The organism is Massilia sp. BKSP1R2A-1, assembly GCF_050586525.1.
Classification (GTDB): domain Bacteria; phylum Pseudomonadota; class Gammaproteobacteria; order Burkholderiales; family Burkholderiaceae_D; genus Telluria.
This window is the reverse complement of record NZ_JBOBRE010000014.1, coordinates 1-55,440: the sequence shown is the minus strand read 5'-3', so window position 1 is coordinate 55,440 and position 55,440 is coordinate 1. Positions and strand designations below refer to the sequence as shown.

Genomic DNA, 55,440 nt, shown 5'->3' with positions numbered 1-55,440 from the left:
GCTGATGGAGCAGCTGTCGGCGGGCTCGCGCATCAATGGCGCGCGCGACGATCCGGCCGGCCAGGCGATTTCCTCGCGCATGGCGTCCGGCCAGCGCGGCATGAGCCAGGCCCTGCGCAGCATCAATGACGGCGCCTCGATGCTGCAGGTGGCCGAAGGCGCAATGGCGAACGTGGTCGAGAGCCTGCAGCGCCTGCGCGAGCTGGCGGTCGCGTCCGGCAACGGCAGCTATGGGGATGGCGACCGCGCCGCCCTGCAGACCGAGGCGCGGGAGATCCTCGCCCACATCAACCGGGTGGGCGAGCAGACCAAGTTCAATGGCGAAACCCTGTTTTCCCAGGACGGCGGCAGCATCGGCGGCGACGAGAGGAAGCGGCGCGTGCTCGACGGCCTCAAGAGCGGCTGGCTGAGTTCGGCCGAGCAGATGGTCAAGCAGTACTACGGGATCGAGGGGGACGGGGTCAAGATCACGGTCAACCTCGATACCACCGACGGCGGCGCCGGCGTGCTGGCCTCGGTATCGGGCAACCCCGTGGCGGGCAAGTACACGAACCTGCACCTGAATCTCGACATGGCCGATTTCGGCACGGGCGACACCCGCGACGGCGGCGGCTCGCCCTACTACAGCGACCGCGTCGTCGCGCACGAGATGGCGCACGCGGTCATGTCGCGCACCATGAACTTCACCGCGCTGCCCGACTGGTTCGTGGAAGGCACGGCGGAACTGATCCAGGGCGCCGACGAGCGCGTGCGCAGCTCGATTGCCAGCGGCAACTCGGTCGCCACCATCGTCGCCGGGGTGGCGGGCGGCGGCTTCGTCTACGATGGCGGTTACCTGGCCGCCCGCTACCTGCACGACCAGCTCAAGGATCTCGGCGTGGAAGGCGGCATCAAGGGCGTGATGCAGTACCTGAACCAGAACCAGGGCGCCAACCTGGACCAGGCCCTGAACGCCGTCAGCAAGGGCGAGATCGCATCGGAATCCGCCTTCCTGGCGGATTTCGGCGGCGCCAACGGGGTGAACTTCGTGAACACGGAGGTCAACCTGACGAATGCCGACACCGGCGCCATCGGCGGCCTCGATGCCGACGGCGGCCGCTCGCTCGACGCCCGCGCGGTGGTGGCCGATGCCGGCGACAACAATGCCAGGGATGGCCTGGCCGGCTTCGACGTGGCCTACCCCGAACTCGGCGGCGGCACGGGCATCCGCCGCGTGCAGATCCAGGCCGGGGAGGGCGCCGGCCAGTTCATCGAGCTGCAGTTCTCGGCCATGAACGCGCGCGCGCTGGGTCTCGCCAACCTCGACATGCAGAACGGCGCCATCTCGCTGCTGCACGTGGACGAGGCGCTCGACTTCGTCAACAAGCAGCGCGTGGCGGTGGGCGCTTCCAGCAACCGCCTCGACATGGCGGCCAGCGCCCTGCAGAGCGACGCCATCAATATGGCGGCGGCCAAGGAGCGCATCGACGGTGTCGATTACGCCTCATCGGCGGCGGGGCTGACGCGGGCCCAGATCCTGCAGCAGGCGGCGTCGGCGATGCTGGCGCAGGCGAACCAGCAGCCGAGGGCGGTTCTTTCCTTGCTGCGCTGAGCGAACGAGGTCGAATTGGGCTCCGGCCTCCGCCGTAGCGATGGTCCGCTACTTCAGCACGTCGCCCCGGCGAAGGCCGGGGCCCAAGTTCGTCGCACCTCCGCAGCGCCAATCCCGTAAATATCGGCCCAACCGATAACCCCGCCCTTAGCTACGCTATAATCGTTTTTTTATAGCGTACGCTCCCCTATTTCCGCCCCCAAGACATGAAATCCTCCGAAATCCGCGAAAAGTTCCTCAAGTTCTTCGAGTCCAAAGGCCACACCATCGTCCGTTCCAGCCCGCTGGTGCCGGGCAACGACCCGACCATGCTGCTGACGAACAGCGGGATGGTGCAGTTCAAGGACGTGTTCCTGGGCCTGGATACGCGCCCGTACTCGCGCGCCACCACCGTGCAGCGCTGCGTGCGCGCCGGCGGCAAGCACAACGACCTGGAAAACGTCGGCTACACCGCGCGCCACCACACCTTCTTCGAAATGCTGGGTAACTTCAGCTTCGGCGACTACTTCAAGCGCGACGCGATCAATTATTGCTGGGAGCTGCTGACCAAGGTCTACATGCTGCCGGCCGAGAAGCTGACCGTGACCGTCTACTTCGAGGACGACGAGGCCTACGACATCTGGGCCAACGAGATCGGCGTGCCGAAAGAGCGCATCATCCGCATTGGCGACAACAAGGGCGCGCGCTACGCATCGGACAACTTCTGGCAGATGGCCGACACCGGCCCCTGCGGCCCCTGCACCGAGGTGTTCTACGACCACGGCGCCGACATCTGGGGCGGTCCTCCAGGCTCGCCGGAAGAAGACGGCGACCGCTTCATCGAGATCTGGAACCTGGTGTTCATGCAGTTCAACCGCGATGAATCGGGCACCCTGACCCCGCTGCCGAAGCCATCGATCGACACCGGCATGGGCATGGAGCGCCTGGCCGCCGTGCTGCAGCACGTGCACAGCAACTACGAGATCGACCTGTTCCAGGCATTGATCCGCGCCGCCGCACGCGAAACCTTTGCTTCCGACCTGAACAACAACTCGCTGAAGGTCATCGCCGACCACATCCGCGCGGCTTCCTTCCTGATCGTCGACGGCATCATCCCGAGCAGCGAAGGCCACGGCTACGTCCTGCGCCGCATCATCCGCCGCGCCCTGCGCCACGGCCACAAGCTGGGCCAGACCAAGCCGTTCTTCCACAAGCTGGTGGCGGACCTCGACATCGAGATGGGCGAAGCCTATCCGGAACTGCGCGAAGCGAAAGACCGGGTCGCCCAGGTGCTGAAGGCCGAGGAAGAGCGTTTCGGCGAGACCCTGGAAAACGGCATGAAGATCCTGGAAGCGCAGCTTGCGAAAGATGCGAAGAACCTGGACGGCGCCACCGCCTTCACCCTGTACGACACCTACGGCTTCCCGCTGGACCTGACCGCCGACATCTGCCGCGAGCGCGGCGTGACGCTGGACGAAGCAGGGTTTGCCGCCGCCATGGAGCAGCAGAAGAAGACCGCGCGCGCCGCCGGCAAGTTCAAGATGGCCGCCAACGTCGAGTACGCGGGCGAGAAGACCAAGTTCGTCGGCTACGAATCGCTGGCCCACAACACCCACGTGCTGGCCCTGTACGCCGATGGCGTCTCGGTGCAGGAACTGAAGGCCGGCCAGGCCGGCATCGTGGTGCTCGACACCACCCCGTTCTACGCGGAGTCGGGCGGCCAGGTGGGCGACCAGGGCGTGATCCGCATGGGTAGCAACGTGTTCGAAGTCGAGGACACGCTGAAGATCCAGGCCGACGTCTTCGGCCACCACGGCGTGCTGCGCGAAGGTTCGCTGAAAGTCGGCGACACCGTCGACGCACAGGTCGACACCGTCAAGCGCGCGCGCACCATCCGCAACCACTCGGCGACCCACCTGATGCACAAGGCCCTGCGCGAAGTGCTGGGCAGCCACGTGCAGCAGAAGGGCTCGCTGGTCGACGCGGAGAAGACCCGCTTCGACTTCAGCCACTCAGCTCCCCTGACCGCCGAAGAAATCGCGAAGGTGGAAGCCATCGTCAACCGCGAGATCCTCGAGAACCACGCCACGCAGGCGCAGCACATGTCGTTCGACGACGCCGTCAAGCACGGCGCGATGGCGCTGTTCGGCGAGAAGTACGGCGACAGCGTGCGCGTGCTCGACATCGGCTCCTCGAAAGAGCTGTGCGGCGGCGTGCACGTGACCCGCACCGGCGACATCGGTCTCTTCAAGATCGTGTCGGAAGGCGGCGTCGCAGCCGGCATCCGCCGCGTCGAAGCCGTGACCGGTGAAGGCGCGCTGGCCCTGGTGCAGTCGATCAACCGCAAGCTGCAGGAAGCCGCAGGCGCCCTGAAAACCAGCCCGGACGAACTGCCGTCGCGCATCGCCCAGGTGCAGGACCAGGTGAAGTCGCTGGAGAAGGAAGTCGCCGCGCTGAAGTCGAAGCTGGCTTCGGGCCAGGGCGACGAGCTGGTGACCCGCGCCATCGACGTGAACGGCATCAAGGTGCTGGCCGCGACCATGGAAGGCGCCGACGTCACCGCACTGCGCGAAACCATGGACAAGCTGAAGGACAAGCTGAAAACCGCGGCCATCGTGCTGGCCAGCGTCTCCGAGGGCAAGGTCAGCCTGATCGCGGGCGTGACCAAGGACGCTACCGGCAAGGTGAAGGCCGGCGAACTGGTGAACTTCGTCGCCCAGCAGGTGGGCGGCAAGGGCGGCGGCCGTCCGGACATGGCGCAGGCCGGCGGTACCGATCCCTCGGGCCTGCCGCAGGCGCTGGCCGGTGTGGCCAACTGGGTGGGCGAGCGCGCGTAAGCGTCAGCAGCTTCCCTCAAGAGAACGCCGCCCCTGGGGGCGGCGTTTTGTTTTGTCATTGCCGGCGTTTGCGGCGGCGTGCCAGCGCTGCCGCACCGATCGCCAGCAGCGCCAGCGAGCCCGGTTCCGGCACCGCCGCCGCATCCTCGACGTCGACCCGGAAGCCCGCCACCACGGCGTTCAGCAGCTCAGGCCCCATCGTCCCGTCGATCCCCGTGAACGGCCCCTGGTCCCACAGCACATTGTCGTTGTAGTAGTAATAGTTGCTGTTGGCTTCGCCGCTGAAGGCGAACTCCAGCAGGTATTCCTTGCCGGTCTCGAGCACCACGCCGGCCAGGCCGTAGTCGATCCAGTCGCGGCCGTTGGTGGTGACGTTGGAGCCGCCGCTGGCGAGGGTGGCGAGCTTCTTCAGCGTGACGCTGTCCTTCGAGATTTCGTACACACCATACGAGACGTCCATGCCCCTCAGGTCGTGCAGGAAGCCGATGCTGTTGATGGCCTGGCGCGCGCTGACGCCGAAGGTAATGCCGCGGCCCATGGACCAGCTGTCGTTGATGGCCATGCCTTCGAAGCCGGTGGTGTCATTGGGCGGAACGAAGGCGATGGGGGCGGCGCCGGCTGCGCTGGCGAAGAAGAGGGCGCTGCACAGCAGGGTGGAGCGAAGCAGGTTTGCGAACATGGGTGTCTCCTTGTTGTGGGAGATGGCATTCTTGCAAGAGCTGTGCCACGAACTCGATTTGTTTTGCAAACAAAGACTTACAAGGGAAGCATTGGTAACGTTTCCAATCAGTGTAATATTTTTCGACACCGCGTGCTTGCCGCATGGCCGCGCGCGATTGCCCATGCAGCGTGACTAGCCATTGCAGCCAGCACACGCTCTTTCTAGAATCGCCCGCTAACCATTACTTAAAGGACAAGTGCATGCGCATTCATCGACTGTTCGGATTGCTGGTGTGGATTGGTGCGGCATCGCTCGCGCACGGCAGGATGCCGGCGCAGGATACCGTCAAAGGCGCCAGGGACCATCCCTTGCTGTCCCGTTTCGAAGGCTCGAAGATGGTCGCCTACGAAGTCAAGGAGTTCGACGAAACTTCGCTGCCGACCAGCAGGCGCGCCTATCGCAACCAGCCGCAGGGCTACTACTTCGAAAAGAAGCTTGATCTGGAGGGCAAGATCACCCGTATCGCCTGCCTGGTTCCACGCGAGCGCTCGACACTGGAAGTCGTGCGCAACGATCAGTCGGCACTGGAAAAGGCTGGCCAGCCGCGCTACCTGGTGGCGGCCGGCGCCCGCCCGGATGGCTCGCCACTGCACGTGGCCGTGTCGAGGTGAAACCGGATTCCAGGCCGGCGCTGGAACAGATGGCCAAGATGCTGCAGCAGAACCAGGCGCTGAAGGTCTTCGTGGTCGGCCACACCGACGACCAGGGCGAGCTGGCCCAGAACCTGGCCCTGTCGCAGAAGCGCGCCGAAGCGGTGGTCCGGTCGCTGGCCGACGGCTACAAGGTCGACGCCCGCCATCTGATGCCGAAGGGTGTCGCGTCGTATGCGCCGCTGGCCTCCGACAGCGACGATGCCGGCCGCCGGAAGAACCGGCGCGTCGATCTGGTGGCACAGTAGGGCATTGGTCCGCAGCCCTCGCTTGCAATCGGCGGGAGAGGACCATATCTAGGTCTTGACGCACCGCGATAGTGCCGCTTGCCGGCGCGGTGCGCCGCCTTTGCCGCGCTCTGGTGCACAACCATGATCTAATTCACAATTGGTTGCAGTTTTGCAACAATGTGTGACTATTTTGGTGCGCTGCGTCATACTGCCGGAAAAGGAGTAGTATTCGACTTCCGAGCACCACCTACTTTGCAGGCATGCGATGAGCGACACCACTATCGACATTGATACCATGGAATTCCAGAGAGACCTGGATGCGCGCGGACTGAACTGTCCGCTGCCGATCCTGAAAGCCAAGAAGGCACTCGCCGAGATGGAGAGCGGGCAGGTGCTGCGCATCGTGGCCACCGATACCGGTTCCGTGCGCGACTTCCAGGCGTTCGCCAAGCAGACCGGCAATGCCCTGCTGGCGCATACCGTCGAAAACGGCGAATTCACCTTCCTGATGCGCCGCAAATAATCACCATCGCGACGCGCGCACACTGCGGGGCAGGCTGGTCGCCGCCCCGTATTCCGATTCCCGACACCCTGTAAAAATGCACTTTAGTCGGAATCCTCTAGCAAAAAATCGCACGATCGTGCTTTAATTTCGACCTGAAGCCGAAATTCTCTTATAATCTAGGCCATTTTCGTCTGTCACCCATTCCATTTTCTAAAGGCACCCTATGAAAGTCCTGGTACCCGTCAAACGCGTGGTCGACTACAACGTCAAGGTCCGCGTCAAATCCGACGGCAGCGGCGTGGATATCGCCAATGTCAAGATGTCGATGAACCCGTTCGACGAGATCGCGCTGGAAGAAGCCACGCGCCTGAAGGAAGCCGGCAAGGTCACCGAAGTGGTCGCCGTATCGGTGGGTGTGGCCCAGTGCCAGGAAACCCTGCGTACCGGCATGGCGATCGGCGCCGACCGCGGCATCCTGGTCGAGACCGCCGTCGAGACCGAGCCGCTGGCAGTGGCCAAGATCATGAAGGCCCTGGCCGACAAGGAACAGCCGCAGCTGATCATCCTGGGCAAGCAGGCGATCGATGACGATTCGAACCAGACCGGCCAGATGCTGGCTGCGCTGCTGGGCTGGCCGCAAGCCACCTTCGCATCGAAAGTCGTGCTGGAAGACGGCAAGGTCACCGTGACCCGCGAAGTCGACGGCGGCCTGGAGACCGTGGCCCTGGCGCTGCCGGCCATCGTCACCACCGACCTGCGCCTGAACGAGCCGCGCTACGTGACGCTGCCGAACATCATGAAGGCCAAGAAGAAGCCGCTGGAAACCATCAAGCCGGAAGACCTGGGTGTCGATGTGACCCCGCGCCTGAAGACCCTGAAAGTCGCCGAGCCGGCCAAGCGCTCGGCCGGCGTCAAGGTGCCCGACGTGGCGACCCTGGTGCAGAAGCTGCGCACCGAAGCCAAAGTCATCTAATCAAATTAGGAAAAGAACATGGTCGCACTCGTCATTGCTGAACACGACAACGGCTCCCTCAAGGGCGCTACCCACCACACCGTGACCGCTGCCGCCCAGTGCGGCGGCGACGTCCACATCCTGGTCGCCGGCTCGGGCTGCGGCGCCGCCGCCGAAGCCGCCGCGCAGATCGCGGGCGTGTCGAAAGTGCTGGTCGCCGACGCGCCGCACTTCGCCGACGGCCTGGCCGAGAACGTCGCCGAGCAGATCCTGGCGATCGCCGGCAGCTACTCGCACATCCTGGCCCCGGCCACCGCCTACGGCAAGAACATCCTGCCGCGCGTGGCCGCCAAGCTGGACGTGGCCCAGATCTCGGAAATCACCAAGGTCGATTCGCCCGACACCTTCGAGCGTCCGATCTACGCCGGCAACGCCATCGCCACCGTGCAGTCCGGCGACAGCGTCAAGGTCATCACCGTGCGCGGCACCGCGTTCGACAGCGCCGCCACCGGCGGTTCGGCCGCCATCGAGCAGATCGCCGCAGTCGGCGATTCGGGCAAGTCGAGCTTTGTCGGCCGCGAGCTGGCCAAGTCGGACCGTCCGGAACTGACCGCCGCCAAGATCATCGTGTCGGGCGGCCGCGGCATCGGCTCGGCCGAGAACTTCAAGCTGCTCGAGCCGCTGGCCGACAAGCTGGGCGCCGCCATGGGCGCATCGCGCGCGGCGGTCGACGCAGGCTTCGTACCGAACGACTGGCAGGTCGGCCAGACCGGCAAGATCGTCGCCCCGACCCTGTACATCGCGGTCGGCATCTCGGGTGCGATCCAGCACCTGGCCGGTATGAAGGACTCGAAGACCATCGTCGCCATCAACAAGGATCCGGAAGCGCCGATCTTCTCGGTGGCTGACTACGGCCTGGTGGGCGACCTGTTCGAAGTGGTCCCGCAGCTGGTCAAAGAACTGGGCTAATCGACCCATAAGCTGTCTATCGTCGCTCCCGTGTGGCCTCAAGGCTGCGCCGGGGCGACGTTTTTACGTGAAGCGTCACATCAGGAGACAAAGGTGAGCTATCAAGCCCCGCTGAAAGACATGCAGTTCGTGCTGAACGAACTGGCGAACCTGGCCGAGATCAACCAGCTCCCGGGCTGCGAAGACGCGACCCCGGACACCGTGGATGCCGTGCTGGAAGAAAGCGCGAAGTTCTGCGGCGAAGTCGTCGCCCCGCTGAACCACGCCGGCGATAAAGAGCCGAGCTTCTGGCGCGACGGCGCCGTCACCACCTCGAAGGGCTTCAAGGAAGCCTTCCGGGCGTTTGCCGACGGCGGCTGGCAGGGCATCCAACACCCGGCGGAATTCGGCGGCCAGGGCCTGCCGAAGCTGGTCGCGACGCCGTGCATGGAAATGCTGCACGCCGCGAACCTGTCCTTCGCGCTGGCCCCGCTGCTGACCGACGGCGCCATCGAAGCGCTGCTGACGGCGGGCTCGGACGAGCAGAAAAAGCTGTTCCTGGAGCCGCTCATCAGCGGCAAGTGGACCGGCACCATGAACCTGACCGAGCCGCAGGCCGGTTCGGATCTCGCCGCCGTGCGCACCCGCGCCGAGCCGCAGGGCGACGGCACCTTCAAGATCTTCGGCACCAAGATCTTCATCACCTACGGCGAGCACGACATGGCGGAGAACATCATCCACCTCGTGCTGGCGCGCACCCCCGATGCGCCGCCGGGCGTGAAGGGCATTTCGCTGTTCATCGTGCCGAAGTTCATGGTGAATGGCGACGGTTCGCTGGGCGCGCGCAACGACGCCCACTGCGTCTCGATCGAACACAAGCTGGGCATCAAGGCTTCGCCGACGGCGGTCCTGCAGTTCGGCGACCACGGCGGCGCCATCGGCACCCTGGTGGGCGAAGAGAACCGCGGCCTCGAATACATGTTCATCATGATGAACGCGGCCCGCTTCGGCGTCGGCATGCAGGGCGTCGGCCTGGCCGAGCGCGCCTACCAGCAGGCGGTCGCGTTTGCGAAGGACCGCATCCAGTCGCGCGAAGTGGCCGGCTCGCCCGGTCCGGTCGCCATCATCAACCACCCGGACGTGCGCCGCATGCTGATGTCGATGCGTTCGCAGACCGAGGCGGCGCGTGCGCTGGCCTACGTCGGCGCGGCTTTGTCCGACCTGGCGCACAACCACGCTGACGAGGCAACCCGCAAGGCCAACCTCGCGGTCTACGAATACCTGGTCCCGATCATCAAGGGCTGGTCGACCGAGATGAGCGAGAACGTGGCGCGCGACGGCGTGCAGGTCCACGGCGGCATGGGCTTCATCGAGGAGACCGGCGCGGCCCAGCACTACCGCGACGCCAAGATCCTGACCATCTACGAAGGCACCACCGCCATCCAGGCGAACGATCTGGTGGGCCGCAAGACCGTGCGTGACGGCGGCGCCGTGGCCAAGGGCCTGATTTCCCAGGTGCGCGCGGTGGAAGCACAGCTGGGCGAGCTGCAGGGCGAGGAATTCGCGGCGATCGCACGCCAGCTCAAGCTCGGCTCTGCTGCACTGGAAGAGGTGGTGGACTTCGTCGTGGCCAACGCCAAGGCGGACGTACGCGCCGTGTTCGCCGGCAGCGTGCTGTACCTGAAGCTGGCCGGCATCGTGCTGGGCGGCTGGCAGATGGCGCGCGCGGCCCTGGTCGCGCAAAAGAAGCTGGCGGCGGGCGAGGGCGATGTTTCCTTCCTGCGCGCGAAGATCGCCACCGCGCGCTTCTTCGCGGACCACGTGCTGTCCTCGGCCCCTGGCCTGCGTACCGCGATCGTGGAAGGCGCGCCGGGCGTGCTGGCGCTGGACGTCGAGCAGTTCTAAAAGTAGGGTGGGCGGAGGACCGCCCACCCTACAAAGCATCAGCCGTACGCGCCGCCGGTGTAGAGCAGATCGAACACCCGCGCAATCGTCCCGATCAACACGATCGCCCCGACTCCCAGGATCAGCACCAGCAGCAGCGGCAGCATCCAGTTCGAGCGCGAGCTCTTGCCGCTGCCCTTGTTGTACTGCGCATCCCAGGCCTCGTCCGGCGTCAAGCCGATGACCAGTCCCTCGACGAAACCCGCGATATACGACAGCAGCATCGGCAGCAGCACATAGAAGGGGTGCGGCTGCACCGCGCCCCACAGGATGCCGGTGATAGGCAGGGCGCACAGGTGCAGCAGGCCCAGGCGGTCGGTGCCGCCCTTCAGGTAGAAACGGTGCACGCCGAAGCCGCCCAGCAGCAGGGCGAGGAGGGTAGCGAAGGTCTTGTTCTTGTGGGCGACGGCCATGGTTGTTGCCAAAAGTTCAGGAATGCACGAGTATCGTGCAAATCGAGAAGAAAGGCACGCCTTGCGTGAGCCCGACGATGTTCAAGACGCGCTCCTATCTGGCCGAAGTCCAGCTCAAACCCACGGCGCCGCTCGATCCACCGGCATTTCCCTTCACGCTGCCGGCGATCCGCTCGCTCGAGCGCCTGCCGCTGCACCCGAACGTCACCTTCCTCGTCGGCGAAAACGGCTCACTTGCGGCTGGTGCGCGGCTTCCAGCGGCCGCGCGATGGCTTCTTCCTGCGTGCCGAAAGTTTTTATAACGTCAGCAGCGAGATCGAGCGCCTCGACGAAGAGCCATTCGGCGGTCCGCCGATCAAGAGCTATTTTGGCGGCGAGTCGCTGCACACGCAGTCGCACGGTGAGTCCTTCCTGACCCTGTTCATGGAGCGCTTCCGCGGCTGGACGAACCCGAGGCCGCCCTGTCCCCGCAACGCCAGCTGGTCCTGATCAGCCGCCTGCATCAGCTGGTCGGCCAGCGCTGCCAGTTCGTGATCGCGACCCATTCGCCGATCCTGATGGCCTATCCGAACGCGCTCATCTACGAGTTCGGTGAACATGGCATCCGCGAGATTTCCTACGAGGATACGGAACACTACCGCGTGACCCATGACTTCCTGGTCAATCCCCAGCGCATGCTCAAGGTGCTGATGGGCGAAGAGTAGGGGAAGGTGGCCTTGTAGCGAAAAATGAGCGATAATGCTCAATTCTCCGAACCTCACGTTGCGTGTCCGCCGTGTTGCTATAACGCTTGCCCCTATCTAGGCTTACGCGCTATAATCGTCGGCTTTCTCCGTCCAATACAACTTTTTGGAATTATTATGGTCGTTATCCGTTTGGCTCGTGGCGGCGCAAAAAAGCGCCCGTTCTACAACATCGTTGCAACCGATTCGCGTAACCGTCGCGATGGCCGTTTCATCGAGCGCATCGGTTTCTACAACCCGATGGCTTCGGGCGCTGAAGTCGGCCTGCGTATCGCTGCTGACCGTCTGGCTCACTGGCAAGGCGTTGGCGCACAACTGTCGCCGACCGTTGCTCGCCTGGTCGCCAACCAGCAGCCTGCAGCCTAAGTAAAGCAGGTCGAGGCTTGACCGATTCGGCAGCATCCGGGGTGCAAGTCCCCGACGACCTGGTCCAGGTCGGTTATGTGTCCGGCGCATTCGGGATCGTGGGTGGACTTCGCGTCACCCCGTTCTCGGTCGATGCCGACGCGCTGCTGAAGGTCAAGACCTGGTGGCTCGACAAACCGGGCCAGCGTTCCGTCTCCGTACGGACCGCGAAATTGCATGGCGGCGACGTGGTCGCCACCCTGGTCGGCATGCGTGACCGCAACGACGCCGAGGCGCTGAAAGGCGCCGGCGTGTTCGTGTCGCGCGCTGCCTTCCCGAAGCTCGAGGAAGACGAATTCTACTGGTCCGACCTGATCGGGCTGGACGCGGTCAACCTGGAGGGCGAAGCTCTCGGCAAGGTGACCGACATGATGCACAACGGCGCGCAGTCCATCCTGCGGATCACGCCGGTGGCCGAGCAAGGTGCTCCTGATGCGAAAGTGTCGGAGCGCCTCGTGCCGTTTGTGGATCAGTTCGTCAAGACCGTCGACCTGGGCAACAAAAAGATTACCCTGGACTGGGGTCTCGATTATTGACCCCTCCAACCCGAAGCGAGGTCCCGATGCAGTTTGATGTCGTGAGCTTGTTTCCGGAAATGTTTGTCGCATTGACAGGGTCGGGCGTGACCCGGCGCGCGATCGAGCAGAAGCGCTGGGGCCTGACGATCTGGAATCCGCGCGATTTCACGCAGGACCGTCACCGCACCGTGGATGACCGCCCCTATGGCGGCGGCCCCGGAATGGTGATGCTGGCGAAACCGCTCGAGGCGACCATCGCCGCCGCCAGGCAGCGCCAGGTCGAGCTCGGCTTGCCGGCGCCGCGCGTGGTGTTCATGTCGCCGCAGGGCAAGCCGCTGACGCACGAACGTGCGATGGCCTTGAAGAACGAGCCGGGACTGGTGATCCTGTGCGGCCGCTACGAAGCGGTGGACCAGCGCCTGCTGGACCGCTGCGTCGACGAGGAAATCTCGATCGGCGACTTCGTATTGTCGGGCGGGGAATTGCCGGCCATGGCGCTGATGGATGCGGTCGTCAGGCTGCTGCCCGGCGTGCTGGGCGACGAGGCCTCGGCGGTCGAAGACAGCTTCGTCAACGGCCTGCTCGATTCGCCGCATTACACGCGCCCGGAAGTCTACGAAGGCGAAGCGGTGCCGCCAGTCCTGATGGGCGGCAACCACGCCGAGATCGTCAAATGGCGCCGCCAGCGCATGCTGGAAGCGACGTGGAAGAAACGGCCGGAACTGCTGGACAAGGCGCGCGCCGCCGGCCAGCTGACGAAGCTTGATGAAAAGTTTCTGGCAGAGCTGAATCAGCCTGCCGAGTAAGAATGTGCCTCGTGCACATGTGAAGGCGGACATGTTGTCCGCTTGTTTAACCCCATCCTCTACCGGGCAATCGTACAGCGCCGGCAAGATGGTTTACGGAGTGATAAAAATGGATCTGATCCAACAACTCGAGCAAGAAGAAATTGCGCGCCTCGGCCGCAACATCCCTGACTTCGCACCGGGCGACACCGTGGTCGTCAGCGTCAACGTCGTCGAAGGCAACCGCAAGCGCGCCCAGGCATACGAAGGCGTCGTCATCTCGCGTCGTAACCGCGGCCTGAACTCGAACTTCATCGTTCGCAAGATCTCGTCGGGCGAAGGCGTCGAGCGTACCTTCCAGCTGTACTCGCCGCTGATCGCTTCGATCGAAGTGAAGCGTCGTGGTGACGTCCGTCGCGCCAAGCTGTACTACCTGCGTGAGCGTTCGGGCAAATCGGCACGTATCAAGGAAAAGCTGCCGCAGCGTAAAGCAGCTGCTGCTCCTGCTGCCGCTGAGTAATAGCGTCCGTGTCATGAGAAAGGCATCCGCAAGGATGCCTTTTTCTTTATGTGCTGGAAGAATGTGTTTTGAGCAAGCCTCTGTTTGATCCCACCCTGATGCCGGTCGAAGGCCTGGCCGGCGAAGCGCCGCTCGCGCCGTCCCAGCTGAGCGCGGAGGCCGTGCGCGCCCGCTTCGCGCAGACCTTGCCCTGGGATCCGGAGGCTTCCGACGAGGCGCTCGCCGCACCGCAATTGCGCCTGCGCCGCGCCGCCGTGCTGGTGCCGCTGGTCGAGCGGCCCGATGGCCTGCATGTGCTGCTGACCAAGCGCACCGACCACCTGACCAGCCATGCCGGCCAGGTCAGCTTCCCTGGCGGCCGCGCCGAAGAGCTGGATTCCTCGCCGATCGAAACCGCGCTGCGCGAAGCGGAAGAAGAAATCGGCCTGCACCGCCGCCACATCGAGATCATCGGCGTGCTGCCCGAGCACATCACCATCAGCGCCTACCGCGTGCTGCCGGTCGTCGCCCTGGTGCAGCCGCCCTTCGCGCTGAGCGCCGATCCGGGCGAGGTGGCCGAGATCTTCGAAGTGCCGCTGGCTTTCCTGATGTCCGGCGCCAACCACGAACGCCGCTCGGTGGCGCTGCCGGACGGGGCGGGCAAGCGCAGCTTCTACGCGATGCCCTACCAGGGATATTTCATCTGGGGTGCGACGGCGGCCATGCTGCGCAACCTCTATCACTTCCTGCGCGCCTGAGCGGTCTGCGCCGGCCGCTCAAGGTCCGGCGCTCTCCAGTTTCTCCAGCTCCCCAGCGGCGTGGCGATTGTCCGGTTCGAGCGCCAGCACTTTCCGGTACCCCGCGCGCGCGCCTTCGCGGTCGCCCGATGCCAGCAAGGCCTCAGCCAGGCTGTCGTGGACGTTCGGACTGTCCGGATGGGCCTCGACATTCCAGCGGAACACTTGCACCGCGGCCTCGCGTTGACCCTTGCGCAGCAGGGTATAGCCGAAGCCGTTGAGCGCCGACTCGCCCATGTCGTAGGCATCGGCTTGCGCCCGCAGGCGCGTGTAGGCATCGCGCATTGCCTCGAGCCCCTGGCGGAACAGGACCGGTCCGAGCCCATCGGCCAGGCTGCGCTTCGGCAGGGCGACCTTCTTTCCGTGCATCAGGTCCGACATATCGCGCGCCATGGCGACGACGGCGGCGCCCCGCCAGGCATTGTCGAGGACAATGATGGTCACCCGGTCCGAGAGCGAACGCACCAGCATGCTCTGGTAGCCGGGCACGCTGCCCGTGTGCAGCACGACCGGCAAGGCCGCGCCGGGCCGCACCGCCCAGTCTTCGACGCCCCAGCCGTAGCCATACTGCCTGCCGCGGTCCGTGAACATCTCGCGCTGCGCCGCCTGGCCGAGGATGCGACCCTTGGTGAGCGCGGTGTCGAAGCGCAAGAGGTCGTGCGCGGTCGAATACAGACCGGCCGCCGACCATGAAACGGACGGGTCGATGTAGGGCGGCAGCTCGCGCGCGCCGTCATCCGCCGCCACGGTGCCCTGCGCGAGTCTGGGCAGCACCGTGCGGCCGTCGAACAGGCCGGTGTCAACCATGTTCGCAGGCGTCAGGATGTGCTGCTTCAGGTTGTCCACGTAGGACTTGCCGGTGGCCGCCTCGACGATCAGGCCAAGCAGGTAATAGCCATTGTTGTTGTAGCGCCAGACGCCTGGCTCGCTTGCCAGCGCGCCGGGAATCCATGCGCGCGCAAATTCCTCCGGCGTGTAGGAGCGGCGCGCATCGCGCTGCCAGAAAGGATCGGTGTAGCGGGGCGCCACATCCGCCAGTCCCGAGGTGTGCGCCAGCAACTGGCGCACCGTGGCCTGGCCCGCCGCGCTGCCGGCATAGAGTGCCGGCAGATAGCTGCCGACGGTCGCGTCGAGGTCGATGCGCCCGGTTTCGGCCAGGCGCATCACCAGCGTCGCCGTGAACGGCTTGCTGAGCGAGCCGATGCGGAACACCGCATCCTTGCGCATGGGCGTCTTCCATGCCGGATGCGCCTGGCCGAAGGCGCCCTGGTAGATTGGTTGCCCGTCGCGCGCGACCAGCACGACGCCACTGAATCCGCGCCGTTCGGCATAGGCGCGCACCAGCTTCTCAAGCGTGAGCGCGCCGGCATCCGCGCACACGGCCAGCAGGACCACGCAGGCCAGGACTGAACATTTCCGCATGCTTTCTCCACCATGACGGTCCGGCTTGGACCTTCAAGGTATTCCGGTGGAGCCAGCGAAAAGTTCCCGGTAAATTGCATATCTGGAGAGCTTTCTAGATGCTTACGTAAGCTTCAGCCTGCCAAGCTTCGTTCAGCAAGCCCATCAATGTTTCCGCGACGGGGAAGCCGTGCTCTCCAATGGCCGTGACGGGAACTCCCGGCGTCCAGGAATTCATGACGGCCGCGCCCGTGAAGGCCGCCAGCTCATCCAACCTGATTTCCTGCCGCCGCTGCGGGACGCCCATGCGTTCCAGCTGGCGCTGGACGATGCGCATTGTCGTTCCCAGCAGCAGCTCCGCCTCGGACCACACCACGGCCTGGCCGTCCCAGAACACGAGATTCCAGATGGAAGCCTCGCTGAGCCTGCCGTGCCGGTCGACGAAGGCCGCGTCGTCGAATCCCTGCTCGAGCGCACGATGAAGAAACCAGGTCTTGGCGCCTTCGCCGACGTGCTTGATCGAGGCCAGGTGCCGTTCGTGCGCGACCGCCTGCAGCCGCAGGGGGTGGGCAGGACCGTCGTGCGGCGCGCCGGTACGTACGAGCATCGATGGCGTGGCGCCCTTGCTGGCCGCCGTGAATTCGCCGTCCGGAACGAACAGCGTCACCGTCAAGGACATGTCGGCGGGACCTTGCTCGAGCGCGAGGCGGACGGACGCCAGGATCTCCCCGTCCGGCAAGGCCTTGCCGAACAGGGCAAGCGAGGCTTCGCGCAGGCGCGCCAGGTGCAGGTCCATGCCCTTGGCCTTGTGGCTGCGGATTTGCATTGCAGTAAAATGTGCGAAACCCGAGAAGGCCAGCGGCGCCAGCTCGGACGCGCTTGCCGTACGGTTGTCGATCAGTGCGGGGTAAGCTGTGGTGTGAACGGACATGGTCTTGCTCCTTGGATCGTCAGGGGAGAGGGCAGTCTAGAACCTGACACCGCTGTGAGAGTCAAGAGGGCCCATGAAGATCGGTGAACTGTCCAGGCGCTGCGACGTCAGCATCCGCATGTTGCGTTACTACGAAGCGGAAGGGCTGCTCAAGCCGCGCCGCACTGCGAGCGGTTACCGCGACTATGGCCCGCTGGACGAGCAGGCGGTCGAGCGCATCAAGCTGCTCGGCTCGGCGGGGATGACGCTGGCGACCATCCGGCAGTTTGCCGAATGCATCCGGGGGGAAGGGCGCATCTTCGAGCCCTGCGACGAATTGCGGGAGACCCTGCGGGAGCAGCTCCGGCAGATCGAGCAGAAGACGGCGAAGCTGCAGCAGAGCCGCAGCGTGCTGGAGAAGTTCATTCACGATGTGAACTCGTGAGCGAACGCCCCGGGAAGTCCTGAAACTTTCCTCCATATCCGTATTTGATTCCCGCGGGCTTCTCCGCTATCGTAGCGGGCAGCACGGTATTGCCAGAACAAAAAAGGATTCCTGAATGACATTTTTCTCCATCCTCGTCGCGCTGATCATCGAGCAGTTGAAACCGCTGCGCGCCGACAACCAGGTTTACGGTGGCATCAAGGGCTTCGCGATGCGCATCGAAGGCTGGTTCAATGCGGGCGAGCAGAAGAATGGCCGCATGGGCTGGATCCTGATGATGCTGGCCCTGATGCTGCCGACCTGGCTCATCTACTGGGTCTTCATGCACTACAACCTGGTGCTGCTGGCCTTCGCCTGGAACGTGCTGATCGTCTACCTCACCCTGGGTTTCCGCCACTACAGCCATTACTTCACGTCGATCCAGCTGGCCCTGAACCAGGGCGACGAGGCCACCGCGCGCCAGTTGCTGGCCGAGTGGACCCGCCTGGATACGGTCGGCATGGACGCCACCGAGATCTGCCGCGTGGCCGTCGAAAAGTCCCTGATCACCACCCACCGCAATGTATTCGGCGTATTCTTCTGGTTCCTGATGCCGCTGGGCCCGGCCGGCGCCGTGATGTACCGCGTCTCCGAATACCTGGCGCGCGCCTGGAACGAACCCGACCACATGCGCAACGAAGCCTTCGGCCAGTTCGCCGCGAAAGCCTTCTACTGGATCGACTGGATCCCGGTGCGACTGACGGCGGTGGCCTTCGCCGTGGTCGGCAACTTCGAGGACGCTATCTATGCCTGGCGTAATTTCGCCAGCCGCTGGACCGAGGAGTCGAAGGGCATCATCCTGTCCGCGGGGGGCGGCGCCATGGGCGTGCGCCTGGGCACGCCGAACGAATACGCGCCGCAGCCGCTGCCGATGGACGCCGCCACGGTCGACCTGAGCGACCGCGACGCCGAGTTCCTGCCGGGCGAGGAACCGAACCTGCGCGCCCTGCAGAGCACGGTGGGGCTGGTGTGGCGGGCGCTGATCCTGTGGATGATCCTGCTGCTCCTGCTCTCGAGCGTGGTGTGGCTCGGCTGAGGGATAGAGTGTAACGGGTCTCGTCCGCAGGTCTTCTATAAGATATAATACTCAGCTGAGGTTGTTCTCATCCACGCAGTATTCTTGTATCAGCAAGCAGCACTATGGCCGAGTTACCGCACACCACGGATGAAAAACTGAAGGACGAGTTTTTCATCCTGGGCATTACCAGCAAAGGCAGGCAGTTCCGCCCCAGCGACTGGGCCGAGCGCCTGTGCGGCGTCATGTCCTGCTTCGCCCCCGGCAGCGCGGGCCGCAACGCCCATCTCCAGTTCTCTCCCTGGGTGCACCCGACCATCGTCAACGGGGTGAAAGCCGTGGTCGTCAGCCGCGAGCTGCAGAAGATCGAGCCGCTGGCCTATCACTTCGTGCTGAACTTCGCCAGGGACAACGATCTGCAGGTGGCGGACGCCTGCTTCGTGCCGCCGCCGGACGAGAAGAAATAGACTGGCCTTCCAGATTTTAGAACTGGCGCTATGATGAAAGTCGTAGCGCCAGTTTTGCATGTGCGGCCCCATCACGCCGTACAGGCAGGGGAGGACATCATGCACATCGGCCAAATCTGCACCAGCCAGGCCACCCATTGCACCCGTGACGAAACCGTGCAGGGCGCCGCGCTCCTGATGCGCCGCCATCACGTGGGGGACGTGATCGTGGTCGACCAGTTCGACGGCGCCAGCGTCCCGGTCGGCATCCTGACCGACCGCGACATCGTGGTCTCGGTCATCGCCCCCGGGCTCGACCCGGCCAGCCTGCAGGTCGGCGACATCATGAGCGAGGACCTGCTTACCGCGCGCGACAGCGACGATGTCTACGAGACCATCGAGAAAATGCGCCTGCGCGGCATCCGCAGGGTGCCGGTGGTCGACGCCGGCGGCAGCCTGGCCGGCATCGTCAGCGCCGACGACCTGCTCGAATTCCTGGCGGAAGAGATGGGGGAGTTGTCCAGGATCAGTCCCTGGCAACAAGCTCACGAGCGACGCGCACGGCAATAGCTTGCGGTCTGTTACCATCCCGCATCAACTTGATTGCGGGATGGACATATGGACTGGACGAGCGAAACTTGTTTTCCGAAACGCGGCCTGGGTGCGCGTCTCCTGGGCGGCATTGCGGCCGGCGCCCTGGCCTTCGTGCTGGGCGGCGCGGCCTGGGCGGCAGATGCGAAGCCGGCGCCGCTGCCCAAGGGCGTCACCCTCGGCCCCTCGGTCGAGGGCATCACCGAGTACCGCCTGGCCAACGGCCTGAAGGTGCTGCTGTTCCCGGATGCCTCGCGCCCCTCGATCACGGTCAACGTCACCTACCTGGTCGGCTCGCGCCACGAGAACTACGGCGAGACCGGCATGGCCCACCTGCTCGAGCACCTGCTGTTCAAGGGCACCAGGAAGAACCCCGACATCACCGGCCAGTTCGCGCGCCGCGGCATGGACTTCAACGGCACCACCTCGCTCGACCGCACCAATTACTACGAGGTGTTCCAGGCGTCCCAGGACAACCTCGACTGGGCGCTGCAGATGGAAGCCGACCGCATGGTCAACTCGCCGGTCGCCCAGAAGGACCTGAACAGCGAAATGACGGTGGTGCGCAACGAATACGAAAGCGGCGAGAACTCGCCCGTGAACGTGCTGTTCAAGCGCATGCAGAGCGTGGCCTACGACTGGCACAGCTATGGCCGCTCGACCATCGGCAACCGCAGCGACATCGAGAACGTCCGGATCGCCAACCTGCAGGCCTTCTACCGGACCTATTATCAGCCCGATAACGCGGTGCTGCTGGTGGCGGGCAAGTTCGACGCCAATAAAACCCTGGCCAGCATCGGGCGCCTGTTCGGCGCCATCCCCAAACCGAAGCGGTCGCTGCCGCAGTTCTGGACCGTCGAGCCGACCCAGGACGGCGAACGCAGCTTCGCCGTGCGCCGCCAGGGCGACGTGCAGATCGTGGCCGTCGGCTACAAGGTGCCGTCCGACCTGCAGGACGATGCGGAGGCGCTCGGCTTCGCGAACGAAATCCTGGGCGACGCGCCGAACGGCCGCCTGCACAAGCTGCTGGTGGAAACCGGCAAGGCCAGCCAGGTCTTCGGCTTCGCCCAGACCGGCTTCGCACCGGGCCTGCAGTTCTTCGGCGCCGTCGTGAAGAAGGGCGAACCGGTCGAGCCGGTACGCGAGGCGCTCACGCAGGCCGTCGAGGAATTCGCGAAGACGCCGCCGACCACGGAGGAAATGGAGCGCGTGCGCCGCTCCTACATGAACACCATCGAGCGCAGCCTGAACGACCCGCAGGCGGTCGGCGTGGCCCTGTCCGAGATGATCGCGCTGGGCGACTGGCGCCTCTACTTCCTCGGCCGCGAGCGGCTCAAGACCACGACGGCCGGGCAGGTGGCCGCGGCCAGCGGCCGCTATTTTGTCCGCAGCAACCGCGTGGCCGGCACCTTCGTGCCCGAGGATGCCCCGCAGCGCGCCGCGATCCCGCCCGCGCCCACGGTGGAAGCCGTGATGAAGGACTTCAAGCCGTCGAGCTCGAGCCTGGTGTCGGAAGACTTCGACCCCAGCCAGGCCAACATCATGAAGCGCACCCAGCTCACCACGGCGGGCGGCGTGAAGCTGGCCCTGCTGCCCAAGAAGAACCGCGGCGAGACCGTCACCGTCGATCTGCGCCAGCACTTCGGCGACGAGAAGAACCTGTTCGGCAAGGGCGCGATTCCCGCCCTGACCTCGAGCATGCTGATGCGCGGCACATCGCAGTACAGCCGCGCCCAGCTGGCCGACGCCTTCGACAAGCTCAAGATGAGCGGCAGCCCCCGGCACTTCCAGACCACCCGCGAGAACCTGCCCGAGGCCTTGAAGCTGGCCGCCCACGTGCTGAAGGAGCCGGCCTTCCCGGCAAGCGAATTCGAGCAGCTGCGCAAGCAGATGCTGGTCGGCCTGGAGGCCAGCCGCGCCGAGCCGCAGAGCGTGGCGGGCCGGGCCCTTGCCGCCCATTTCGAGCAGTACCCGCGCGGCGACATCCGCCATGCCAACACGCTCGAAGAGGACATCGAGGACGTCAAGGCCGCGCGCCTGGAAGACCTGGCGGCCTTCCACAAGACCTTCCACAACAGCAGCCCGGCCGAAATGGCCATCGTCGGCGACTTCGATCCGAAGGAAATCGTGCCCCTGGTCGACACGCTGTTCGGCAAGTGGACGGCGCCCGCGAACGTCGCGCCGGTGCTCATGAAGCATGCCGAGGTGCCGGCCGCCAGCCGGTTCCTGGATACCCCGGACAAGGAAAACGGCTTCTATACCGCGCGCATGAGCCTCGACCTGAACATCGAGGACCCGGACTACCCGGCTCTGATGCTGGCCAATTACATCTTCGGGGAGGGCGGCCTGAAGTCGCGCCTGATGGATCGCATCCGCCAGAAGGACGGCCTGTCCTACGGCGGCGGTTCGAGCCTGGACGCGGGCGACCTGGACCGCGCCGGCGGCTTGTCGATCAGCGCCATCGCCGCGCCGCAGAACCTGAGGAAGCTGGACGCCGCCGTGCGCGCGGAGCTGGCGCGCGCCGTGAAGGACGGTTTCACGGCCGCCGAGCTGGCCGACGCCAAGTCCGGCCTGATGCAGCAGCGCCTGCAGAACCGCGCCAACGACGCCGTGCTGGCCTCGGGCTGGACCGGATTCCTGTACCGGGACCGTACTTACGAATGGTCGGCCGCCTTCGAGCGCAGGCTCATGGCGGTGACCCTTCCGCAGCTGAACGCGGCCTTCCGCAAGGCGATCGTTCCCGCCAAACTGTCGGTGGTCATGGCCGGCGACCACGGAAAGGCGAAGGAAAGCGGGAAATAGCCCTCCATTTAGCAACAGCATACGTTCCGGATTGTGACAGGCGCGGCCCGCTGCGTTAGAATGTTTCCTTTGGGAAGCATCAGTTGCAGAGCATCAGGAGCATCATGAAAGGGACATCCAAAGCGCAGCCGGTGGCCGAGCTGCCATTTACCGGCAAAGTCGCCCTCGTCACCGGCGCCGCCAGCGGCATCGGCCGCGCCACGGCGCTGGCCTTCGGCCGGGCCGGCGCCTGCGTCGTCGTGGCCGACACCGCCATCGACGGCGGCCACGCGACCGCCGCCATGATCGTCGAATCGGGCGGCAAGGCGCTGTTCGTGCGCAGCGACATCGCCAAAACCGGCGATGTCGAGGCGCTGATCGAAAAGACCATCAATTACTACGGACGCCTGGACATCGCGGTCAACAACGCCGCCGTGGACGAGGAAGGCGCGCCGCTCGCCGAAGGCGAGGAAGAGCAGTTCGACCGCATCATGGGCGCCAACGTCAAGGGCGTGTGGCTGTGCATGAAGCTGCAGCTGCGCCAGATGCTCAAGCAGGGCAGCGGGGCGATCGTCAACGTGTCCTCGGTGTCCGGCCTGGTGGGCGCGCCGAACCACGCGATCTACGCGGCCAGCAAGCACGCGGTGGTGGGATTGACCCGCAGCGCTGCCGCCGAATACGCACGCGAAGGCATCCGCATCAACGCCCTGTGCCCGGGCGCCGTCAGGACCCCGCGCACGTCCGATGCCCAGCTCGAGGCGCCGGAGCCGATGGGCCGCTTCGCCGAAGCGGCGGAGATCGCCAATGCGGCGCTGTGGCTGTGCTCGGAGCAGGCGTCCTACGTCAATGGCCACGAGCTGGTGGTCGACGGCGGTTTCACCGCCGTGTAAGCGTAGGGTGGGCGCTCCTGCGCCCACGCGTCCAGTCAGCTGATGAATGGACGCCGTCGCTGCTCGAAGAGGATGTGAACGCGTGGGCGGGGGAGCGCCCACCCTGCTACTACCCGGCGTTCAGCTCCGCCACGAAGTCAACCATGTCGTCCCTGAACCAGGCGGCAAGACTCCACCGTCCGCCCGTCGCGGGCAAACCCCAGCCTTTATTCGCCTGTCCTACTTCGGCCGCGGATCCTTCAGCCTGTGCTGGGAAACCGCCACCCGCCCGGCGCGGATCTCGCGCACGGCTTCGGCCACTGCGCGCGCCACGTTGCGCACTTCCTCCTGCACGGCGGTATCGCGGTCGAGCGTAGCGTGGCTCTCGGCATAGGACTCGTAGTAGCCGATGTAGCGGTCGAGCTGGGCGAAGCTGCCGGCGTCGACGAAGTCCATCCAGCCGAACCAGTCCGCCAGCGAGCGGCGCGTCGACTCGATGCCGGCGACGTCGCCATGGACCACCAGACCGAAGGCGCGCCCGGCCAGGTGCTTCGGATAGTCCCATCCCTTCAGCTCGAGTTCCTTGGCCTCTTCCGCCTTCTTGCCGTGGGTCGAGGATGGGTCGGGATTGCCGCCGTCGGCGCATACCAGGCGGTCGATCATCAGCTTGAGCGGGGAAGGCGACTGGTACCAGTAGACCGGCGTGACGATGATGACGCCGTGGGCCAGCACCCAGCGTTCGTAGATCTCGTTCATCCAGTCGTTGACCTGGCGCTCGGCGTGGTTCGGGTAGCAGCTGCAGGGCCAGTGGCACAGCGGCATGGCGGTCGAGACGCAGCCCTTGCAGGGGTGGATGTGACGGTCGTAGTCGGAGTTCAGCAGGCTCAGGTCGAGGACGTCGGCTTCGAAACCCTGTTCCACCAAAATGTCGCGCGCCATCATCGTCATGCGCCAGCTTTTCGAGATTTCGCCCGGGCAGGTGCCGTCGTTGCGCGAGGAGCCGTTGATCAGGAGGACGCGGTTGCGCGAAGCGGGATCCTTCTGCTGCCGTTCGGCGGCCAGCAGGCGCTCGTGGGTGTCTTTCCACTCGATCGACAGGTCGTAGGAAGGATCGGCGTAGCCGGGACCGGCCTTGACCGTGCGCGGCGCCTTGCGGCCCTCGTGGTAGGCCTCCCAGGCGACCTGCTCGATGGCGTCGAGTTCGCGCGCCAGGCTGTCGTAGCCGGGATCGTGGAATGCGTTGCGGAAGCGGATGTGGAATTCGTCGCGCCCCAGCTTGGCGGGCGCCTGGCCCTTGCGTACCTCAGTCATGCCGCCTCCTTGTTTTGCCGAAATTATCGACCGGTCGACAGGCGCAGAATGTTCGCGCGCGCACATTGCGTGATTAAAACGTGGGACAGGGCAGGGGCACGGTCGTAAAAAAAGCCGGACACTGTCCGGCTTTCCTCGATGCGTGAAGCGAATCAGCCTTGCTGGTTCAGGTGCAGGATCCAGTACTTGGCCAGGTCGCCGGCGCCACCGGCGCCCTTGATGCCCTGGAAGGTCTGGATCGCTTCGGCCTTCTTGCCGGCGCGCGCCTGCGCCATGCCCAGGCGCAGCTTGGCTTCCTCGGCATTCTTCAGGCCGCCCTTGGCGATACCCTGCTGGATGAAGCCGATGCCCTTGTCGGCCTGGTCCATCGTGGCGTAGGCCCAGCCCAGGTTGACGAGGCCGGCGCCGGTCTTGGCCTTGGCGGCCGAGGCTTCGCCGCTGGCGATGTTCTTGGCGTCGTCGGCGGCGCCCTTGTTGGCCTTGTCGCGCAGGGCGGCGTGGGCCTTGGCATTGCTGCCCTTGCCCAGCACGCCGTTGGCGAAGCCTGCGTCCAGCACCTTCTTCGCTTCGGTCGGGAAACCGTCGCGCAGGGCCAGCTCGGCCAGGTTGGTGTACTCTTCCGGCGCCATCTGCTTGGCGGCGGTGGCGAACTGCAGGCGGTACATATTGGCCAGGTGGGTGTTCTCGTCGAAGCCCGCCTTGCGGCCGACGCCGCGGTTGACCAGGTCGGTCCAGAATTCCTCGGTCGGGTAGGCCGCCACCAGCTTCTCGAGGGCGGCAACGTAGCCGGCGTCATCCTTCTGCTTGATCGCGATCGAGGCCAGCATGCGCAGGTCCTTGTCGGTCGGCTTCTGGCCGGCCTTTTCCTGGGCTTCAACGATCGGCAGCAGGGCTTCCTTCGCCTTGGCGAAGTCGTTGCTCAGGTAATAGGCGCTGGCCAGGGCCGGGCGCACCGCGTCCGGGGTGGTGCTTTCTTTCTGGTAGCGCTGGAACCACTCGATCGCCTTCGGATAGTTCTTGGCGTTGAAGTACATATTGCCCAGGGCCTGGATGAAGTTGGCCTGCTCGGCGGCGGTGAGCTTGCCCGAGTTGATCACGGCTTCCAGCGCCGGCATCGCGGCGGCATCGTTGCCGGACGACGAAGCCACGGTCAGCTTCATGCGGTTGATCACATAGCTTTCGTACGGCGTGATATTGGGGAAGGCTTCGGCCTGGGTGATGCGGCTCTGCAATTCGGTGAAGTTCTTGGCTTCCACCAGCGGCTTGACCGCGGCCGGATCGAGCAGCTTGAAGATTTCTGGACGAACGGTGTCCTTCGGCGCCGCGGCGGCTGCCGGCGCATCGCTCTTCTGCTGCGCATGGGCACTGGTCACCAGCGCCGGAGCGGTCGCGCCGATAGCGGCGAGCATCAGGCAAAGGCGGGCAAGACGGAATTGGGCCATGAATAATCCTTCAATCAAGAGTGTGGTGATAGGGCATTTGCACAATGTTTATATTAAAAACATGGCGAAAATGCCATCCCGGACAAAGCGTGCATTGTCCCATAAATGTCCATTTCAGGCTCGGCTATTGTGCGGCAAGCGCCGCACGGCGCCATGGTCCGTTACATAGCGTTACTTCCCCGTCCTCCGCTTCCAGGGCACACCGCAGGTAAGCTGCGCGTCGGTTATCATCATGCCTTTTGACAGCCAAACCCGACCTTGAATCAGTATATGCAATGGGCCGCGCGGACATGAGCGCTGGTGTCTCCCTGTTGCCCAACGAACCGCGCATCGACCTTGACGGCATCCAGGCGGCCCTGACGGAGCAGCACCTGCATCCGGCCATTGCCGCGCTAGAAGCTTTCCTGCTGCATCTGCGCGCCGAACTCGATCCCGCCCTGCGGGAGCGCCAGCCCTTCAAGCTGGGCAAGCCCTACCCCCTGGGCCAGTGCCTGGAAATATCAAAGGCCGTGCAGGAGAGGCTGGCCGCGGTGGACGAGGCCGCGTTGCCGCCCATGGCGGCGGCGGGGTGGCGCGCCCTGTATGCCTTTCACCAGGCCGGCGGGCGCATGCGCCAGGTGTGGGGCGACTTGCGCGGGCAGTATTTCCAGAACGCCTTCCAGGTCGGTACGCTCTACGTCGACGTGTCGAACGACACGGTAACGCCGACCAAGCCGAAGGTGGAAATCCTGCCTTTCGAGGAGGCGAATTTCACCGCCATCCGCGACTACCGGCACTATGGCAGCGTCGCCGAACGGTACTGGGGCGAGACTGCATATCCGAACCATGTGCTCCCCGCCCTGGCGCCGCATTGCCCGCTGATCCACGTGAACGGCAACGGGCGTATCCAGCTGCGTGCGGTCAGCGACTACATGCTTGCGCTGACCCGCAGCCGCGCCTTCGTGCCCAGCGAAACGGTGCTGGGCGATGCGCCGATGCCGCAGGCCTTGTTCGAACGAATGCGCCAGGCCTTGCAGGATAGCGGGCACGACATGCCGGAGACGCCGGAACAGGGGCGGCAACAGTCCTTGTCCGAGTGCCACCGGCAGCGCGCCCAAGGTAGGCACCAGTCGCAGGATGCGCTGGCCCGCCTCGTCGACGATGCCATGGCGCTCAACCGGGTGCTCGGGTCGCGCACCTCCGGAAAGGTCCTGAAGATTGGCGACACCGACTACAGGGTGGGCGAACTGAGCGATGAAATGCGGGCGCGTTTGAAAGAGATCGAATCCGTGGATGCCGAACTGGCCGGCCTGCAGGCGCGCGCGAACGCGCTGCAGGCCACGCGCAATGCCAGCATCGCCCAACTGAAGGCGATGCTGGCGGCCGCCGAACGCGGTTGCGCCGCTCAGGCCGCGCTGTCGAACCCCGGCACCGGACAGCGGCCCGGCGCTTCCGTTTCGCCGGCCAGCCAGGCCACGACGGCCTCGAGCGCGGGCGGCGCGAAGCCGTAGGTCATCAGGGCCGGGGCGACGAAGTCGAGCGCCTGGTAGGGGTTCCACAGCGCCAGGTGCAGGTCGGGGCGCCAGTTCGCGCGCGCATGCGGGCCGTAGCGGCGGCGCGAGGTCGACGCCAGGATCGTGAAGCGGCCGTCCCGGGGCAGGGCGGCCCAGTCGAAGGTTTCGGCATCCGCGAAGGTGACCAGCTCGACCTCATACACGCTTCCCAGCGCTTCGGCGATGCGTGCCGCCGGCACGCCCGCTTCGGACACGCCGTCGCTCACCACGTCGCCGCGCGCCACCAGGCGCACCTTGCTGCCGCGCGGCGGGCGCTGCGGCTGCTTCAAGGCGGTGAGGCCGGCGCGCCAGGCGCGCGCCATCAGGGCGCGGTCGTCCTGCTCGACGGCGTAGGCCGCGCTGCCGGCCGGATGGCGTTCGGCGAGGCCGGACAGGCGGGCCAGGCGCGCCTCCACCTCGGCCAGCGGCAGCACGCCGTCGCGGATCGCCCCGGCGATCGCATGCACGGTCTCGACCTGCGTCTCGCGCGAGCCGATCGCCATCACCATGTCGGCGCCGGCCACCAGCGCATTCACGGCCGCTTCGCCGGCGCCGTAGCGGTGGGCGATGGCGTGCATGTCCATGCCGTCGGTGATGATCACGCCCCGGTAGCCGAAGCGCTCGCGCAGGATGCCGGTCAGGATGGGGCGCGACATCGTGGCCGGGAAGTCCGGGTCCAGGGCCGGGTAGACGATGTGGGCGGTCATCACGGCCGGCGCCGTGGCGGCCGCCATGCGGAAGGGCGCGAACTCGAACCGTTCCAGTTCTTCCAAAGGTTTGTCGACCGTCGGCAGGTCGCGGTGCGAGTCGACGTGGGTGTCGCCGTGGCCGGGGAAGTGCTTGACGCAGCAGGCCACGCCTTCGCTCTCGCTGCCTTCCATCCAGGCCATCGCAAGTCGAGCTGCAAGCAATGGGTCGGCCCCGAAGGAGCGCTCGGCGATCACCGGATTGTGCGGATTGTTGTTCAGGTCCAGCACCGGCGCGAAGTTCCAGTTGAAGCCGAGCGAGCGCACCGCGCGCGCTACGGCGGCGCCGACTTCGCGGGCGAGGCCCGGATCGTTGGCCGCGCCCAGGGCCATGGCGCTGGGCGGCGCCGGCACCCAGGTCGAGCGCACCACCGCGCCGCCTTCCTGGTCGAGGGCGATCAGGGCCTGCGGGCCCATCGCATCCTTCAGCCCTGCGGTGAAACGGGTCAGCTGGGCCGCGTCCACCATGTTCTGGCGGAACAGGCAGGCGCCGCGCACCTTGTACTGGCGCAGGAATGCGTCCGTGTCGGCATCGAGTTCGGTGCCGAACAGGCGCACCATCATCAGCTGGCCGGCGAGATCCAGGTAATCGCTCATGTCGCGCTCATCTCGTTCAGTTCGTTTTGGTGACTTTGCTCAGGTGGCGCGGCTTGTCCGGATCGAGGCCGCGCGCTTCCGACAGGCGCGCCGCCATCATGTAGAAGGCCTGGATCGCGACGATCGGGTCGAGGTCGGGAATGGCGCTGGTCGGCAGCAGCAGGTCGCGGCTCGGCACGTCTTCCGGCGCGGCGAGCAGCACGCGCGCGCCGCGACCGCGCATCTCCTCGGCCAGGGCGACCAGGCCGCTTTGCGCCGGGCCGCGGGTGGCGAAGATCAGTAGCGGATAGCCTTCCTCGATCAGGGCCATGGGGCCGTGCTTGATCTCGGCGCCGGAGAAGGCTTCCGCCTGCAGGGCCGAGGTTTCCTTGAATTTCAGGCTCGCTTCCAGCGCGACCGGGAAGCTGATGCCGCGGCCGACGACCATGATGTTGCGGGCCGGGGCCAGCACCTCGATCGCGGGCGACCAGTCGACGTTTGTCGCGGCGCGCAGGGCGTCGGGGAGGGCGGCAATGCCGTCCTTCAGTTCCCGATCGTTCTGCCATTCGGACACCAGGCGCGCGCCGGCGACCAGGCTGGCGATGAAGCTCTTGGTGGCGGCGACGCTCTGCTCCTTGCCGGCGTGCAGGGGCATGGTCCATTCGGCGGCTTGTGCCAGCGGCGAGGACGCGTCGTTCACCAGCGCCACCGTGGTCGCGCCGCCGTTGCGGAAGTAAGTGATCGGTTCCACCACGTCCGGGCTCTGGCCCGACTGCGAGATCGACACGGCCAGGGTGTCGCGCGTGACGAGCGGCGATTTATAGAGCGTGATCAGCGACATCGGCAGCGAGGTCACCAGGCGGCCCATGCGCGCCATGATCAGGTAGGCGAGGTAGCTCGACGCATGGTCCGAGCTGCCGCGCGCGACCGTTACGGCGCTGTGGAAGTTGGTCGAGCGCAGGGCGCGGCCCAGCTCCGCATAGCGGTCGACATCCTGCACCAGCTGCTGCGCGATGCAGTCGCCGGCGGACAGGGCTTCCTGGTACATGAGCGAGGTCGGGACGGTCACTGCGCTTCTCCTTCGATATAGACGGCTTTGATATTGAGCTCGCGGTCGAGCACCACGAAATCGGCATGGCAGCCCGGCGCCAGGCGGCCGCGCTGGGTTTCGCCGAGGTAGTCGGCGGCATTGGTCGACACGCGCCGGCTGGCTTCTTCGAGCGGCAGGCCGATCTTCACCAGGTTGCGCAGGGCCTGGTCCATGGTCAGGGTGCTGCCGGCGAGGGTCCCGTCGGCCAGGCGCACGCCGCCCATGCACTTGTGGACCACCTGGCGGCCCAGCATGTACTCGCCGTCCGGCATGCCGGCGGCGGCCGTGGAATCGGTCACGCAGAACAGCTTCGGGATGCAGCGCAGCGCGGTCCTGATCGCGCCCGGGTGCACGTGCAGCAGGTCGGGGATGATCTCCGCGTATTCGGCGTGGGCCAGGGCCGCGCCGACCATGCCGGGATCGCGGTGGTGCAGGCCGGGCATGGCGTTGAACAGGTGGGTGAAGCCGGCCGCGCCGTGCTCCAGGGCCTGGACGCCGTGTTCGTAGCTGCCGCTGGTGTGGCCGATCTGGACCCGGATGCCGGCGTCGGCGATCGCGCGCACCAGTTCCATGTGGCCGTCGATCTCGGGCGCCACCGTGATCAGGCGCATCGGCGCCTGGTCGTTGAAGCGGTTCACCTCATCCAGCGTCGCTTCGCGCGCATACGGCGGCTGGGCGCCCAGCTTGCCGGAATTGATGTAGGGGCCTTCCAGGTGCACGCCGAGGATGCGCGCCTCGCCCTTGCCGCGGGCCTTGCAAGCCGCGCCGATGGCGTCCAGCGCCTGCTGGATGTCCTCGACCGGGGCGGTCATGGTCGTGGCCAGCAGGGCGGTGGTGCCGTGCTTCGCATGCAGGGCGGCGATCACGTGGGGAGCGTCGCCGCCTTCCATCATGTCGCGGCCGGCGCCGCCGTGCACGTGCACGTCGATGAAGCCGGGCAGGATGTAGTCGTCGCCATTGGCCGCGGGGTCGACTTCGTGGCCGTCGATGCCCTCGATGAAGGCTCCGTGGCGCAGCTCGCCGTGGATCCAGCCCTTGGGTGTGAGGATGTTGCCTTTCATTGCTGTGTCCTTTTCAGTTCGCGCTGGATCATGCGCAGTGCGCCGGCGGCCGAGTCGCCCTGGGCCGGCACGCAGCGCGCCAGCGTTGCGGGCGGCAGCCAGGCGCGCAGCACCTCGCTCAGGCCGCCGCACAGGGCCAGCGGCAGGGTGTGGCTGCGGTCGAGCGCGTCGGCAATCGCCGCCGCTTCCTGGCCCGCGTGTTCGAGGATGGCGCGCGCGACCGGGTCGGTCTCGCCGTGGGCGACCACGAAGCGCGCCAGGCTGGCGTAGGTGGTCTGGGTGGCCGTGCCGAGCCAGACCTGCACCGCGTCGCGCGAGCCGCCGCAGAAATCGATCACCTCGCGCGCAAAGGCGCGGCCCTCGGCGCGGCCGTCGAGCACGTGCTCGATGTGGTTCAGGGCGCGCAGGCCCATCCAGGCGCCGCTGGCCTCGTCCCCGGCGGGGAAGCCCCAGCCGCCGACTTCCACTTTGGTGCCGTCCGCCAGCATGGCTTCGCCGACGCTGCCGGTGCCGATCGCGACGATGACGCCGGGCTTGCCGGCGTGGGCGCCCAGCAGGGTGGTGAAGCCGTCGGTGTCGAGGGCGAGGGCGGCGTAGCCGGGATTGGCGGCGATAAAGGCCGCGGCCCATTCCTTGTTGTGCACGCCCGCGAGACCCAGGCCGATGGCGCAGGAGGCGCGTGGTACCGACGTAATACCAATTTGGGCGAAGGCGTCGCGCACGGCGCCGTCGACGGTGGTCCAGGCATTGTCGATGCCGCGCGCGAGGGCGGACGGGCCGCCGCTGGCCTGGGCCAGTCCGGCGCCGCCGGAGTCGGCAAGGCGCACGCGGGTGCCGGTGCCGCCGCCGTCGACGCCGATGAGATAGTCGATCATGGTTTGAGTGTTCTGCCGAGGAGGTCAGCGCACTATAGGCAGGCGGCCTTGGCCTGTCAACAGGTATTTAAGTGGTATGCAAATTTCCTGTGCACACAAGCCGCCACCGGCAATGGAAGTTTGCACAAACCGCTGATTATGCAAATTTTTTTATTGGTACTGAAACTGGTATTGATTATTCGCTAAAAACAGCTGGTATGCTCATGCGGGATGGGTGGCGCCGCCGGGCGGCGGCGCCGGGAGGGAATTACGGGGCGCCGTGGCGGCTGCCGCTGCGGTCGACCGTCAGGAGGCGGGTGTGCTCGTCGCCGTCATGGCGTGCGCGGCGGCCCGCCTGGCGCTCGCCGCGGCCCGGCACATTGACCACCGCATTGCCCGGGCCGCTGACGGCGATCTCGGCGCGGCCGGCATGCAGGCGGCGGCCATCGAGCCCGCCCGAACCGCTGAGCTGGGCCTTGACCAGATGGACCTTGCCTTCGACGTGGGCGCTGCCCGGGCCGCTCATGCGCAGCAGCAGGCGCTTGCCATCCATGCGCGCGTCCAGGCCGCCTGAGCCGCGCAGGTCGGCATCCAGGGTATCGGACACACTGGCCAGGTCGATGCCGCCGGGGCCGCGCGCCTTGAGCAGGGCGCGGCTGACAATGAGGTCGCCTGCCTCCAGGTCGCCCGAACCGGACAGCTCGGCCGTGAGTTCGCCGATCTCGCCGCTCAAGGTGGCATTGCCGGGGCCGGAGAGGCGCACCGTGGCCTTCGGCGCGCGCAGGCCGCTGGCCTGCAGCTCGCCCGAGCCGCTCACTTCGGCGTCGAACTTCGTGATCGTGCCGGCGACGCAGGCATTGCCGGGACCGCGCTGGGTCGTCGAGGCGGCTTCCACCGCGAGGGCGCAGGCGTCGAAGTCGCCCGAGCCGCTGACGTCGGCGCGCAGCGCGCGCGCGCGGCCGGCGAGCTTCATGCCGCCGGGACCCGAGAGGCGCGCGCTGAGGCGCGCCAGGCGCAGCTCATCGGCTTCCAGGTCGCCCGAACCGCTGAGCGTGGCCGACAGCGCATTGCCCACCGCCGACAGGCGCACGTCGCCGGGGCCGGACATCGCCAGCTCGACGTTGGCCGCCTTCAGGCGGTGCAGGTCGGCGTCGCCGCTGCCGCTGGCGCGCACCGACAGCTCGCGCACCGCGCCGGCCGCCTGCAGGTCGCCGGGACCGTCGACCGCTACGCTGAAGCGCTCGCCCGAGAGCTGGCTCAGGTCGACGTCGCCGCTGCCCGACATCCTGAGGCTTTTCAGCTGGCTGGCCGTGATGGCGATGGTGACGGTGTCGCGCCGCTTGCCCCAGCTGAAGTTGAATCCCATGCGCTGCACCGGACGCACCAGCAGGGTGTCGCCGCGCACCACGGTTTCGATCTCCTCGAGCAGCTTCGGGTCGCCCGACAGTTCGACCGCCTGGCGGCCCTGGGCGCGCACCACGACGTCGTAGGGGCCGGACAGCTCGATGGCACTGAAGGCCGCCAGCTGGCGCTGTTGGGTGACCGGCTGGCCCGGCGACTCGGCGTGGCTGGCCTGGGTGGCGAGGAAGCCCGCCGCGATGGCGGCGGCCAGGAGGGCTGGCTTCAGGATGGGGCGCATGTTCTTTTTCTTGAAAAGGGGATCGGGAGCCTGCACGATAGGCCAGGGCGGGAAGGGATGCACCCGTAATACGACAGACGCGCGAAAACGGGGAACAGAATGCAGCCTGAAAGGATGGGCAGCTGGCGCCGCCCCGTCGTGCCGGGCGGAACCCTGTTGGCGTGGCGCGGCGTTTTGGCCTAGTCTGATTGTCCCGCATATGACACGGTAGAAAATGTCCCGATGAGCGATAGTGAGCATGAGCAAGCGGTGGCAGTGCTCGATATCGATGCGCTTCTTGTCACACACGAGCTGGAGGTCCGCCCGGCGCGCGCGCCCGACCACGCGGCCGAGAGCCGCGCCCTCGGCGCCCTGGCGCAAGAGTTGGCGCGCGCGCCGGAAAGCGTGCCGCAGCGCCTGGCCGAACTGCTGCGCGGGCTGTGCCGCGCCGGATCGGCCGGCATCGCCGTGCCGGCGCCGGATGGCGAGGCCTTCCACTGGGCCGCGACGACCGGCCTGCTGGCAGGCGCGTCCGGCCTGCGCCTGCCGCGCGCAGGCAGCCCGAGCGGCGAGGCGGTGGCGCGCGGCGAGGTGGTGCTGCTGCGCGAGCCCGGCCGCAGCTGTCCCGTGCTCCCCCATCACCCGCCGATCGCCGAGATGCTGCTCGCGCCCTGGGACGTGGGCGGCGAGCCGATCGGCACGGTCTGGGTGGCCAGCCACGACCCCGCATGCCGTTTCGACGCCGAGGACGCGCGCCTGCTGCGCAGCCTGTCGAGCTTTGCCGCCTGCGCCCACCGCGCCACGCGCGGTCGCGGGCGGGCGGAAGAAGTGCGCCGCGCCGAGGCCGCGCTGGCCGCCAGCGACGAACGCTTCCAGGCCCTGGTGAAAGGCTTCGCGCAGGCGGTCTGGGAGGCCGACGCCGACGGCATGGTGCGCATGATGTCGCCCGGATGGCGCGCGCTCACGGGCCAGGGCGCGAGCGAATCGCTGGGCCACGGCTGGATCGCCGCGGTCCATCCCGACGACCGCCACTTCATCGTGCGCCACTGGCAGGAGGCGCTGGCGCAAGGGTCGCCCGTGAATGCCGAATACCGCCTGCGCCTCGCGGACGGCGGCTGGCGCTGGGCCAATATGCGCGCCGCGCCGCTGCGCAATCCCGACGGCAGCGTGGCGCGCTGGATCGGCATGAACATCGACGTCGATGCGCGCCGCCAGGCGGAAGGGGCGCTGCGCGAGAGCGACGGGCGCTTCCGGGTGCTGGCCGAAGCCTCGCCGGCCCCGATCTACCAGTTCGACGACGGCGGGCAGCTGGTCTACGCCAACCGGCGCTGCCAGGACATCCTCGGCATGCGGGCCGGCACGCTCCCCGAGAAGGGCTGGGGCGCGCTCCTGCACCCCGACGACGGCCCGCGCTACATCGAAAGGGTGCTCCTCGCCATCGCGACCCGCGCGCCTTTCCAGCAGCGGGTGCGGGCGCGCGCCGCCGACGGCCGCTGGCACTGGTTCGAGAGCCACTGCGCGCCCCTGTTCGGCCAGGGCGGCGCCTACCGCGGCCACGTCGGCATCTCGATCGACGTCACCGAGGCGGTTGAGGCGGAGGACGCGCTGCGCGACGCCGACCGCCGCAAGGACGAGTTCCTGGCCACGCTCGCGCACGAGCTGCGCAATCCGCTGGCGCCGATCAGCAACGCGGTGCACCTGCTGCGCCGGCCCGACGGACGCCGCAGCGCCGACCGCATGGTCGAGATGGTGGGGCGGCAGGTAGCCCAGATCGTGCGCCTGGTGGACGACCTGATGGACGTCTCGCGCATTACCCAGGGCAAGCTGGAACTGCGGCGCGAACCGCTGTCGCTGGCCGAGGTGCTGTCGATGGCGGTCGAGACCAGCATGCCGGCGATCGAGGCCGGCCGCCACGAGCTGGCGGTGTCGCTGCCGGAGGAAATCCTGATGCTGGAAGCCGACCAGGTGAGGCTGACCCAGGTCTTCGGGAATATGCTCAACAACGCGGCCAGGTACACCGACCGCGGCGGACGGATCTGGGTCGGCGCCTGGCGCGAAGGCGCGCAGGTGGTGGTCTCGGTGCGCGACACCGGCATCGGCATTCCGCCTGAACAGCTCCCCCACGTCTTCGAGATGTTCGCCCAGGCCCACCGCGACAGCGCGCGCGGCCAGGCCGGGCTGGGCATCGGCCTGACCATGGTGAAGAGCCTGGTCGAGCTGCACGGCGGCAGCGTCGAGGCGCGCAGCGAGGGGCCGGGGCGGGGCAGCGAATTCATCGTCAGCCTGCCGCTGGCCCGGGCGCCGGCGCAGCAAGCGCAGCACGGCGGCGGCGGGGAGGCGCTGCTGGCGGGACGGCGGGTGCTGGTGGTGGACGACAACGGCGACGCCGCCGAATCGCTGGCCCTGCTGCTGCACGCGGTCGGCGCCGAGGTGCGCACCGCCCACGACGGGCCGGCAGGGCTGGCCCAGGCCGCCGAATTCCTGCCGCAGGCGGTGCTGCTCGACCTCGGCATGCCGGGCATGGACGGCTTCGAGGTGGCGCGGCGCCTGCGCGGCGATGCCAGCCAGGCGGGCCTGGCGATCGTGGCGCTGACCGGCTGGGGCCAGGAACACGACCGGCGGCGCACGCAGGCGGCCGGTTTCGACCATCACCTGACCAAGCCGGTGGACGTCGATGCGCTGCTGGGCATCCTGGCGCGGGTCGGCGTGCCCGGCTGAGCAAACGACATCGGTGTCAGGTCTGACAAATGGACACAAGCTCAACCGTTTACGCCCTTACAGAAGAGCTCGTGTCCGAATGTCAGACCTGACACCGCGGGTCGGAAGGCTTGCCGAGAATGAGGCGAGATGTGGCTCGACAGCAACAACAACGCCTGCCGGGCGCTCCCCGGGGCGACGTTCCGCGCAGCCGCGGGCCATGCGGCGTGGGCAGGCGGGGCCGTGGGGTGTCATAATGCGGGCATGGAAGGAGATCTCCCGTGATTCGCTATATGGGCACCCGCAAGAACGAGCAGGGCGCGGAGCTGTACGTGTTCCTCGTCAATGGCATGCAGAAGGAAGTGCGTGAGCATGCGCTCAAGCAGCATCCTGGCTGCTATGAAGCCTTGCCGGCCACGGTCAAGGCCAGGATCGCGGCCAACCGCGCCTGGTTGTCCAAACTGTAAGCGATGCCGGCATCCAAACGGCTGGCCGCGCTCGCCTGCCTGGCAACGGCCTCCCTCCTGGCGGCCCCTGCCGGCGCCATGCCGTCCACCTTCGGCACCGTGATCGGCAACGCGCTGCTGTGCCGCAGCCATCTCGAGAACCGCTATTTCCACGATTACCTGACGGCATCCTTCGGCCCGGCCTACAAGCGCGAGGGCGGGGCCTGGTGGTTCAAGACCGAGGCCACCCTGTGGGGCGCCGAGGTGAAGGAAGTCATGGTCAGCGACGATACCAGCGATCTGGTCTTCATTGCGGCAATTACCGAGAGCACTCCCCAGGAGCTCGAAAGCGCGATCCGCGCCTCGGTCGGCACGACGTTCCGGGCCGTGGACGCCACGCCTTTCCCTTTGCGCGTTTCGAACCCGGGCAGCACCATCGCTTACATGAATGACAAAAGCAAAATATACTGCGCGAAGTTCAAATCGATCCCGGTGCGCTAAGCGAGCTTCGCCAACGATGCATGTATAACCACTACTTCCACCTGAAGGGTGCGCCGTTCTCGATCGCGCCCGATCCGCGCTACCTGTTCATGAGCGAGCGCCACCGCGAGGCGCTGGCGCACCTGCTGTACGGAATCGGCAGCGGCGGCGGCTTCGTGCTGCTGACGGGGGAGATCGGGGCCGGCAAGACCACTGTGTGCCGCTGCTTCATGGAGCAGATCCCCGAGCAGTGCCGCCTGGCCTATATTTTCAATCCGCGCCTGAGCGTGGAGGAGCTGCTGCAGAGCGTCTGCGACGAGTTCGGCATTGCGCTTCCCGCGGGCGAGGGCGCCGGCCTCAAGGCCCATGTGGACGCGATCAACCGCTACCTGCTGGAATCGCATGCCCAGGGCCTGAACAATGTGCTCGTCATCGACGAGGCCCAGAACCTGTCGGCCGAGGTGCTGGAGCAATTGCGTCTGCTGACTAACCTCGAGACCAATGAGCGTAAGCTGCTGCAGATCATCCTGATCGGCCAGCCCGAGCTGCGCACCATGCTGGCCCGGCCCGAGCTCGAACAGCTGGCCCAGCGGGTGATCGCGCGCTACCACCTGGGGCCGCTGTCCGAGCCTGAAACCGGCGCCTACGTCGCGCACCGGCTGGCAGTGGCGGGGGCGGGCGGCCAGCCGTTTCCGCCCGCGCTGACGCCCCAGGTCCACGCGCTCACCCATGGGGTGCCGCGCCGCATCAACCTGCTGTGCGACCGCGCCCTGCTCGGCGCCTATGTCGAGAACAGCCCGCAGGTGACCCGCGCCATCCTGAACAAGGCCGCCGAGGAAGTGTTTGCGGGAGAAGCGGCGCCGCGCCGTTCGCTGCGCGTGCCGATGGCGGTGGGCGGCGTGCTGGCGGCGGTCGCGCTGAGCGCGGCGGCCTGGCAGGCGCTGCCGGCGCGCCAGGCGGCGCCGGCGGTGGCCGCGGCGTCCAAGCCGGGGGCCACCCTGGCGTCGCACCTCGCCTCGACGGCGGTGCCGCCGGTCCAGGCCGATGAAGCCAATGCCCTGCGCGAACTGGCCGCGCTGTGGGGCCAGCCGCTGGCGGGCAATGACCCTTGCGAGGCGGCGCTGCGCCTGAACCTGCGCTGCCACCAGGGGCGCGGCGGCCTGTACGAGCTGCGCCTGCTCGACCGGCCGGCCGTCGTCACCCTGCACGAGGGGCCGCGCACGGGGTACGCGGTCCTGAGCGCGATGGACGGCAACAGCGTGCTGCTCAGCGCCGGCGCAAGGCGCGAGCGCATCGACCTGGCGACCTTCGTCGCCCGCTTCGGCGGCGAGTTCACCACCTTCTGGCGCATGCCGCGCGGCTTTCGCGAGCAGTTGTCCGAGGGCGACCGCGGCCAGGACGTCGACTGGCTGAACGCCAGCCTGGCCGGGATCAACAAGGCGCCCGCGCCGAAAAGCGAGCGTCCCTTCGACGCCGGCACGCGCGAATGGCTGCGCCGCTTCCAGGCCGCCCAGGACCTGAAAGCGGACGGCGTGGCCGGCCCGCGCACCTTCATGCGCCTGAACCAGCTGACCGGCGTGCCGGAGCCGCGCCTGTTGGCGGCCGCGAACGGAAAATAAGCATGTCCTATATCCTCGACGCCCTCAAGAAGGCCCAGGCGGAGCGCCAGCTCGGCAACGCCCCAACCATCCATGCGGCGCCGCCCGTGTATGCGGCGCCGCCGGAAGCCGCCAGCCGCAAGCCCTTGTACCTCGGGCTGGGCATGGGGGCGATCGGCCTGGCGCTGGCCGCTGTCTTCCTGCTGCGCCAGCCGGCGCCGGCGGTGCAGGTCGCCGCGCAAGCGGCGCCCGTGGCAGCCCCTGTGGTTCTGGCAGCCGCCGCGCCGGTGGCGGCGGCGCCGGCGCCCGTGGCCCCGCCGCCCGAGCCGGCCAAGCCCAGGGAGGCGCCGGTCCAGCCGAAGCCGACGCCAAGGCCCGAACCGAAGGCGGAAGCACCGCGCCGGGCCGAGCCGGTGGCGCCAGAGGCGCCGGAACCCACGCGTCCGGTCCTCGTCGCGGCGGCGCCCGCCGTGGACGAGAACATCGGCGCGCTCGCCGCGCTGCCGGAAGCGGTGCAGCGCGACATCCCGAAGGTCACCTTCGGCGGCTATATCTACTCGCCGAATCCGGCCGAGCGCCTGCTGCTGGTCGACAAGATGCTGCGCCGCGAAGGCGAAGAGGTGGCGCCCGGCCTGGTGCTGGAGCGCCTGCTGCCGAAGGCGGCGATCATGAATTTCCGCGGCTATCGCTACCGTGTCGCCTACTAGCCCGGGGCCGGTGCTCGGTGTGGTCGGCTGGTCCGGCAGCGGCAAGACCTCGCTGCTGGAGCAACTGATTGCGCGCCTGGCGGGGCAGGGGCTGCGGGTAAACGTCGTCAAGCACAGCCACCACGACGTCGAACTCGAGCCGCCGCGCAAGGACAGCGCCCGCCTGCGCATGGCCGGGGCCGCCGAGGTGATGCTGGCCTCGCCCTACCGGGTCGCCATCCTGCGCGAGCTGCGCGGCGCGGACGAGCCCTCCCTCGCCGAACACCTGGCGCGCCTGGCGCCGGCGGACCTGACCCTGGTCGAGGGCTATAAATGGGAGCGCATGCCGAAGCTGGAAGTGTTCCGTCCGGCCCTCGGACGGCCGGCGCTGTATCCGGACGACCCGGACGTGGTGGCGGTGGCTTCGGATGCGCCGTGCCCCCCGGACGCGCGGGGCGTCGCCTGGCTGGACCTGAACGATCCCGGGCGGGTGCTGGAATGGCTGCGCGACTGGTTGCGGGAATATCCTAAAGTTTCCTGAAACCGCGCCGTAACAGGAGGATACGCCTTAATGGGAGAGTTACATGGACGTGTCCAGCATCGCCAAGCTGTCCACCAGTATCGCCGAAACCGGCCAGCGCCAGGAAGTCAACCTGGCCGTTCTGAAGAAGGCCCAGCAGATCCAGGCGTCGACCGCGACCCAGTTGCTCGACGCGCTGCCGTCGGTGCAGGGGGCGAACCTGCCGCCGCACCTGGGCAACAAGATCAATACCACCGCCTGATCCGCAGCTTTTGTCGGACTGGCACGACCGGATTTTCGCGCAGGCGGAGGTCCGGCGTCGCCGCGTCTTGCATCTTTTCCCCGGCTGATCAATACTGGCGCCCTCGATGACGCCCTGGAGTACCGCATGACCCACCGCCACGCCCTGATCGCCGCCGCCCTTGCCGGCGTCTGCGCCGCCCAGGCCACCGCACAGGACCAGATGGGCGTGCCGAAGGCCGACCAGGAAGCCTGCTACGGCGTCGCCAAGGCCGGCCAGAACGACTGCGGCACCGCGACCCACGGCTGCGCCGGCGTCGCCGCCGTCGACAAGGACCCGAACGAGTGGAAATTCGTCGCCAAGGGCACCTGCACCAGGATCGGCGGCTCGCTCGAGCCGGGCAAGACGGCCAAGCCCGCCGAACCGGCCCAGGCCGAACCGAAAAAATAAGCCATGCGCGCAACGCGCGCCCTGGCCGCCGGCGTGGGGCTGCGCACGCCGCACTACCGCGCTTTCCTGGAAGGGCGTCCGCAGGTCGGCTTCCTCGAAGTTCATAGCGAAAACTATCTTGCCCGCGCGGGCTGGGACTGGCACGTCCTCACCAGCCTGCGCCGCGACTACCCCCTCAGCCTGCACGGCGTCGGGCTCGGACTGGGCTCGGTGCACGGCTTTTCCGCGCCTCACCTGGCGCGCCTGCGGCAGCTCGTCGACGCCGTCGATCCCTTCCTCGTTTCCGAACACTTGAGCTGGGGCGCGCTGGCGGACCGCCAGCTCAACGACCTGCTGCCCCTCACCCTGAGCGATGCCATGCTGGACCTGCTGTGCGAGCGGGTAGGGCGGGTGCAGGATGCGCTGGGACGGCGCCTGCTGGTCGAGAACGTCTCGACCTATGTGCGCTTCCGGGCCGACGCCATGAGCGAGGCCGCCTTCCTTGCCGAACTGGCGCGCCGCACGGGCTGCGGCATCCTGCTGGACGTGAACAACCTCTACGTCAACCAGCACAACCACGGCGAGGATGCGCTGGCGGCGATTGCCGCGCTGCCCGTGGGCAGCGTGGGCGAAATCCACCTGGCCGGCCATCTGCATACACCGCTGGCCCTGGTCGACCACCACGGCGCGGCGGTGGCGGAGCCCGTGTGGGCGCTGTACCGCGCGGCCCTGGCGCGCTTCGGCCGGGTACCGGCGCTGGTCGAGTGGGATGCCGACGTGCCGCCGCTCGAGGTGCTGCTGGCCGAGGCGGCGCGGGCCGACGCCATTGCCGCGGCCTACCCGGTTCTCCCTGCCGTCGACGCGCAGCCTGTGCCGGCAGCGGCTGTCGCGCCGGGCAAATCCCTGGCTGCCGTCCAGCAGCGCTTCGGCGAGGCGCTGTTCGACCGGGGGCAGGATGCCGCCCTCGCACCCCTGCTGCACGAGGGCGCCGCCGCCCGCATGGCGCTCTATCGCGGCAACCTGCACGCCGGCTGGATACGCGCGCTGTTTGACGCCTACCCGGTCGTCCGGCAACTGGTCGGGGAGGAATTCTTCGAGGGCCTGGCCCGGGCCTACGGCACGACGTTTCCCTCACAGGATCCGGACCTGGCCGGCTTCGGCGCGCAACTGCCCGCCTTCCTGGAGGATTTCCCGCCGGCTGCCGGCATCGCCTACCTGCCCGATGTCGCGCGCCTGGAGTGGGCGGTGCACCGGGCGTATCTGGCGCCGGATGTTGCGCCGGCCGGCCTTGCCGCGCTGGCCGGCCTCGCGCCTGCCGAGCTCGACGGGGCACGCTTCACCCTGCAGCCCTCGGTGGCCGTCCTGCGCAGCGCCTGGGCGACTGCGCCCGTGTGGCAGGCGCACCAGCCGGACGGTCCGCCGCTGCCGGCGCGGGTGGATGCATCCTGCATCGCCCTGGTCCTGCGGCGCGGCTGGGAAGTCCAAGTCTGCATGCTGGAGGAGGCCGAGGCGGCCGCCCTCGCGTGCCTGGCGGCGCAGGGCAGCTTCGGCGAGGCGGTCGACGCCATGCTGGCCGCGCTGAAAGAGGGGGAGGCGACGCCCGATATCGCCGCCATGCTGAGGCGCTGGTTCGATGCCGGTCTCGTCGGTGGGATCGTGGTGTGAGCTCGGCTTGTTGTCGAGAAATAAAGTCCGTATGATGGTTACTGAGCAATATTTCTCGAAAGGCCGCCAATGTCCCAAGACGCGCAGTGCAGCTTCGATCCCCGTGTCGCCCCGCGCGACGCCGGTGACGCCGCCATTTCCCTGGCGATCGGTACTTGTCAGATCCTGATCCTGTTCGGCCTGCCGGGCGCGCTGGTCCATTCCTTGGTTGGCAGCACGACCCTGACCGTGGCGACGATGCTGCTTCTCTACCTGGCGTTCGCGCTCTACAGCGTGACCAAGGTGGAGCTGAGCCTGGAGGGAATACGTTTCGTGCGGGTGCTTGGGCACCCCCGCTTTTTGCCGTGGTCGGACATTAGCGATGTGGTGGAGGCGTCGCGCAGCGAGCTGATCCTGCACGGCTGGCTATGGCCGCTGGTCTTGCCGCGGGAGATGTCGCCTTCCTGTACTTCGCTGGGACACTTCCGCATCCAGTTCGGCAAGCGCTTCGTCTACTTTCCGTCGAAGGATCCCCAGCTCTTCCTGGCCGCGGTCGACCAGTTCTCGAAGCGGACCGTGGACGTGGTGTAAGTCAGTGGAAGGCGCGCAGGATGCGCTGCTCGCCGGTACGGTCGCTGAAGCGCTCGTTGGCGGCGCGGGTGGCAGCCATCATGCGTTCCAACTGGGCGTCTTCGAAGCGTGCGAGTTCTTCGTTGGCCGCTTCCAGGGCGAGCGCCAGCTTGGCGCGGGCGTTCTGGTAGAGCACGCTGGTGTAGTGGTCGGTATTCTTGAGGAGTTCTTCCGCGTTCTCGATGACGAGACGCAGGTCGCCGATGAGTTGTTCCTGCGACTGAGCGCGGGGTGCGGGGGTTTCCATTGCTTCACCTTTAGCCGAATGTTTGCTGAATCATCACGACTTAAAATATAAACAAGGAAGCCCCGTTCTGTTTGTTAGGGCGCAAACATAAGCCCGCCGTTTTTGCGCCCGGATGTTGGGATTACTGCACGCGGATCTGCACGTCTCCCACGGTGACGACCTGGCCGGTGCGGATCTTGGCGGTCTTGCGCAACTCCTGCTTCCCGTCGACCGACACCACGCCGCTGGCGACCATGTTCTTGCCGGCGCCGCCGCTGTCGACCAGGCCGACCAGCTTCAGCAGCTGGTTGACCTCGACGAATTCTGATGTCAAATCGAAATCTATTTTTTGCATTCTATCCTCGGGGTAGGTAAAGGGCGCCAGGCTCAGTCGACCTGGTCCGGCCGGGTCATGTCGATCGGGACGATCCACTGGTCGAACTGTTCCTCGTTCAGGAAACCGGACTGCAGTGCGGCCTGGCGCAGGGTCAGGCCTTCTTTCGAGGCCGTCTTGGCGATCTGGGCGGCGCGATCATACCCGATATGCGGGGCCAGCGCGGTCACCAGCATCAGCGATTTTTCCATCAGCTCGGCGATGCGCGCGTGGTTCGGCTCGATGCCCTGGGCGCAGTGGGTATCAAAAGAGCGCATGCCGTCCGCCAGCAGGCGCGCGCTCTGCAGGAAGTTGTGAGCGATCATGGGCTTGAACACGTTCAGCTCGAAATTGCCCTGGGAGCCGCCGACCGTGATCGCGACGTCGTTGCCGAAGATCTGGCAGCACAGCATGGTGAGCGCCTCGCACTGGGTTGGATTGACCTTGCCCGGCATGATCGAGCTGCCCGGCTCGTTCTCGGGAATCGTGATCTCGCCCAGGCCGGAGCGCGGGCCCGAGGCCATCCAGCGCACGTCGTTGGCGATCTTCATGAGGGCCGTGGCCAGGGTCTTGAAGGCGCCGTGGCTTGCCACCATGGCGTCGTGCCCGGCCAGGGCCATGAATTTGTTGGGCGCGCTCTTGAAGGCCAGGCCGGTGCGCGAACCCAGTTCGGCGGCGATGCGCGGGGCGAATTCCGGGTGGGCGTTCAGGCCGGTGCCGACCGCCGTGCCGCCGGCGGCCAGGGCCAGCAGGCCGGGCAGGGTAGAGCGGATCGCGCTTTCCGCGAATTCCAGCTGGGCCACGTAGCCCGAGAATTCCTGGCCCAGCGTGAGCGGGGTGGCGTCCTGCAGGTGGGTGCGGCCGATCTTGACGATGTCGTCGAACTCGCGCGACTTGCGCAGCAGCGTGCCGCGCAGCTGGGCGAGGGCGGGCAGCACGTTCTGGGCCACGGCGGCCGCCGCGGCCACGTGCATGGCGGTGGGGAAGATGTCGTTCGACGATTGCCCCATATTGACGTGGTCGTTCGGGTGCAGCAGGCGCTTCTCGCCGCGCTCGCCTCCCATCAGCTCGGAGCCGCGGTTGGCCAGCACCTCGTTCATGTTCATATTGCTCTGGGTGCCCGAGCCGGTCTGCCACACGGCCAGCGGGAACTCGTCCGGGTGCTTGCCTTCCAGGACTTCGTCGGCGGCGCGGATGATGGCCTCGGCCTTGTCGCCCGGCAGCTTGCCGAGGGAACGGTTGACGGCTGCGGCGGCGCGCTTGACCTGGGCCAGCGCCGCCACCAGCTCGGGCGCCATGCGTTCGGTGGAGATGTGGAAATGGTGGAGCGAACGCTGGGTCTGGGCCCCCCAGAGGTGATCCGCGGGAACGTCGATCGGGCCGAAACTGTCCTTTTCAATCCTGTTTTCCATGATGTCCTGTGCAATTGAGGGGCTGGGATGCTAAAGAGTTTATCCCATTGTCCGTTAATGACGCTTGGGCTACCTTTTCTGCATCTTCCTATGGCTTGCCGCCTCCCTCTGTTATTGATCAGCGCGCTGCTCGCCGGCGCCTCCCAGGCAGCCGAGCTCGGCGAACCGCGAGTGAGCTCCTTCATCGGCCAGCCGCTGGTGGCCGACGTCGAGCTCGTGATGCTGGAGGACGCCGGCAAGGCCGTGGCCGTGCGCCTGGCCCATCCGGAAGTTTACCGCGGCGCCAACGTCCTCATGCCGCCGGTGCTGTCCACCTTGACCATGTCGGTGATGCGGCGCGATGGCCGCCAGTTCCTGCACGTGACCTCGCTCAAGCCGGTCGACACGCCGCACCTGCACCTCTATCTCGAACTCGTCGACGGCAGCCAGCGCAGCGTGCGCCTGGCAACCCTGTGGCTGTCGCCGGACCCGAATCCGGCGCCGCCGCCTCCGCCGCCGGTCCCCGTTCCGGCGCCCGTGCCGGCGCCCGTCATCGCGGCGCCGGTTGTCCAGCCCGTGAAGGCGCCGGTGGCCGTGGCCGCCCGGCCCAGGCCCCCGGCGCCGAAACCGGTGCCCAGGCCGGTAATGCCCAAGGCGGCGACGGTGGAGGAGAAGCCCGTGGCCGCAGCGGCGCCGGCCGCCTGCGTACCGCAGCCGGTGCCGGATACCAATGCCTGCGTCGTGCTGGGCGCGAAGAACGCCATGCTGCGCGAGCAGCTGGGCCAGCTCGAAGACAAGGTGAAGGTGCTGCAGGTGGCGATGGGCGCGCCGGCCTCGGCGGTCGTGCCGCCGGTAAAACCCTACAAGCCGAAGAAAAAGAAGGCGGAGCCGCCGCCACCCGAGCCCGACACGCCGTGGGTCCTGGTCGGTGGCGGCATCGCAGCCGTGCTGGCCCTGCTGGCCGCGCTGCTGGTGCTGCGGCGCCGGAAGGGGGCCGCCCGCCCGGCTCGCCGTGCGGAGCCGAAAGTCGGCCTGCTGGCGCGCATGAAGGCCCGCCTCAAGCGCAAGCCGGCGCCCGCCAAAGCGGCCGAGCCGACCCTGGAAGAGGCCGTACACGACTCGTCTACACAAGTCTGATTTTTGCGTTATACTCGTTTCGTGGTCGCGAGATCACAGACGGCGCGAAGGCCTGTCGCAGCCACCACCGATAGCGTGGCGCGGAACCAGGTGACGTTGAAGAAACGCTCGTGTCCGGAAGCAGTTCGCCAGCCAGCTGAGGCAGCGAACGCCGGCAGCAACCGGCAGAAGGCGACGCCAGGAGATACCTGGAGGTCGCTCTTCCCCCCATTCCGTGGCCGAGCCTCGCTCGGCCGCACATCAAGAAAGCGCCTGCGGGCGCTTTTGTCTTTTCTCCGCGCCATTCCGGCTCATGCCATATGCATCCGGGGTCTCGCGGCCAGCACGCGGACAGGCTACAATCGCCCAGCGGCATTACCCGGGCGTACTATGAAAAATTGGATCAATCGTTTGTTGAGCGGCGCGGACAGCCAGGCTGGCGCGCCACAAGGCGCTGCCGCAGCGCCGGATGAATCGTCTCCCGATGCGGCAGGCGACGGCGCCGGCATCGATGCGCTGTACTACGGCTGGCTCGCCGGACCGGCCACCTTCGAGGCCCCGGCGGAGACCGAGCGCCAGATCTTCGACCAGATCAGCCACTTCACCCAGAATCCGGCCATCGCGGCCGAGCTGGTGCCGCGGATTCCCGAACTGATCCCCAAGCTGCTGCGCAGCCTGCGCGACGAGAACGTCACGACCGGCGAACTGGCCACCCAGGTGGCGGAAGACGTGGTGCTGGTGGCCGAGGTGCTGCGCGAGGCGAACAGCGCCTATTATCGGCCGATGACCCCGATCAAGACCCTGGATGCCGCCATCATGCTGCTGGGCCAGAACGGCCTGCGCATGCTGCTGGCGCGGGTGGCCTTCCGGCCCGTGATCCGCATGCACGAGAGCGGTTTCGCGCGCCGCGCCGCGCCCCTGGTCTGGAACCATTCCGAGAAGTGCGCCGTCGCGGCCAGCCTGATGGCGCCGGGTGTGACCGCCGACATCTTCGAGTCCTGCCTCGCCGGCCTGATGCAGGACGTCGGCCTGATCGTCGCCTTCCGCCTGGCGGACCGGGTCTGCCCGAACGGCAAAGTGCCGGCCTCGGCCGCCTTCGGCGTGGAGCTGCTGGCGCGCAGCCGGCTGCTTTCCGGCGTCATCGCGACCCACTGGGATTTCCCGAACAATGTGGCGGAGGCGATCAGCCAGGCGGGCGAGCCGGACGGTTCGCCGCTGGCGCAGGCGCTGGGGCAGGGCGACCGGATCGCGAAGCTGCGGATCCTGATCGATGCCGGGCTGGTGGGCGAGGACGATGCGCTGGTGAATGAGGCCTTGAATGGGTTCCAGCGGCGTTGCCTCGGGAAGCTGAGTAAGCTCGAATCGTAGGATGGGCAGGTTCTGCCCGCGCGTCCAGCTCCGGCTCGCTCAGTGGCCGTGCATGCCGGAGTTGAACGCGCGGTCGGCAGAGCCGACCACCCTACCAAAGCAAAAGGGCGCCGACGGCGCCCTTTATCTATCTGATCGCCTGCCGATCAGTGCGCGCTCATCGCGCGTTCCACCTGGCCCATCCACGGCTCGGTCACATCGCGGATCGCACGGTCATTGGCCATCAGCTGCTTGATCAGATCGATCTTGCGCTGGCGCTTGGCGCCGTCCAGGGCCGGCACGCCGCCGATCGCCGCACCTGCCGCCACGCTGGCCTGCACGTTCAGCTTGTCGAAACCGTTCCAGTCGCCTGCCTGGGCAGCAACCTTCATCTGGCCGCTGAGGCCGGCGAGGTTTTCGTACATCGAGAGGACGTCGTTCGAGGTCATGTTGCTGCCTTGGCAAGTTTCACCGGCCGGATTGCCGGTTGTCTACCCTTTTACGGACGCGCTTTTCGGAACTTTAGGGTTTCATTGAAAAAAGATTGAATTTTTTTCGCACAGACACGGATGTTGTCAGTCATGCATGGTCAACCGACCCGCTTTGGTCCAGAATGCACCCGCCATTCCCCGGAATCGGCAGTTTGGCCGCGTTTTTTGCAGTCTGTCGCAATCCGGGCGCAGGCGTCCGGGGGCCTACGTAGAGTGCGTGCTGGGTAGTTGCGCCATGGAGCGCCACGCCATGATCAAAAAACCAAGAAAAGCTTTGCGAGAGAGAGACTTATGAGAGACATGCCAGTCGCACGCGCCGCGGCCGCGGTCGCGTTTGCGCTGACCACTGCCGGCGCCCAGGCCGAAGCGCCGTATGCATTTGCCACGACGCCGGGCAAATTGCCGAAAGACGTGATTCCTCTGCAGTACTCCGCCCACATCATGCCCGACGTGGCCGGCAACAGCTTCCGCGGCACCCAGACCGTCGAGATCGAGGTCCTCAACACCACCTCGACCATCATGCTGAACGCCGACAACCTGGAGATCGACAGCGCCAGCCTGAGCGGCAAGGAGATCGGCAAGCTCGCCCTCAAGCCCATCCTCGACAGGGGGCAGCAGACCCTGCGCTTCGAGCTGGCCAGGCCGCTGGCGCCGGGCAAGTACGCGCTGGACCTGACGTTCAAGGGCCAGATCAACCGCGAAGGCCGCGGCCTCTTCTACGTGAACTACAAGGCGGGCGGGGCGGACAAGAAGCTGATCGCCACCACCATGGCGCCGACCGATGCGCGGCGCATGCTGCCGACCTGGGACGAACCATCGTTCCGCGCCCGCTTCAAGCTGACGGTCGACGTCCCGAGCAACTTCAAGGCCTATTCGACCACTCCGATCGAGAAGCAGGAGCCGCTGTCCAAGGGCATGCAGCGCGTCACCTTCGGCAACACGCCGAAGATGCCGAGCTACCTGGTGGTGCTGGTGGCGGGCGAGATGGAAAGGGTCGCGGCGAAACAGGACGGCGTCGAGATCGGCATCGTGACCACCGAAGGGAAGGGCGCCTCGACCGCCTTCCCCCTGCAAGCCTCGCGCGACCTGCTGCGCTACTTCAACCATTACTTCGGCATCCCGTATCCGCTGCCCAAGCTGGACCAGATCGCCATCCCCGGCGGTTTCAACGGCGCCATGGAAAACTGGGGCGCCGTCGTCTACAACGAGCCGACCCTGCTCTACGACCCGAAGAAGAGCCCGGACCGGGTCAAGAAATTCACCTTCAACATCAATGCCCACGAGCTGGCCCACCAGTGGTTCGGCAATCTGGTCACCATGGCCTGGTGGGACAATCTCTGGCTCAACGAAGGCTTCGCGTCCTGGATGGCGGCCAAGGCGACCCAGCACTTCCATCCGGAATGGCGCCCCTACCTGGACGAGATCGCCGCCCGCGAATACGTCATGAACCTGGACGCGCGCAAGACCACGCACCCGATCCAGACCCGCATCGACACCGAAGAGCAGGCCGCCGCCGCTTTCGACGCGATCACCTATTCGAAGGGCCAGGCCTTCCTGCGCATGCTCGAGGCCTACCTGGGCGAGGACAACTTCCGCAAGGGCATCCGCGCCTACATGGCCAAACACCAGTATTCGAATACCACCTCGAGCGACCTGTGGGCGGCATTGGAAAAAGCCTCCGGCAAGCCGGTCGAGAAGCTGGCGTCGGACTGGACCACGCAGCCGGGCTTCCCCCTGATCAAGGTCGAGCAGGCCTGCGAAGACGGCAAGCGCAAGATCACATTGTCGCAGGAGCAGTACCGCCTCGACGAGCCGGCGCCTGAGAAACGCCTGTGGAACGTTCCGCTGCAGGTCGGCACCGTCAACGGCAAGGCCTGGACCACTCTGCTGTCCGGCCCCTCGACCACGATCACCCAGGCCAGCTGCGAAGGCGCCCTGGTGGTCGACCCGTATAGCGTCGGCTATTTCCGCGTGCATTACGACCCGGCCAGCTTCCATGCCCTGGCCGAGCAGGCGCCACGCCTGCTGGACAGCACCCGCCTGCGCCTGCTGGCCGACAGCTGGAGCCTGGCCCTGGCCGGCCGCATGCCGCTCGACGCCTACCTCGACCTGGTGCGCAAGTACGCGAACGAGCCGCGCCCGGCCGTGTGGGAGGCGCTGCTGTCCCACCTGCGCACCGTGAGTTCGCTGCTGGGCGGCGAACCGGAGCAGGCCCTGGTGCGCCGCTTCTTCATCGACCTGGCGCGTCCCAGGCTCGCCACGCTCGGCTGGGACGAGAAGCCGGGCGAGAGTCCTGACGATGCCCAGCTGCGCGGCATGCTGGCCACCTCGCTGGCGCGCGCCGGCGACCCGGAGGCCATCGCCCAGGGCAAGGCGCGCTTCGCGCGCTTCCTGGAAGACCCAGCTTCGGTGCCGCCCTCGATGATCGACTTCGTCACCCTGACGGCCGGCCGCTACGCCGACGCCGCCACCTACGAAGCCCTGGCCGCACGGGCAGCCAACGCACCCAACAGCGAGGAGCGCAACCGCTTCGGGAAGGCGCTGACCAGCGCCCAGGATCCGGCGCTGGCCGCACGCACCCTGCAGATGCTGCTGTCGCCGCAGACTCCGCCCGACCTGATTCCCTACATCATCAGCGGCGTCTCCGCCGAGCACCTCGACCAGACCTGGAACTTCGCCGTCGCCAACCGCGACGCGCTGCTGAACAATATGGAAGCGCTCGGCCGCCACGCCCTGTTCGCCAGCATCGTCTCGAGCTCGGCCAACCCGGTCCACGCCGAGCTGGTCGAAAACTACATGCGCAAGAACTTCGGCGCCGACGGTGTTGTCGAAGCCGAGCGCGCCGGCAATGGCGTGCGCATCCGTGCCGCCCAGAAGGCGCGCCTGCTGCCGCAGGTACGGGCCGCGCTGCAAAAGCAATAAACGAAGTCACTTTTACCAAGAGAAAAGGAAGCTATGAACACCAGCTGGACTCCGATCAAGACCGCCGTCGCCCTGGCCCTGTGCGGCGCCGCCTTCGCCTTTGCTCCCGCCCACGCCGCCGGCCAGGATGCAAGCACCACCAAGGCGCCCGCCAGGCCGGTCGGGGCCATCGTTCTGCCGGGCGACGATTTCTATGCCTACGCCAATGGCGAGTGGATGGCCAGGACCGAGATCCCGGCCGACCGCGGCTCATGGGGCGCGATGTACGCGCTGGCCGAGGAAACCAATGCCCGCATCGTCAAGCTGGTCGAGGAAGCAGGCAGCAACAAGGCCGCCAGTGCCGAAGCGCGCAAGGTGGCCGACTTCTACAAGGCGTACATGAACGAGGCCGCGATCGAATCGGCCGGCCTCGGCGCCCTCAAACCGCGCATGGCGAAGATCGAAGCGATCAGGGACCGCGCCGGCCTCTCGCGGGTGCTGGGCGAATTCCTGCGCGCCGACGTCGACCCGCTGAACGCGACCAATTTCAATACGCCCAACCTGTTCGGCGTGTGGATCAACCAGGGTCTGACCGAGCCCTCGCGCAACGTCCCCTACATCCTGCAGGGCGGCATCGGCCTGCCGGACCGCGCCTATTACCTCGACAACAGCCCGAAGATGGCCGAGCTGCGCAGCAAGTACCAGGCCTATATCGCCGCCGTGCTGAAGCAGGCCGGCTACAGCGATCCGGAAGCGCGTGCCGCGAAGATCTTCGCGCTCGAGTCCGAGCTGGCCCAGAGCCACGCGAGCCGTGAAGAGTCGGCCGACATCCAGAAGGCCAACAATCCCTGGACCATGAAGGACTTCTCCGCCAAGGCCCCGGGCATGGACTGGAACGCCTTCATGCAGGGTGCACGACTGACTGGCCAGGACCGCTTCATCGCCTACCATCCGGGCGCCATCGCAGGCGCCGCCCGCCAGGTCGCCGCGACCGACCTCGCCACCTGGAAGGACTACCTGGCCTTCCACAGCCTGAACCAGTTCGCCAGCACCCTGCCCAAGGCCTACAACGACCTGCGCTTCGACTTCTTCGGCAAGACCCTGACCGGCAGCCCGCAGCAGTCGGTACGCTGGAAGCGCGCCCTGGCCGCCACCAATGGCGCAATGGAAGAGGCGGTCGGCAAGATGTACGTTACCAAGTACTTCCCGGCCCAGGACAAGCAGCGCATTTTGAAGATGGTCGCCGACATCAAGACCGCCTTCGAGCGCCGCATCGACAAGCTGGACTGGATGGCGCCGACGACCCGCGCCCAGGCCAAGGAGAAGGTACGCACCATGTACGTGGGCGTGGGCTATCCGGACGAATGGAAGTCCTATGCCGGTCTGCAGGTCTCGCCCGACGATGCGCTGGGCAATGTGATGCGCGCCCAGGAATTCCACTACACCCAGCAGCTCGCCAAGCTCAAGCAGAAGCCGAAGAAGACCGACTGGGCCATGCCGCCGCAGCTGGTCAACGCCGTCAACCTGCCGCTGCAGAACGCGCTGAACTTCCCGGCTGCGATCCTGCAGGCGCCGTTCTACGATCCGAAAGCCTCGGAAGCCCAGAACTACGGCGCCATCGGCTCGGTGATCGGCCACGAGATCAGCCACAGCTTCGACGACATGGGCGCCCAGTTCGACGCCCAGGGACGCCTGCGCGACTGGTGGACGGAGGAAGACCTGGCCCACTTCAAGAAGGCGTCGCAGAAGCTGGTCGAGCAGTACAACGCCTATAAACCCTTCGACGACCTGGCGATCAACGGCCAGCTGACCCTGAGCGAGAACCTGTCCGACCTGGCCGGCCTGGCCGCGGCCTACGACGCGCTCAAGGCCACGCCGGGCGGCAAGACCGTCGAAGCCGACCGCGCCTTCTTCACCGGCTATGCCCACGCCTGGCGCACCAAGGCGCGCGAAGCCTCGCTGCGCCGCGCCGTGCTGACCGACGGCCATGCCCCGGGCCAGTGGCGCACCTACACCGTGCGCAACCTGGACGCCTGGTACAAGGCCTTCGACGTGAAGCCGGGCCAGCAGCTCTACCTGGCGCCGGAACAGCGCGTACGCGTCTGGTAAGGGCAGGGTAGAAGCCGGGTCCGCAGGCGCGGGCCCGGCCCCTGTCCGGATTTCGTCGATAATGCGGCATGGACGCTGACGACATCTCGCGCCGCACCCTGGCGCACTATAACCTCACCGCCGACGCCTTCTTCGCCGGCACCATCGACCACGACGTGCGCCAGAACATCGAGGCGCTGTTGAACGCCATCGAGGCCCCGGTTCCCTGGGCCATCCTCGATCTCGGTTGCGGCCCCGGGCGCGACCTCAAGACCTTCCGCCTGCTCGGCCATACCGCCATCGGCCTGGACGGCAGCGAACGCTTCGCCGACATGGCCCGCGCCTACAGCGGCTGCGAGGTGTGGCGGCAGGATTTTCTCCACCTCGACTTGCCCCGGGAAGAATTCGATGGCGTCTATGCGAACGCCTCCCTGTTCCACGTCCCCAGCGCCGAGCTGCCTGGTATGCTGGAGAAACTGCATGCGACCCTGAAACCCGGCGGCGTCCTGTTCAGCTCGAACCCGCGCGGAAACAACCAGGAAGGCTGGAACGGACCGCGCTACGGCAGCTATTACGATTACGAAACGTGGGAACGCTATCTGCGGGCCGCCGGCCTCCTGCCGCTGCACCATTACTACCGTCCGGCCGGCCTGCCGCGCGAACAGCAGCCCTGGCTGGCCAGCGTCTGGCGCAAGCCCATGTGTTAGTTGGCGCACAGAGCGGGCCATGGATGCGGCCTAAGGTAGGACTTCGATCCACACAACGATGAGGTGTGTCATGAACGAGGACCAAGTCAAAGGCAAGGCCAAGGACATTGGCGGCAAGATCCAGGAGAAGGTCGGCGAAGCCACCGGCAACCGCCAGACCCAGCGCGAAGGCGTGTCCAAGCAGGTCGAAGGCAAGGTGCAGGAAAAGGCCGGCGACGTGAAGGACATCTTCAAAGGCAACAACTAAGTTCTATCTACCCAACGAAAGCCGCGCATTGCGCGGCTTTTTCATACCCCGCCGGTCTCTCCCGGGTGCTTGCCTTCGGGCCGGCGGCCCAGCCTATTCTTGAAGTACACAACCTCGGTGTCAGGTCTGACATCCGGACACGAGCTCAGCCGTTACTAAGGTTACGGTCGAGCTTGTGTCTGAATGTCAGACCTGACACCTTGGGGTTGCATGAAGGACATCTTCAAAGGCAACAACTGGTTTCCATTCACCTGTGCGGCTTTTTCGTTATGCCTGGCGCGTCGTTTGCGCCGGCCTGTCGCCGAGCACGTCTTCGATATAGAGCATCTTCACCAGCACCGCCAGCGCCGCCGCCAGAGGCGTCGCCAATGCTACACCGGCGAAGCCGAACAGGGTGCCGAAGACCAGTTGCATGACGATTACCAGCGCCGGCGGCAGGTCGACCGCCTTGGCTTCGATCATCGGCTGCAGCACATAGCCTTCCACCAGCTGGACACCGAGGAAGAGCAGGGCGGTGTACAGCGCCAGGTCCGGGCTGATCGACAGCGCCAGCAGCACCGCCGGAATGCCCGCCATGATCGGGCCCAGGTAGGGGATGAAGTCGAGCAGGCCGGCAATGATGCCCAGGATCAGGGCCAGCGGCACGTCCAGCATCATCAGGCCCGCCGTGGTGGCCACCCCGACGATCAGCATCGACGCCGCCTTGCCGAGCAGCCAGCTGGCCAATGTCTTGCCCAGTTCCTGCTGCACTTCCTTCGCGCGCGGGCGCTTTGCCGGCGGCACCAGGCGGATCGCGCCCTGCGTATAGACATGGGGCGAGGCTGCGAAATAAATGCCGACGAACAGGATGATGACGACATTGCCGAGCGCGCCGATCACGCCGCCGAAGAACAGCCCGGCGTTCGGCACCATATTGCCCATTTGTTTGACGATCTGTTCCGGTGGCGGCAGTTCGTCCACCACGCGCTTGAGCAGGGGATGCTGCTGGACTTCCGATTGCAGGCGCTTGACGGCGGCCGGGATTTCTTCCGCCAGCTTGGTCGATTGCTCGGAAATCTGCGGCGCCATCGCCCAGCCGCCGATGCCGATGATGGCCGCCAGCGCGACGACGACGATGGTCAGCGACACCTTGCGGTTCATGTGCATGCGGCGCGCCATGATCTCGCTCAGCTTATAGAGCAGGATGGCCATCAGGATGCAGGCAAACACCAGCAGCAGCGCGTCCGCCGCCAGCACGATCGCCGCCGCAATGGCAACGAACAGGATAGCGATCCCGCTGATCATCGTGACGCGCTTGGCGACGCGGCGTTGCGCGGGTGGTGGATCGCTCGGGTGATCTCGGTTTTCTTGTTCGTTCATGGCTAACCTCGTTGGATCGCAATGTTGCGTTGACAAAAGATTAGCACCCGAATCGTCTTGACGTCGCTCAAATGCTGACTTTTGTGCAATGTGCGGACACGAACAGAAGAGACCGGGCCACAGGCGTAATCTGACCCCATGCATGGCCATCCGGACATGTCAACTCAAGGAGAAGACCATGATTAACGAAAATCAAGTTAAAGGTAAACTGAAAGAAATCGGTGGCAAGATCCAGGAAGAATTCGGTGATGCGATCGACAGCCCGACCCAGGAAGCCAAGGGCAAGGCAACCAAAGTTGAAGGCCAGGCCCAGAAGAAGGTGGGCGATGCGCAGGAAAGGGTGGAAGAGAAGCTGGACGACGTTACCCGCCGTCCGCACTGATCCGCTTCCAAGCGTAGAGAACAGCTGCCCGTGGGCAGCTGTTGTTATTTACGAAGCGCCCAAAAAAAAGGCGCTGTCACCGTTGGCTGTTGGGCCAGGTTGAACTCTCGAGCTGCTTCGCTGTCTGATTGCCATCTCGGTCGATAGTGGAGGCGGCAATGCAGGCGGCGGGCTTCAGGAGGTGGCTGGCGCGCGTA

General features: G+C 66.6%; 53 protein-coding genes and 1 pseudogene (1 of these 54 only partly in view). 38 read left to right on the top strand and 16 right to left on the bottom strand.

Annotated features, from left to right (window positions below; genetic code table 11):
- On the top strand, window positions 1-1,591 hold the 3' portion of the coding sequence (locus ACQ7JA_RS19715) for a flagellinolysin (RefSeq protein WP_430900830.1). 80 nt of this gene lie to the left of the window's left edge; the window shows 1,591 of its 1,671 coding nt (coding positions 81-1,671); the start codon falls outside the window, past its left edge; its stop codon occupies window positions 1,589-1,591.
- A 206-nt stretch (window positions 1,592-1,797) separates the two neighbouring features.
- Window positions 1,798-4,407, top strand: a complete 2,610-nt coding sequence (gene alaS, locus ACQ7JA_RS19710; protein WP_430900828.1) for an alanine--tRNA ligase — start codon at window positions 1,798-1,800, stop codon at window positions 4,405-4,407.
- Between the two features lie 55 nt (window positions 4,408-4,462).
- Here alaS and ACQ7JA_RS19705 read toward each other — a convergent pair whose 3' ends face one another.
- Window positions 4,463-5,086 carry a PEP-CTERM sorting domain-containing protein gene (locus tag ACQ7JA_RS19705; RefSeq protein WP_430900826.1) on the bottom strand — a complete coding sequence of 208 codons (624 nt, stop codon included), beginning with the start codon at window positions 5,084-5,086 and terminating at the stop codon, window positions 4,463-4,465.
- A gap of 242 nt (window positions 5,087-5,328) precedes the next feature.
- On the opposite strand from ACQ7JA_RS19705, the gene ACQ7JA_RS19700 reads away from it, so the two are divergent.
- From ACQ7JA_RS19700 to ACQ7JA_RS19675, 6 genes are all read left to right on the top strand, one after another.
- Window positions 5,329-5,739, top strand: coding sequence for a hypothetical protein (locus ACQ7JA_RS19700; protein ID WP_430900824.1), 411 nt, complete (start codon window positions 5,329-5,331; stop codon window positions 5,737-5,739).
- Window positions 5,736-6,026: an OmpA family protein gene (locus tag ACQ7JA_RS19695; protein ID WP_430900822.1), complete on the top strand. Its 291-nt coding sequence runs from the start codon at window positions 5,736-5,738 to the stop codon at window positions 6,024-6,026. Before ACQ7JA_RS19700 ends, ACQ7JA_RS19695 begins: the two co-directional genes overlap by 4 nt.
- Before the next feature lie 277 nt (window positions 6,027-6,303).
- Window positions 6,304-6,531, top strand: a complete 228-nt coding sequence (locus ACQ7JA_RS19690) for a sulfurtransferase TusA family protein (RefSeq protein WP_036216507.1) — start codon at window positions 6,304-6,306, stop codon at window positions 6,529-6,531.
- 205 nt (window positions 6,532-6,736) lie between these two features.
- Entirely contained in the window at window positions 6,737-7,486 is a 750-nt protein-coding gene (locus ACQ7JA_RS19685) for an electron transfer flavoprotein subunit beta/FixA family protein (RefSeq protein WP_430900820.1), read from the top strand.
- 18 nt (window positions 7,487-7,504) lie between these two features.
- Window positions 7,505-8,434, top strand: coding sequence for an electron transfer flavoprotein subunit alpha/FixB family protein (locus tag ACQ7JA_RS19680; RefSeq protein WP_430900818.1), 930 nt, complete (start codon window positions 7,505-7,507; stop codon window positions 8,432-8,434).
- 93 nt (window positions 8,435-8,527) lie between these two features.
- On the top strand, window positions 8,528-10,318 hold the full coding sequence (locus tag ACQ7JA_RS19675) for an acyl-CoA dehydrogenase (RefSeq protein ID WP_430900816.1): 1,791 nt from the start codon (window positions 8,528-8,530) through the stop codon (window positions 10,316-10,318).
- A 38-nt stretch (window positions 10,319-10,356) separates the two neighbouring features.
- Here the strand turns inward: ACQ7JA_RS19675 and ACQ7JA_RS19670 are convergent, their stop codons facing one another.
- Window positions 10,357-10,770, bottom strand: a complete 414-nt coding sequence (locus ACQ7JA_RS19670; protein WP_430900814.1) for an NINE protein — start codon at window positions 10,768-10,770, stop codon at window positions 10,357-10,359.
- A gap of 77 nt (window positions 10,771-10,847) precedes the next feature.
- Between ACQ7JA_RS19670 and ACQ7JA_RS19665 the strand changes: the two are divergent.
- The 6 genes and pseudogenes from ACQ7JA_RS19665 to ACQ7JA_RS19640 all read left to right on the top strand — a co-directional run bounded on the left by ACQ7JA_RS19665 (window position 10,848) and on the right by ACQ7JA_RS19640 (window position 14,478).
- Window positions 10,848-11,474, top strand: a pseudogene (locus ACQ7JA_RS19665) (AAA family ATPase).
- Between the two features lie 156 nt (window positions 11,475-11,630).
- A complete protein-coding gene (gene rpsP, locus ACQ7JA_RS19660) occupies window positions 11,631-11,879 on the top strand; it encodes a 30S ribosomal protein S16 (RefSeq protein WP_036216003.1) in 249 nt (82 codons plus the stop codon).
- A 41-nt stretch (window positions 11,880-11,920) separates the two neighbouring features.
- Window positions 11,921-12,454: a ribosome maturation factor RimM gene (rimM, locus tag ACQ7JA_RS19655; RefSeq protein WP_430900812.1), complete on the top strand. Its 534-nt coding sequence runs from the start codon at window positions 11,921-11,923 to the stop codon at window positions 12,452-12,454.
- 26 nt (window positions 12,455-12,480) lie between these two features.
- Entirely contained in the window at window positions 12,481-13,242 is a 762-nt protein-coding gene (gene trmD, locus ACQ7JA_RS19650) for a tRNA (guanosine(37)-N1)-methyltransferase TrmD (protein WP_430900810.1), read from the top strand.
- Window positions 13,243-13,351: 109 nt separating this feature from the next.
- Window positions 13,352-13,741, top strand: a complete 390-nt coding sequence (rplS, locus tag ACQ7JA_RS19645) for a 50S ribosomal protein L19 (RefSeq protein WP_258828768.1) — start codon at window positions 13,352-13,354, stop codon at window positions 13,739-13,741.
- Between the two features lie 68 nt (window positions 13,742-13,809).
- Window positions 13,810-14,478 (top strand): CoA pyrophosphatase, encoded by a 669-nt coding sequence (locus ACQ7JA_RS19640; RefSeq protein ID WP_430900808.1) that lies wholly within the window; start codon window positions 13,810-13,812, stop codon window positions 14,476-14,478.
- Between the two features lie 18 nt (window positions 14,479-14,496).
- Here the strand turns inward: ACQ7JA_RS19640 and ACQ7JA_RS19635 are convergent, their stop codons facing one another.
- Both ACQ7JA_RS19635 and ACQ7JA_RS19630 read right to left on the bottom strand, forming a co-directional pair.
- Entirely contained in the window at window positions 14,497-15,939 is a 1,443-nt protein-coding gene (locus ACQ7JA_RS19635) for a serine hydrolase (RefSeq protein ID WP_430900806.1), read from the bottom strand.
- A 94-nt stretch (window positions 15,940-16,033) separates the two neighbouring features.
- Complete coding sequence (locus ACQ7JA_RS19630) at window positions 16,034-16,849, bottom strand: aminotransferase class IV family protein (protein WP_430900804.1); 816 nt, start codon at window positions 16,847-16,849, stop codon at window positions 16,034-16,036.
- Window positions 16,850-16,922: 73 nt separating this feature from the next.
- On the opposite strand from ACQ7JA_RS19630, the gene ACQ7JA_RS19625 reads away from it, so the two are divergent.
- The 6 genes from ACQ7JA_RS19625 (at window position 16,923) to ACQ7JA_RS19600 (ending at window position 23,035) form a co-directional block, all read left to right on the top strand.
- A complete protein-coding gene (locus ACQ7JA_RS19625) occupies window positions 16,923-17,273 on the top strand; it encodes a MerR family transcriptional regulator (RefSeq protein WP_430900802.1) in 351 nt (116 codons plus the stop codon).
- 115 nt (window positions 17,274-17,388) lie between these two features.
- Window positions 17,389-18,348, top strand: a complete 960-nt coding sequence (locus tag ACQ7JA_RS19620) for a CobD/CbiB family protein (RefSeq protein ID WP_430900800.1) — start codon at window positions 17,389-17,391, stop codon at window positions 18,346-18,348.
- A 104-nt stretch (window positions 18,349-18,452) separates the two neighbouring features.
- The gene (locus tag ACQ7JA_RS19615) at window positions 18,453-18,794 is read left to right on the top strand and encodes a DUF3579 domain-containing protein (RefSeq protein ID WP_430900798.1); all 342 of its coding nucleotides are present in this window, start codon (window positions 18,453-18,455) and stop codon (window positions 18,792-18,794) included.
- Between the two features lie 99 nt (window positions 18,795-18,893).
- Entirely contained in the window at window positions 18,894-19,343 is a 450-nt protein-coding gene (locus ACQ7JA_RS19610) for a CBS domain-containing protein (protein ID WP_430900796.1), read from the top strand.
- Window positions 19,344-19,391: 48 nt separating this feature from the next.
- Window positions 19,392-22,166: a M16 family metallopeptidase gene (locus ACQ7JA_RS19605; RefSeq protein ID WP_430900794.1), complete on the top strand. Its 2,775-nt coding sequence runs from the start codon at window positions 19,392-19,394 to the stop codon at window positions 22,164-22,166.
- A gap of 104 nt (window positions 22,167-22,270) precedes the next feature.
- Window positions 22,271-23,035 (top strand): glucose 1-dehydrogenase, encoded by a 765-nt coding sequence (locus ACQ7JA_RS19600; protein ID WP_430900792.1) that lies wholly within the window; start codon window positions 22,271-22,273, stop codon window positions 23,033-23,035.
- 219 nt (window positions 23,036-23,254) lie between these two features.
- On the opposite strand, the gene ACQ7JA_RS19595 is transcribed toward ACQ7JA_RS19600, so the two are convergent.
- Both ACQ7JA_RS19595 and ACQ7JA_RS19590 read right to left on the bottom strand, forming a co-directional pair.
- Window positions 23,255-24,325, bottom strand: coding sequence for a flavodoxin family protein (locus ACQ7JA_RS19595; protein ID WP_430900790.1), 1,071 nt, complete (start codon window positions 24,323-24,325; stop codon window positions 23,255-23,257).
- A 152-nt stretch (window positions 24,326-24,477) separates the two neighbouring features.
- Entirely contained in the window at window positions 24,478-25,767 is a 1,290-nt protein-coding gene (locus ACQ7JA_RS19590; protein ID WP_430900788.1) for a tetratricopeptide repeat protein, read from the bottom strand.
- 290 nt (window positions 25,768-26,057) lie between these two features.
- On the opposite strand from ACQ7JA_RS19590, the gene ACQ7JA_RS19585 reads away from it, so the two are divergent.
- The gene (locus ACQ7JA_RS19585; RefSeq protein ID WP_430900786.1) at window positions 26,058-27,257 is read left to right on the top strand and encodes a hypothetical protein; all 1,200 of its coding nucleotides are present in this window, start codon (window positions 26,058-26,060) and stop codon (window positions 27,255-27,257) included.
- Here the strand turns inward: ACQ7JA_RS19585 and ACQ7JA_RS19580 are convergent.
- From ACQ7JA_RS19580 to ACQ7JA_RS19560, 5 genes are all read right to left on the bottom strand, one after another.
- A complete protein-coding gene (locus ACQ7JA_RS19580; protein ID WP_430900784.1) occupies window positions 27,152-28,642 on the bottom strand; it encodes a glycoside hydrolase family 3 protein in 1,491 nt (496 codons plus the stop codon). The genes ACQ7JA_RS19585 and ACQ7JA_RS19580 overlap by 106 nt on opposite strands.
- 16 nt (window positions 28,643-28,658) lie before the next feature.
- The gene (locus ACQ7JA_RS19575; RefSeq protein WP_430901036.1) at window positions 28,659-29,669 is read right to left on the bottom strand and encodes an SIS domain-containing protein; all 1,011 of its coding nucleotides are present in this window, start codon (window positions 29,667-29,669) and stop codon (window positions 28,659-28,661) included.
- Window positions 29,670-29,686: 17 nt separating this feature from the next.
- The gene (nagA, locus tag ACQ7JA_RS19570) at window positions 29,687-30,772 is read right to left on the bottom strand and encodes an N-acetylglucosamine-6-phosphate deacetylase (RefSeq protein WP_430900782.1); all 1,086 of its coding nucleotides are present in this window, start codon (window positions 30,770-30,772) and stop codon (window positions 29,687-29,689) included.
- On the bottom strand, window positions 30,769-31,647 hold the full coding sequence (locus ACQ7JA_RS19565; protein ID WP_430900780.1) for a BadF/BadG/BcrA/BcrD ATPase family protein: 879 nt from the start codon (window positions 31,645-31,647) through the stop codon (window positions 30,769-30,771). The genes nagA and ACQ7JA_RS19565 overlap by 4 nt, the downstream gene beginning before the upstream one ends.
- Window positions 31,648-31,894: 247 nt before the next feature.
- A complete protein-coding gene (locus ACQ7JA_RS19560) occupies window positions 31,895-33,265 on the bottom strand; it encodes a GIN domain-containing protein (RefSeq protein WP_430900778.1) in 1,371 nt (456 codons plus the stop codon).
- A 222-nt stretch (window positions 33,266-33,487) separates the two neighbouring features.
- On the opposite strand from ACQ7JA_RS19560, the gene ACQ7JA_RS19555 reads away from it, so the two are divergent.
- The 10 genes from ACQ7JA_RS19555 (at window position 33,488) to ACQ7JA_RS19510 (ending at window position 42,576) form a co-directional block, all read left to right on the top strand.
- Entirely contained in the window at window positions 33,488-35,962 is a 2,475-nt protein-coding gene (locus tag ACQ7JA_RS19555) for a PAS domain-containing protein (RefSeq protein WP_430900776.1), read from the top strand.
- Between the two features lie 260 nt (window positions 35,963-36,222).
- Complete coding sequence (locus ACQ7JA_RS19550) at window positions 36,223-36,408, top strand: hypothetical protein (RefSeq protein ID WP_258828784.1); 186 nt, start codon at window positions 36,223-36,225, stop codon at window positions 36,406-36,408.
- Between the two features lie 3 nt (window positions 36,409-36,411).
- Window positions 36,412-36,888, top strand: a complete 477-nt coding sequence (locus ACQ7JA_RS19545; RefSeq protein WP_430900774.1) for a hypothetical protein — start codon at window positions 36,412-36,414, stop codon at window positions 36,886-36,888.
- A 20-nt stretch (window positions 36,889-36,908) separates the two neighbouring features.
- Window positions 36,909-38,486: an AAA family ATPase gene (locus tag ACQ7JA_RS19540; protein WP_430900772.1), complete on the top strand. Its 1,578-nt coding sequence runs from the start codon at window positions 36,909-36,911 to the stop codon at window positions 38,484-38,486.
- Between the two features lie 2 nt (window positions 38,487-38,488).
- Complete coding sequence (locus ACQ7JA_RS19535) at window positions 38,489-39,172, top strand: general secretion pathway protein GspB (RefSeq protein WP_430900770.1); 684 nt, start codon at window positions 38,489-38,491, stop codon at window positions 39,170-39,172.
- Window positions 39,159-39,692, top strand: coding sequence for a molybdopterin-guanine dinucleotide biosynthesis protein B (mobB, locus tag ACQ7JA_RS19530; RefSeq protein WP_430900768.1), 534 nt, complete (start codon window positions 39,159-39,161; stop codon window positions 39,690-39,692). Before ACQ7JA_RS19535 ends, mobB begins: the two co-directional genes overlap by 14 nt.
- A 43-nt stretch (window positions 39,693-39,735) precedes the next feature.
- Window positions 39,736-39,933: a YjfB family protein gene (locus ACQ7JA_RS19525; protein ID WP_430900766.1), complete on the top strand. Its 198-nt coding sequence runs from the start codon at window positions 39,736-39,738 to the stop codon at window positions 39,931-39,933.
- A gap of 126 nt (window positions 39,934-40,059) precedes the next feature.
- Window positions 40,060-40,362, top strand: a complete 303-nt coding sequence (locus ACQ7JA_RS19520) for a BufA1 family periplasmic bufferin-type metallophore (protein ID WP_430900764.1) — start codon at window positions 40,060-40,062, stop codon at window positions 40,360-40,362.
- Between the two features lie 3 nt (window positions 40,363-40,365).
- Window positions 40,366-42,006, top strand: coding sequence for an MNIO family bufferin maturase (gene bufB, locus ACQ7JA_RS19515; protein ID WP_430900763.1), 1,641 nt, complete (start codon window positions 40,366-40,368; stop codon window positions 42,004-42,006).
- 69 nt (window positions 42,007-42,075) lie between these two features.
- Window positions 42,076-42,576 (top strand): hypothetical protein, encoded by a 501-nt coding sequence (locus ACQ7JA_RS19510; protein WP_430900761.1) that lies wholly within the window; start codon window positions 42,076-42,078, stop codon window positions 42,574-42,576.
- A gap of 1 nt (window position 42,577) precedes the next feature.
- Here the strand turns inward: ACQ7JA_RS19510 and ACQ7JA_RS19505 are convergent, their stop codons facing one another.
- The 3 genes from ACQ7JA_RS19505 to fumC form a co-directional block, all read right to left on the bottom strand.
- On the bottom strand, window positions 42,578-42,862 hold the full coding sequence (locus tag ACQ7JA_RS19505; protein WP_430900759.1) for a DUF883 family protein: 285 nt from the start codon (window positions 42,860-42,862) through the stop codon (window positions 42,578-42,580).
- A gap of 121 nt (window positions 42,863-42,983) precedes the next feature.
- The gene (locus tag ACQ7JA_RS19500; RefSeq protein WP_258828794.1) at window positions 42,984-43,196 is read right to left on the bottom strand and encodes an RNA-binding S4 domain-containing protein; all 213 of its coding nucleotides are present in this window, start codon (window positions 43,194-43,196) and stop codon (window positions 42,984-42,986) included.
- A 32-nt stretch (window positions 43,197-43,228) separates the two neighbouring features.
- Window positions 43,229-44,626 (bottom strand): class II fumarate hydratase, encoded by a 1,398-nt coding sequence (fumC, locus tag ACQ7JA_RS19495; RefSeq protein WP_430900757.1) that lies wholly within the window; start codon window positions 44,624-44,626, stop codon window positions 43,229-43,231.
- 90 nt (window positions 44,627-44,716) lie between these two features.
- On the opposite strand from fumC, the gene ACQ7JA_RS19490 reads away from it, so the two are divergent.
- A complete protein-coding gene (locus ACQ7JA_RS19490) occupies window positions 44,717-45,742 on the top strand; it encodes a type IV pilus assembly protein FimV (RefSeq protein WP_430900755.1) in 1,026 nt (341 codons plus the stop codon).
- Window positions 45,743-46,111: 369 nt separating this feature from the next.
- Complete coding sequence (locus ACQ7JA_RS19485; protein ID WP_430900753.1) at window positions 46,112-47,089, top strand: HDOD domain-containing protein; 978 nt, start codon at window positions 46,112-46,114, stop codon at window positions 47,087-47,089.
- Window positions 47,090-47,235: 146 nt separating this feature from the next.
- On the opposite strand, the gene ACQ7JA_RS19480 is transcribed toward ACQ7JA_RS19485, so the two are convergent.
- The gene (locus tag ACQ7JA_RS19480) at window positions 47,236-47,517 is read right to left on the bottom strand and encodes a flagellar protein FliT (RefSeq protein ID WP_430900751.1); all 282 of its coding nucleotides are present in this window, start codon (window positions 47,515-47,517) and stop codon (window positions 47,236-47,238) included.
- 342 nt (window positions 47,518-47,859) lie between these two features.
- Here ACQ7JA_RS19480 and ACQ7JA_RS19475 point away from each other — a divergent pair, with 342 nt between their 5' ends.
- The 4 genes from ACQ7JA_RS19475 to ACQ7JA_RS19460 all read left to right on the top strand — a co-directional run bounded on the left by ACQ7JA_RS19475 (window position 47,860) and on the right by ACQ7JA_RS19460 (window position 53,502).
- Window positions 47,860-50,481: a M1 family metallopeptidase gene (locus ACQ7JA_RS19475; protein WP_430900749.1), complete on the top strand. Its 2,622-nt coding sequence runs from the start codon at window positions 47,860-47,862 to the stop codon at window positions 50,479-50,481.
- Window positions 50,482-50,514: 33 nt separating this feature from the next.
- Complete coding sequence (locus tag ACQ7JA_RS19470) at window positions 50,515-52,569, top strand: M13 family metallopeptidase (protein ID WP_430900747.1); 2,055 nt, start codon at window positions 50,515-50,517, stop codon at window positions 52,567-52,569.
- A 68-nt stretch (window positions 52,570-52,637) separates the two neighbouring features.
- Window positions 52,638-53,255: a class I SAM-dependent methyltransferase gene (locus ACQ7JA_RS19465; RefSeq protein ID WP_430900745.1), complete on the top strand. Its 618-nt coding sequence runs from the start codon at window positions 52,638-52,640 to the stop codon at window positions 53,253-53,255.
- 70 nt (window positions 53,256-53,325) lie between these two features.
- Window positions 53,326-53,502, top strand: a complete 177-nt coding sequence (locus ACQ7JA_RS19460) for a CsbD family protein (protein WP_430900744.1) — start codon at window positions 53,326-53,328, stop codon at window positions 53,500-53,502.
- Window positions 53,503-53,769: 267 nt separating this feature from the next.
- Here the strand turns inward: ACQ7JA_RS19460 and ACQ7JA_RS19455 are convergent, their stop codons facing one another.
- Window positions 53,770-54,861 carry an AI-2E family transporter gene (locus ACQ7JA_RS19455; RefSeq protein ID WP_430900742.1) on the bottom strand — a complete coding sequence of 364 codons (1,092 nt, stop codon included), beginning with the start codon at window positions 54,859-54,861 and terminating at the stop codon, window positions 53,770-53,772.
- 178 nt (window positions 54,862-55,039) lie between these two features.
- Here ACQ7JA_RS19455 and ACQ7JA_RS19450 point away from each other — a divergent pair, with 178 nt between their 5' ends.
- Entirely contained in the window at window positions 55,040-55,243 is a 204-nt protein-coding gene (locus ACQ7JA_RS19450; RefSeq protein ID WP_430900740.1) for a CsbD family protein, read from the top strand.
- Window positions 55,244-55,440: the final 197 nt, after the last annotated feature.

Coding starts and splice junctions, on each gene's coding strand:
- ACQ7JA_RS19690 (WP_036216507.1), top strand. CDS start 6,304: ATGGAATTCCAGAGAGACCTGGATGCGCGCGGACTGAACTGTCCGCTG.
- ACQ7JA_RS19520 (WP_430900764.1), top strand. CDS start 40,060: ATGACCCACCGCCACGCCCTGATCGCCGCCGCCCTTGCCGGCGTCTGC.
- trmD (WP_430900810.1), top strand. CDS start 12,481: ATGCAGTTTGATGTCGTGAGCTTGTTTCCGGAAATGTTTGTCGCATTG.
- ACQ7JA_RS19500 (WP_258828794.1), bottom strand. CDS start 43,196: ATGCAAAAAATAGATTTCGATTTGACATCAGAATTCGTCGAGGTCAAC.
- ACQ7JA_RS19505 (WP_430900759.1), bottom strand. CDS start 42,862: ATGGAAACCCCCGCACCCCGCGCTCAGTCGCAGGAACAACTCATCGGC.
- bufB (WP_430900763.1), top strand. CDS start 40,366: ATGCGCGCAACGCGCGCCCTGGCCGCCGGCGTGGGGCTGCGCACGCCG.
- ACQ7JA_RS19610 (WP_430900796.1), top strand. CDS start 18,894: ATGCACATCGGCCAAATCTGCACCAGCCAGGCCACCCATTGCACCCGT.
- ACQ7JA_RS19620 (WP_430900800.1), top strand. CDS start 17,389: ATGACATTTTTCTCCATCCTCGTCGCGCTGATCATCGAGCAGTTGAAA.
- ACQ7JA_RS19615 (WP_430900798.1), top strand. CDS start 18,453: ATGGCCGAGTTACCGCACACCACGGATGAAAAACTGAAGGACGAGTTT.
- ACQ7JA_RS19680 (WP_430900818.1), top strand. CDS start 7,505: ATGGTCGCACTCGTCATTGCTGAACACGACAACGGCTCCCTCAAGGGC.
- ACQ7JA_RS19700 (WP_430900824.1), top strand. CDS start 5,329: ATGCGCATTCATCGACTGTTCGGATTGCTGGTGTGGATTGGTGCGGCA.
- ACQ7JA_RS19605 (WP_430900794.1), top strand. CDS start 19,392: ATGGACTGGACGAGCGAAACTTGTTTTCCGAAACGCGGCCTGGGTGCG.
- ACQ7JA_RS19465 (WP_430900745.1), top strand. CDS start 52,638: ATGGACGCTGACGACATCTCGCGCCGCACCCTGGCGCACTATAACCTC.
- ACQ7JA_RS19560 (WP_430900778.1), bottom strand. CDS start 33,265: ATGCGCCCCATCCTGAAGCCAGCCCTCCTGGCCGCCGCCATCGCGGCG.
- ACQ7JA_RS19600 (WP_430900792.1), top strand. CDS start 22,271: ATGAAAGGGACATCCAAAGCGCAGCCGGTGGCCGAGCTGCCATTTACC.
- ACQ7JA_RS19525 (WP_430900766.1), top strand. CDS start 39,736: ATGGACGTGTCCAGCATCGCCAAGCTGTCCACCAGTATCGCCGAAACC.
- nagA (WP_430900782.1), bottom strand. CDS start 30,772: ATGAAAGGCAACATCCTCACACCCAAGGGCTGGATCCACGGCGAGCTG.
- ACQ7JA_RS19670 (WP_430900814.1), bottom strand. CDS start 10,770: ATGGCCGTCGCCCACAAGAACAAGACCTTCGCTACCCTCCTCGCCCTG.
- ACQ7JA_RS19585 (WP_430900786.1), top strand. CDS start 26,058: ATGAGCGCTGGTGTCTCCCTGTTGCCCAACGAACCGCGCATCGACCTT.
- ACQ7JA_RS19460 (WP_430900744.1), top strand. CDS start 53,326: ATGAACGAGGACCAAGTCAAAGGCAAGGCCAAGGACATTGGCGGCAAG.
- ACQ7JA_RS19545 (WP_430900774.1), top strand. CDS start 36,412: ATGCCGGCATCCAAACGGCTGGCCGCGCTCGCCTGCCTGGCAACGGCC.
- ACQ7JA_RS19590 (WP_430900788.1), bottom strand. CDS start 25,767: ATGGCCCAATTCCGTCTTGCCCGCCTTTGCCTGATGCTCGCCGCTATC.
- rplS (WP_258828768.1), top strand. CDS start 13,352: ATGGATCTGATCCAACAACTCGAGCAAGAAGAAATTGCGCGCCTCGGC.
- ACQ7JA_RS19535 (WP_430900770.1), top strand. CDS start 38,489: ATGTCCTATATCCTCGACGCCCTCAAGAAGGCCCAGGCGGAGCGCCAG.
- ACQ7JA_RS19475 (WP_430900749.1), top strand. CDS start 47,860: ATGCCAGTCGCACGCGCCGCGGCCGCGGTCGCGTTTGCGCTGACCACT.
- ACQ7JA_RS19485 (WP_430900753.1), top strand. CDS start 46,112: ATGAAAAATTGGATCAATCGTTTGTTGAGCGGCGCGGACAGCCAGGCT.
- ACQ7JA_RS19455 (WP_430900742.1), bottom strand. CDS start 54,861: ATGAACGAACAAGAAAACCGAGATCACCCGAGCGATCCACCACCCGCG.
- ACQ7JA_RS19580 (WP_430900784.1), bottom strand. CDS start 28,642: ATGAGCGATTACCTGGATCTCGCCGGCCAGCTGATGATGGTGCGCCTG.
- ACQ7JA_RS19635 (WP_430900806.1), bottom strand. CDS start 15,939: ATGCGGAAATGTTCAGTCCTGGCCTGCGTGGTCCTGCTGGCCGTGTGC.
- ACQ7JA_RS19450 (WP_430900740.1), top strand. CDS start 55,040: ATGATTAACGAAAATCAAGTTAAAGGTAAACTGAAAGAAATCGGTGGC.
- ACQ7JA_RS19510 (WP_430900761.1), top strand. CDS start 42,076: ATGTCCCAAGACGCGCAGTGCAGCTTCGATCCCCGTGTCGCCCCGCGC.
- ACQ7JA_RS19685 (WP_430900820.1), top strand. CDS start 6,737: ATGAAAGTCCTGGTACCCGTCAAACGCGTGGTCGACTACAACGTCAAG.
- ACQ7JA_RS19705 (WP_430900826.1), bottom strand. CDS start 5,086: ATGTTCGCAAACCTGCTTCGCTCCACCCTGCTGTGCAGCGCCCTCTTC.
- ACQ7JA_RS19480 (WP_430900751.1), bottom strand. CDS start 47,517: ATGACCTCGAACGACGTCCTCTCGATGTACGAAAACCTCGCCGGCCTC.
- ACQ7JA_RS19490 (WP_430900755.1), top strand. CDS start 44,717: ATGGCTTGCCGCCTCCCTCTGTTATTGATCAGCGCGCTGCTCGCCGGC.
- ACQ7JA_RS19625 (WP_430900802.1), top strand. CDS start 16,923: ATGAAGATCGGTGAACTGTCCAGGCGCTGCGACGTCAGCATCCGCATG.
- ACQ7JA_RS19540 (WP_430900772.1), top strand. CDS start 36,909: ATGTATAACCACTACTTCCACCTGAAGGGTGCGCCGTTCTCGATCGCG.
- alaS (WP_430900828.1), top strand. CDS start 1,798: ATGAAATCCTCCGAAATCCGCGAAAAGTTCCTCAAGTTCTTCGAGTCC.
- ACQ7JA_RS19630 (WP_430900804.1), bottom strand. CDS start 16,849: ATGTCCGTTCACACCACAGCTTACCCCGCACTGATCGACAACCGTACG.
- rpsP (WP_036216003.1), top strand. CDS start 11,631: ATGGTCGTTATCCGTTTGGCTCGTGGCGGCGCAAAAAAGCGCCCGTTC.
- ACQ7JA_RS19470 (WP_430900747.1), top strand. CDS start 50,515: ATGAACACCAGCTGGACTCCGATCAAGACCGCCGTCGCCCTGGCCCTG.
- fumC (WP_430900757.1), bottom strand. CDS start 44,626: ATGGAAAACAGGATTGAAAAGGACAGTTTCGGCCCGATCGACGTTCCC.
- ACQ7JA_RS19555 (WP_430900776.1), top strand. CDS start 33,488: ATGAGCGATAGTGAGCATGAGCAAGCGGTGGCAGTGCTCGATATCGAT.
- ACQ7JA_RS19565 (WP_430900780.1), bottom strand. CDS start 31,647: ATGATCGACTATCTCATCGGCGTCGACGGCGGCGGCACCGGCACCCGC.
- ACQ7JA_RS19575 (WP_430901036.1), bottom strand. CDS start 29,669: ATGTACCAGGAAGCCCTGTCCGCCGGCGACTGCATCGCGCAGCAGCTG.
- ACQ7JA_RS19595 (WP_430900790.1), bottom strand. CDS start 24,325: ATGACTGAGGTACGCAAGGGCCAGGCGCCCGCCAAGCTGGGGCGCGAC.